The following is a 41120-nucleotide window of genomic DNA, read 5'->3' on the forward strand; positions in this document are numbered from 1 at the left end:
GGGGTGGACGCGGAAGGGGCGTTGGACGCAGGGGATGCGCAGGGAGGGGTGGAAGATTCTATCATTTTAAACCTCAGTTATTGGAGTTTGCGCAACACTCGCTGTTTGTTGTTGACGCCAATCTTGTAACCGCTGTGCGAGTGTTTCGTCGTAAACCGCCAGAACGGCTGCAGCTAAGAGTGCTGCGTTAATGGCACCTGCTTTGCCAATTGCTAATGTGCCAACCGGTACGCCTGCTGGCATTTGCACAATGGAAAGGAGTGAATCTTGACCAGATAAAGATTGTGAATGCACTGGAACACCAAAAACAGGAAGAAGCGTGAGTGCTGCTAACATCCCAGGAAGATGGGCTGCACCACCCGCACCGGCAATCAAAATTTTAAAACCTGATGATTTTGCCTCTTTGGCAAATTGGTAAAGCCGCTCAGGAGTCCGATGCGCTGAGACAATCTGTACAATATGGGAAATACCAAGACATGTCAAAATATCCGCACTATGTCGCATCGTTTGCCAATCTGATTGGCTGCCCATTAAAATCGCTACATCATGTGATTCTTTAGCCATTTTATATCCTTTATTAACTGTCTAATGCGATTCTTTCCCCTTATGCTTGTAAGAGTTTTACACTTTTTCTTTGCAAAGCCAATTGGTGATAGAACAACAGTTTTTCACGCGGGGTTTTAGAGGAGGATACACAGTTCACAAACAAAAAATTATGATCATTTACAAAAATTTGAAAAAATAGTGATAGATCACCCTTTAAATTTGAACGTTTTTACAGAAAAATTTTCTTTGCTCTATTTTATTTTTTGTTGCCATTTTTTCAATTCTTTGCTAATTTAAAATCGGCGGGTGTATAAAGCTCGAAAATATCCATTCGTTTAAAGCACAGTTTCGTGTTAAAGTGGGGGCTAGCATATTTAATGTGATTTTTAAATTTGTTAATTCTTTTCTTGTCTTTTATCGACATTGCTAACAACAATATTTGATCCTGCCTTAAGCCCTCTGCGCTAACGGGGGGCTTTCTGTTGTTAAGTATCTAATTCCATTCCTCGTATTGTAAGGAAATACAAAGTTTTATCTTTTTTAGTAAGGGTAATGGAAATTTTAATTCCTTTGTTCGTTTTCACTCGATATGCCGAATCTTTTTACAATTTCAAAAAAATCTCGCAGAGCAGTATAAGCTCTTATAAAGCAGTATAAGCTCTTATAAATAAGAAGTGACCGTCATCTAAATAAAGCAATACTCCTGTTTGTGGAACCATTTTTTTATTTGCATTATTGGGATTATTTTTATCATCTTTATTATATAGAAGGTGTTTTGTAGCAGAAAATGCTTTTTAGAAAAAATTTAAGCACTCTCATGGCGGTAGATCTCTTCGAATGTGTCAATTTTAACAAAAATCTCAAGCACCTTCGTTTGCTCTAAATCAAGGTGACCGATTGATTTCCCCCTGTATGGCGGAAAACATTTCTCTGGGGGAGTGGTGTTTAAAATAATCTTAGATTTAAAAGGAAAACTTATCCTCTCCTCTTTCAAAAGAAAGAAGCTTACACGATTTGCTTTGCAAAAAGGGAATATAAATGCGGTAAAAGCTGTTTAGGTTTTTCGTTTATTGCCCTAGAATCAGAGTTTGAAAACAAAATATGCCTAAAATATGCTCAAAATATGTAATGAAAATTGCTGGGAGGGAGTGCTGGGCGTGGAAAATGGTAACTGGAAATGAGCGGCAATAAGCGTTGTTATAAGGACTTCATCAATTCTCATGATTCTTAATGTCTAAAATGAAGAAAAAGAGACGTAAAATGTAAGAAATGTTTCAATTTGAAACATTTCTTGTGTAAGAGAAAAAAATAAATGGCAAAAATAAGTTAAAAATAAGAATATTCCGTTGCTAAAAATACATGGAAAAATCTCAGGAGTTTGTAAATGGTATTTATTGTGCTATGCAGATCTTTCTTTCAGCATGAGAAGAGAAAAATAGGCTCTTTTGCTTGTCGCTAAAGGAAAAAACAGCATCAAAACTTCAGTTGATTTTCATTGCACATGTCCTACGTAACCCTCTTACACACTTTGTTCTCTCAAAAGATAAGAGTAAAATGTGAGATGTTAATAGTAGGTTGGCCGTCTCTTTTTTGCCTAATTTTCTAATATGTTACACAGCCAATAATAAGAAAAGGAGATTTTTGCCATGTTTCTTCCATTTTTAATCGCTTTAGGTGCAGCAGTAACAACGATATTTGGTAAAAAAAATATCAGTTATGCCTTATGGACGGTTTTGTTGTTTGTTATTCTTCTCACTTTTAATCACCACGCAACTTCTACTTTAAACCTGTCTTTTTGAGAGCATAATCATGGAACATATTGAACAAAAAAATCCCCATTTTATTGTATTTATGAATACCTTGGGGCTTATGGGGCTATCCGCTGTCTTATTGGTAGCCTTTTATTATCAGTTGGTGAAGTTTGAGTTGCCTTGTCCCCTTTGTCTTTTGCAACGCGTTGGTTTGATGCTTGCAGGATGTGGGTTCTTACTGAATATTCACTATAGAGTGAGAAATACCCATTACGGTATGGTTATTCTCGGTTGTATGGTCACCAGTACCATTGCTGCAAGGCAAGTGTTTTTACATATCACACCAGATGATCTTGGATATGGTTCAACATTCTTTGGATTGCATTTTTATACTTGGGCGTTTATCATTTCCGTCTTGTGTATTTTTGCAGTTTCTATTGTTATGATTTTAAGTGAGTTTGCGCACAAATTTAAAGTATTTTCTCCTTTTCCCGTATTCATTAAAACAGCAAGTTTCTTATTTGTGTTTTTGATTGCAGCAAATTTGCTTTCTACCATACTTGAGTGTGGGGGGGGACAATGTGCTGATGACCCCGTGAGATATGAGTTGTTGTCAAACTGGTTTTCTTCCTCATCTTAAAGTCTTTTTCAGTAAAATTCCGGATACGTCTCTTAATGGCGAGAAATAAAGAGAGGAAAATGCAGGCATTCCTGCCTCTTTTTGATAAAAACTCTTTGGAAAAATCTTATCCAGATTTTTGATCTTTTGAGACTTGAGATCTTCTAGGGGAGCGCTTTTATCAGGCATGGCAATTATCCTCTGTGTTTTTTGTGCAAAATATTTGCCAAATACGAGAAAAGTCTAAGCAAAACGCCATCATCATAAGTTTGGATGAAAAAATTTTTGATAACAGTTTTGGATCTTTACGATGAGATTTTTTTTTACTCTTGTATCGGTTAGAGTTCCGTGTTAGGGGGAAACATAGTTTAATATTTGTTAGTGTTTTGGGGTGTGTTAGATGCTTCCAGAGCTTTAGATTTAGAGAATTGTTTTTGAATAATTTTCTCGTAGGGGTCTGTTCTTAATGAATAGGCCTCTCTTTTTATATCCCCTGCTTTTTAAATATCTCTTTCGTTTATACGCTTGGCAATAGAACGCGGTCTTTTTCTACCTTTATATTTCATTTTAAAGTTTTTGTGTTGAGAAAAAAGCGGATATTTTAATGGTGACTCTTAGAGCAGCGATAGCATGAAACATCAAGAAGACATCGCCTGCGTTTTGAGAATTGTAGCTATACGGGTAAAAAATACTAAATGGAGACCACTTTAAAATGTGTAACACAGAGGACAGTGATTGTCTGGAAGGGGTATCGGAGCGGGTTATGCATCGGAATGGTAGGAGAAGGGAAACTTTATGTGCTCCCTTTGTCTTAAACGATCGTAAAAAATATATTCTCATGGTCCTTTTCTTGGAAGCTTCTTTTGCTATTTTCTGTAAATATGTAAAAACGTAAAAAAGTTAATCTGTAAAAAAGTAAGGCAAAGACATGAGATGTTCTCTACGTTTTTGTAGGGGTGCATCCATAGAGTGAAGGAGAGATTGGAGGAGAAACAGAGCTTGTGGGGTGCAGGGGAAGAGGTGTTGAGGGGAAAGAAAGTTCGGTTGAAGAAGAGGGCGTTAGGGTGGAGCAAAATGCTGCAAATGAAAAATCAAAGGGAGGAAAGTGTGGAGTGAGCAATACTGGAGAAGATCTGGGTATGGAGCTGGGAGAATGTCTGGTGGAGGAGAGATGAATTTTTATGTGTTTCTTCTGTTTTAAACGATCGTAAAAAATATTTCTCATGGTCCTTTTCTTGGAAGCTTCTTTTGCTATTTTCTGTAAATATGTAAAAACGTAAAAAAGTTAATCTGTAAAAAAGTAAGGCAAAGACATGAGATGTTCTCTACGTTTTTGTAGGGGTGCATCCATAGAGTGAAGGAGAGATTGGAGGAAAAACAGAGCTTGTGGGGTGCAGGGGAAGAGGTGTTGAGGGGAAAGAAAGTTCGGTTGAAGAAGAGGGCGTTAGGGTGGAGCAAAATGCTGCAAATGAAAAATCAAAGGGAGGAAAGCATGGAGTGAGCAATACTGGAGAAAATCTGGGTATGGAGCCGGGAGAATGTCTGGTGAAGGAAAGTGTGAAGTGAGCAATACTGAAGAAGATCTGGGTATGGAGCCGGGAGAATGTCTGGTGAAGGAAAGTGTGAAGTGAGCAATACTGAAGAAGATCTGGGTATGGAGCTGGGAGAATGTCTGGTGGAGGAGAGATGAATTTTTATGTGTTTCTTCTGTTTTAAACGATCGTAAAAAATATTTCTCATGGTCCTTTTCTTGGAAGCTTCTTTTGCTATTTTCTGTAAATATGTAAAAACGTAAAAAAGTTAATCTGTAAAAAAGTAAGGCAAAGACATAAGATGTTCTCTACGTTTTTGTAGGGGTGCATCCATAGAGTGAAGGAGAGATTGGAGGAGAAACAGAGCTTGTGGGGTGCAGGGGAAGAGGTGTTGAGGGGAAAGAAAGTTCGGTTGAAGAAGAGGGCGTTAGGGTGAAGCAAAATGCTGCAAACGAAAAATCAAAGGGAGGAAAGCATAAATCAAATGGAGGAAAGTATGGAGTGAGCAATGTTAAACTCATGGAGTAAAAAGAGGGTATAAAAGGCTTGCAAAAATATTTTTTATAGTCTCGTATGAATCCGCGCAAAAATCATGTTTATCATTGACGCAACAGGGAAGTGTGGGGGAATGAAATGAGAAGACTAAATGAGGAGATAAAATCGAGGAGCTGAAATTTTTTGATATCAAATAAAAAACCTTTCCCTTTTCGTTGAATTTTTATTCACAAAGCCAACAAAATGGGGTATGAACGCTGAAAAATAACGCACACATTAAAAAACATGCGCACTGTAAAGGAAATAATTTTTTATGTCAAAAGAAGAAGTCTTGGAATTTTCTGGTATCGTGACCGAACTCTTACCCAATGCAATGTTTCGCGTGAAATTGGAAAATGATCATGAAATTATTGCCCACACCGCTGGTAGAATGCGTAAAAACCGGATTCGCGTGTTAGCCGGTGATAAAATCATGGTGGAAATGACCCCTTATGATTTGACAAAAGGGCGTATTATATATCGTTATAAGTAAATCATGGGTTGTTGTGTTTTGCTAAAGCAGTTGTCTTGTTTCTGAAATATTTTGAGGCTTCTTTTTAAAAGTAAAAATAAAAAGAAACGAAAAATACAGTGGTCTTAGAAATCTGTAAAGTCAAAAGGTATTCGTGGCGCCAAAAGAATTGGGTGGTGGCTTGAACATTCTGAGGGGCTAAAATGAGAAACTTAAAGAAAACTTTCTTAGGAAAGAAGGGGTTGCCAGAAAATATCGTCCAAGAAACCCAATTGGTGCTCGCTTCCGCTTCACCGCGTCGCCTGGCGCTCTTGGCGCAAATTGGTCTTGATCCTCATGAGGTCTGCGCAACCGATATCGATGAAACACCAAAATTAAGAGAACATCCTGCAAATCTTGCAAAGCGTTTGGCTAAAGAAAAAGCACTTAAAGCACAAGAATCTTTGCTATGGCGTAGTCAAAACGGTAAAGGAGAAGTATCCGGTCAGAAAATTGTCATCTTGGCTGCTGATACGGTAGTTGCTGTGGGGCGCACCATTCTTCCTAAACCAGAAGGTGAAGACGAGGCCTATGAATGTTTGCACTTCCTTTCTGGACGTTCTCACAAGGTCTATGGCGCCGTTTGTGCACTCAATGAATGTGGAAAAATAACCGTAAAATTGGTCGAAAGTCGGGTCCGTTTTAGACGGTTGACTGCTCCATTGATCAATGCCTATATCGCTTCTGGAGAATGGGAAGGAAAAGCTGGGGGATACGCTATTCAGGGAATAGCCGGTGCTTTTGTCGTCTATATTGCTGGCTCTTATTCCAATGTGGTTGGCTTGCCATTGGCTGAAACAATGGATCTTCTCACAGCTTATCACTATCCATTGCTCCTGCATTGGATGGGCGAGAAGTGTTAGAAAAATGTATGCTCCGTTCTTTATTGGCAATAGGCAAAAGAAAGGCAACAGTGTAAAAAAAGAACAAAAAGAGAAGAGGAAAAAAGTAAACAGCAGAAAATAAAGAAAAATCTGCAAATAAAGAACAAAGATACAAAATGAAAAAAAAGACAGACTTAACGCAAAAAAAGGCATCTTCAAGTCGTCCTCCGCATCCTTGTCCGATTTGTGGTCAGGTGGCACAACAAAACACCTATCCTTTCTGTTCAACACGGTGCAGAGCTATTGATCTCAATCGGTGGCTTTCAGGTGCTTATATTTTGCCGCCGCCACCGCAAACAAGTGATGAAGAAGAATAGAAAAGAGCAAAACCTTTAAAAACGTTCAAAATGAAGTTTGCAGATGAGGTGGAGGTTTCAAAAAAAGACAGAGAGGAGAATACCCCTTAAGAGTGTGATGGCTGAGGAGAGATCCTGGTATTTGGGTTTGCTGAAGTTTTTACATTGAGGGGCGTGCGCTTTTGGCAGGTTGAGCATTTTTGTCTGAGAGGGAAGTGGTTGGTTGGTTTGAGGGGCAAAGGAAAATTTGAAACAGACCAGAGAAATATGGTGTCCCTTAAAAAACAAAGACTCTTTCGAAGTTAAGCGTCATTTTATCAAGCGTAAAAGAATTATGGTGAAAAAATAACCAACAAAGTAAGAAAAACAATTGTAAAGAACCCCCCCCCATGTTTATTTGTTTCCCAATAAAGGTGCGGGATCTTATATCTTTCAAGAAGGGAAAAGTTATTTCGTTTTCATAATCTTCCAGGTTTTTCCATCAGACATATACATGATTTGTTGCCCCCTCGTGACCTTGTGTATGCCCTTATTGACATGAAGTGTAGAGTTGTAAGCTGCTTGATGATCCACAAAGATTGATTTCCACTTACATGAAGCAGGAGATGGGAAAGAGATATTGGGTGCCCAATATCCATCGAATAAACGAATGGCGACAAGCTCTTTTTGTTTCAACATGTCAAGAATCGTTTGTGCAGAGAGATCTTTCCCATTGGAAATGCGAACTACTGGGGCAGCAGGTGAGGCTAAACCTCCAAGGTCATTTATGCTACTCATGCAAAATTTGGCTCTACATAATGTTTGGATAACGTAAGGATCGTTACATTGTTCGGGAGGAGATGCCTTCATAAAGCCTTCGTATTCAGTGTCTTGGTGCATAGCTCTCGGATTAAAAAAGGTTGAACTTTGCGGACTTAATACATAACAGGAGGAAAGATGTCTCTTCCAACGAGAATGGTCTTCAACAAAACTATAAGATTTAGAAAGTTTGCCAAATGCCTTTGGTATTTCTATAGTACCAACTATTGTTTTTTTACCTGTTATAAGATCAGTGACAGATCCCGTAACCAGATTTCCAGTTTGGGAAACATCAAATTGGTATCGCATCCCAGTCTTCCAGGGAAACTCAATTTCACAGCGTACTCCTGAGCCCTTTTGGGTAAAATGCTTACATTTATCACTTTTCCATCCCGTTGCATCCCAGATAGAAAAATGAACGGTGTGGGTGTCTCTATTGAATAAACCAATATGTCCATTTTTTCCATTTTCGAATTGAAATTGGTTTCCCCAGAAATATATGGAGTTAGGTCCGCCATCGTATGTTATTTGCTGGGTGAAAGAAAAGTGATCAAATGCTTGGCCACGCCAGTCGTGTTCCAATTTTATCACTTTACCAGCAAAAACGGCATAACTTGGCTTACTCATTAGAAGAAATAAGAATATTAAAGTTATCTTTTTAATGCTATGGTACATATTTAACCTCCTTTCATTCAAATAATTTAATATGAGTCTTACAATAAAAGTATATTTAATATCGTTCAAAGAAACAATATTATGAATACTTTATTTTACTCTTCATGACAGGTTTTCCTACAGAGTTTATTGAAACAAAAGGTGTGTGTGCATGGTATTTGCTTCCAGCAAAATTTAATTCTTTCACAAAACTCCACGCAGAGTGGGGTATGACTCGTGTATCGTTAAGGATAAGGCTTTTTGGAAGGAGGGTGATGGTAGGTTTTGCTGGAGGGTGTAGGAAAGTTGCAGTTTTTATTTAAAAATGACGGTACGTCTTTCTCTTCCTCTTGCTATGGGACGTGTGAGAACCCATATTCGTTTGAGCACAACGGTTATTCTTTATGCTGCCCTGTTCGCAGTATTTTTGTGTGTGTGGGTCGATATTCCTGATGGGATGTCTTTTTTGTGGATTGCTAGGGGCGCTAGAGTACAGTGGTGCAAGAAAGGAAAAAAAATGAACCTGGAAAAATATAGCGAACGACTACAAGGTTTTTTACAATCAGCACAAAATAACGCCCTCTCTTCTGATCATCAACAATTTATGCCCGAGCATTTTCTCAAAGTGCTGTTAGAGGATTCCCAAGGATTGGCGGCGTCACTGATCCAAAGAGCAGGCGGTGATCTCTCTGTGCTTCAAAAGGAGCTTAAGCAAGCGCTCGAGGCTTTGCCAAAAGTGCAAGGGGGAAATGGGCAGCTCTATTTGTCTCAGCCCTTGGCAAAAGTCTTCACACTCGCTGAAGATCTCGCAAAAAGAGCCGGTGATCAGTTTGTAACCGTGGAGCGTGTGCTGCAAGCACTCATCATGGAAAAGTCCGCAAAGACTGCTGATATTCTCACAAAAGCAGGTTTGACGCCACAAGCGCTTAACCGCGCTATTAATGCGCTGCGTAAAGGAAAGACAGCAACAAGTCCCCATGCTGAAAGCCAATATGATGCTTTGCAAAAATATGCCCGTGATCTCACTAAAGATGCACGTGAAGGAAAACTCGACCCTGTCATTGGTCGTGAAGAAGAAATTCGTCGTGCTATTCAGGTGCTCTCACGGCGTACCAAAAATAATCCTGTGTTGATCGGTGAACCCGGTGTGGGGAAAACCGCTATTGTTGAAGGGTTAGCGCTGCGCATTGTCAATGGTGATGTGCCCGAAACTTTGCGCGATAAACAACTCTACGCACTGGATATGGGAGCACTGATCGCTGGTGCAAAATATCGCGGTGAATTCGAAGAACGTCTCAAGGCTGTGCTGGCTGAGGTGCAAGCCGAAAATGGCCAGATCATTCTGTTTATTGATGAATTGCACAATCTGGTGGGGGCTGGAAAATCTGATGGCCCTATGGATGCTTCAAACTTGCTAAAACCAGCACTTGCTCGCGGGGAACTTCATTGTTTGGGAGCCACGACGCTCGATGAATATCGCAAATATGTCGAAAAAGATGCTGCGCTTGCCCGCCGTTTCCAACCTGTCTTTGTGCCTGAGCCAAGCCTTGAAGATACTATCTCTATCTTGCGTGGCATAAAAGAAAAATATGAGCAACATCACAAAGTGCGTTTGGCAGACAGTGCACTGATCACAGCGGCAAGGCTTTCTAACCGCTATATTACCGATCGTTTCTTGCCCGATAAAGCCATTGATCTGATAGATGAAGCTGCAGCGCGCTTGCGTATGCAGGTCGATTCAAAACCTGAAGAACTTGATGCGCTTGATCGGCGTATCTTGCAGTTGAAAATCGAACGCGAAGCTTTGAAAACAGATGTGGAACCAACGGCAAAAGAACGTCTCAAAACCGTGCAGGATGAACTGAACACATTGGAACAACGGTCTGCAGAAATGACAACCGCTTGGCAGGCTGAGAAACAAAAATTAGGCCATGCTGCCGATTTGAAAAAACAACTTGAAGAAGCGCGCAATGCTTTGGCTATTGCACAGCGTGATGGACAATTCCAAAAAGCCGGAGAGCTTGCTTATAGTGTCATTCCCGAGCTCGAAAAACAATTGCGTATCGCTGAAAATGATGATCAACAAAATCATCTCGTCGAAGAAACGGTCACTGCTGAACACGTCGCACGGATTGTTTCTCGCTGGACCGGTATTCCTGTTGATCGTATGCTCGAGGCAGAACGAGAAGCCCTCTTGCGTATGGAAGATGAAATTAGTAAACGTGTGATTGGACAGGGTGAAGCTGTGCAAGCTGTTTCTCGCGCTGTACGCCGTGCTCGTGCGGGGTTGCAAGATCCCAATCGCCCTATCGGCTCCTTTATGTTTCTTGGTCCTACCGGTGTGGGAAAAACCGAATTAACCAAAGCACTCGCCGCTTTTCTTTTCCAAGACTCCAATGCAATGTTGCGTATCGATATGTCTGAATATATGGAAAAGCACGCTGGTGCACGCCTGATTGGCGCACCGCCTGGATATGTCGGATATGAAGAAGGAGGCGTACTCACAGAAGCCGTTCGCAGAAGGCCTTATCAGGTCATTCTGTTCGACGAAATTGAAAAAGCACATCCTGATATTTTTAATCTCTTGTTGCAGGTTCTTGATGAGGGACGTTTGACTGATAGCCAAGGACGTACCGTCGATTTTCGAAACACCTTGTTGATTATGACTTCAAATCTGGGTGCGGAGTTTTTAACCGCCTTGCCTGAGGGACAAACAACCGATCAAGCAAAAAATGATGTTATGAATGTTGTCAAAGCAGCTTTCCGCCCTGAATTTTTGAATCGTATTGATGAGATTATTCTCTTTCAAAGATTACAACGTGGGGATATGGAAGCTATCGTTGATATTCAGATACAACATTTGCAAAATTTGCTTAATGAACGCAAAATAACTTTGCATATCGAACCAGAAGTACGGCAATTCCTTGCCGATAAAGGCTATGATCCCCTCTACGGTGCGCGTCCTCTCAAACGGATTATCCAAAAAGAAATTCAAGATCCGCTGGCAGAAGATATCCTCTTTGGAAAAATCCACGATGAGATGGCGGTGAAAATTGCAAAAGAAGGAGATCGGTTGATTTTTTTGCCTGAAGATTAAAAAACTCTCATAAGGATGTGTTTGTCTGTGAGGGTGTTTGCCTGTGAGGGGTGTGCCTGTGAGGGTGTTTGCCTGTGAGGGTGTGTGCCTGTGAGGCAGAAAAATGCGCATGAGAACATAAAAAAACTTGACAAGGTAAATCTCAATAGGTATCATAATGGTACAGTCGGAATTGTGCGTTTTTGCAAAGCGGATGAAATTTTAGGGGTGGAACAATTTTATTACGTAGGAAAAAGCCTTTGTGAATCCTTTGTAAAGAATGAGGATGAGATCGGGTTTTGCCTACCAGTTTTGCTCATAGAGCGCTTTCTAGAGTCTGTAAGCTTTCCGGTCTTGAGCTTTCCGGTCTTGAGCTTTCCGGTCTTGAGCTTTCCGGTCTTGAGCTTTCCGGTCTTGAGCTTTCCGGTCTTGAGCTTTCCAAACTTGTGCTTGCCAAACTTGTGCTTGCTAAAATAGTAGATTTTATGCGCTTTCAGGGCATATTTTCAGTGGTACGTAGTGCTCAGTCTATAATCTTAGGCTTTAATTCCTGGAGTTTTATAGATTTATATAGGAACTTGATGCGTTCAGCGGTCAAATTTGGTTGTGCCATCAATCAGTTTCTGTGTGATTGATGGTTTTTTGGGGAATGTCTTTCCTTCTAGAAGAGCTGTTCTTCTTTTTCCCTTCTCTTACTCTTTTACCTTTTATACATCCTTGGAGTGTAGAGGAAAACTTGCTCGGTTTTAGAGAATAATGAGCTTTCTCGTGGTGAGAGGGAGAGGCTCGTGATAAAAAGGTAAAAAGGCTTTCACGCAAGTATCCGGCAAAGGATGTGCAAAAATGTCTCATTATCTTAAAATTTCCGATTGCTCTTGATTTTTGATCAAAAAGATCTTGGTTGTATTGGAAATCTTGTTGCTGATTTTTATGCGCTTTTTTATGTCGTAAGATGCGTTGCTCTTTCTTTGAAGGAACATCATAATGGCAGATGAACGTTGTCTTCCTTTACGCCGAAGAGGACGTCCTAAAGGGGTTGTGAATAAAAATAAAACAAAAACGCGCTTTAGTGAAGCTCTTCTTACAGCTGCTGAGCAGGCTGGATATCATTATGGGGAGGATGGGTTGGTATCTTATCTGCAATACCATGCACTGAATAATCCTGTGCCTTTTTTTTCGCTTTTGGCTAAAGTACTGCCCCTGCAGGTGACAGGAGAAACGGGTGGCGATGTTAAAACCATTTCACGTGTTGAGATTGTTCCGGTAAGGGCTAAGGATGCCGTGTCTTGTGCGCAGAAAACTAAAGATCTCGATGCTTGACAGTTGTGGCATGTGGGAAGCCTTTTCAAGATTGTGGGGGTTTGGAAGCATGCATTTTGGGAGCGCGGTGTTTGAAGCATGCGTTTTTGAAGAGTCTGGTGCTTGAGGATTTATGACAACTGTGCAAATTGCTCTTATTCCAAAGCTTATTCCTGTTTTCACTGGAAAAGCCGATGTGCGCGCTGCCTGGGGGGGACGGGGCTCTGGAAAAACACGTTCCTTTGCTTTGATGTCTGCCGTGATGGGATATCGACACGGAAAGGCTGGAGAACGCGGAATTATTCTCTGTGCACGACAATTTCAAAATTCGCTCAATGAAAGTTCGTTGGAGGAAATTAAACGGGCAATCGAAGCTTATCCTTTTCTGCAAGACTATTATGAAATCGGCGATAAATATATTAAGTCAAAAGATGGACGTATCGTCTATGTTTTCGCGGGGCTTGATCGCAATATCGCAAGTATTAAATCCATGGGACGCGTTTTCCTCTGCTGGGTGGATGAGGCAGAACCAGTGACAGAAACCGCTTGGCAGACACTCATTCCAACTTTGCGCGAAGAGGGAAACGATTGGAATGCCGAATTATGGGTGACATGGAACCCTTGCCGTGAAAATGCACCCGTGGAAAAACGTTTCCGAAATGTCAAGAACCCTCATATCAAAGGTGCTGAAATCAATTGGCGTGATAATCCTCAATTTCCAGAAAAACTCAATCGAGATCGCAAAGTGGATTTAGAACAGAGACCTGAACAATATAACCATATTTGGGAAGGTGAATATCTCCAAGCTGTTCACGGCGCTTATTACCAAAAAATGCTGCTTGAAGCTTCACACGAAGGGCGCATTACCACTGTGCCACTTGATCCACTGATGCAGGTCAGAATTTTTTGGGATATCGGTGGAACAGGCGCAAAGGCCGATGCTACCGCCTTATGGGTGGCACAATTCGTTGGACGTGAAATCCGTGTTCTCGATTATTATGAAGCACAAGGACAGCCGCTCTCAGAGCATGTCGGTTGGGTGTTTCAGCGCGGATATGACAAAGCGTTGATGGTCCTACCCCATGATGGAGCTACCAAAGATCGGGTCTATAATGTCAGTTTTGAAAGCGCTCTCCAACAGGCTGGCTTTCAAACCAAAGTCATCCCTAATCAAGGGATGGGGGCTGTGAAAATGCGCATCGAAGCCGTAAGGCGATTGTTTCCTGCTATATGGTTTAACCGTGAAACAACACATGCAGGGCGAAAAGCGCTCGCTTGGTATCACGAAAAGCGTGATGAACAACGCAATATCGGATTGGGTGCTGAACATGATTGGGCAAGCCATGGCGCAGATGCCTTTGGATTGATGTGTGTGGCTTATGAACAGCCACATATACGACCCCAAAAAAATGCTTATCGTTTTTCTCACCATTCTCAAACTTCATGGATGGCTTTTTAATGAATATTTCTACAGACTCTTTTGGTTCCTTAGACACACTTGAAAACCAGGCGCTCTTTAAAAAACTCGTCAGTTGGTATCACGATGATATTAACCATGTTGAGCAATGGCGAAAAAATGCCCAAGAAGACTACGATTTTTATAATGGGCGGCAATGGAATGACCAAGATCTCGCCGTGTTGCGCGAACAAAATAGACCGGTCATGACCTTTAACCGCATTGCTCCTTTGATCAATGCCGTGATTGGTACCGAGCGCAATAATAAACGACAGGTGCAATTTATTCCACGCCAAGAAGGGGCGGCTTTTGCAAACCAGATTCTCACCGGTGTAGCCGAATGGTTTCGTGATGAGGCCGATGGAGAGTACGAAGATTCTGATGCCTTTCAAGATGCTATTATTTGCGGAATGGGATGGACTGATACACGTCTCGATTATGAAGAAGACCCCCAAGGAAAACCCGTCATTGCACGGTTGGATCCTATGAAAATGGTGTGGGATGCAAGTGCTGTGAAACCTAATCTCATTGATGCACAGCGCTTGTGGTATATTGATGAAAAACCACTAGACGTGGCGCAAGAAATGTTCCCTCATGTTCATTGGAGCGATCTTCATGCTGATTGGGTCAAGCATCAGACATTTTTGCACCAAACCAGCAATGGTGATATGCAAACGCTCGGTGGATATGGGAAGGAGATGGGCAGTGCTCAACGTCCTAAAATGGTCACATTGGCTGAATGTCGCTGGTTCGAACGTGAGGTTGTTTATAAAGTCCTCGATCCCTTAAGCGGAAAATTTATCGATTATTCAGAACAGGATTTCCAAAAATTAAATAAAACGTTTCCTGAAATCCAAGCAACAAGATTGACAAGAAAAATTGTTAAACGTGCTTTTTTGGGGCGAAAATTGCTCGAAACGCCCGATAAGCCTTTGGTGCCAGCAGGTCAATTGGGTTGGGAATGTATTACCGGGACTTTTGATAAATTAAGCCGGCAATTTTACGGGATTGTCAAACCAACAAAAGATCCCCAACGCTGGGCAAATAAATATTTTAGTCAAGTGATGCATTTGCTCAATAGCCAGTCAAAAGGCGGCATTATGGCGGAACGCGACGCTTTCGATGATGATCGTCAAGCCATCGAGAGTTGGGCAAGAGCTGACAGTATTACTTGGCTTAAAAGTGGCGCTGTTTCCGGTGGGAGAATTCAGCCTAAACCCGTTGCTCAATTCCCACAAGGCTTCTTCCAGCTGTTTAATGAAGCAAAAAGCGCGATCGAACAAGTGACCGGCTTATCCTCTGAATTTATTGGTACACGGGCGGTAAACCAGCCAGGAATCCTTGAAGAACAACGTCGACAGTCGTCACTCAATTTGTTGGCTTCCTTCTTTGATGGTTTGCGCCGATATCGGCAACGACAGGGAAAAATTATTCTCTATCTTATTCAAAATTATCTCTCCGATGGGCGATTGGTGCGGATCGCTGGTGAGGAAAACGCTCAATATGTGCCGCTGACACGGGAAATGATCACCAGTTTGGAATATGATATTGTCGTCGATGATGCACCAACAAGTCTCAATGAAAAAGAACGGACATTTGCCATTATTATGCAATTGCTTCCTTTGATGCAGAATTTCACAACGCCAGAGATTATGCTCGATCTTTTACATTATTCACCTTTGCCAGCATCCCTGATCCATAAAATTGCCATGAAAGCACAGGCGCAAAGCTTAGAAGGGCAAAGGGCCTCTTGGCAGGATCGTGGCCATAGTGAAGGGGTGCTTGGGGAGGATGCTGATGGGGAGCAGTTGGTACGCTCTATTTTGCAGAGCGCAAATGCACAAAAATAAGCGGCTTCATTGGAAAAAATATCACTTTATTGTCTGACAAAGAGAAGGCTAACAGGATGGATCAAGAACACTTAACGCCAGCAGAACAAAACCAATTGAAACAAGGCTTTCTTGCAGGAGCTGTACAGGAAGAAGAGAGTGAAATTGGGGTGGGAGAAAAAACAAAAACGCTCGAAGAAAATTTCCAAGGCTCTCAAAACAGACATCAACAACAGCAGTCATTGCAGGAAAGTGCGCAGGCACAAGATGTTCATAAAACACTAGATGGGGATAGACCTCCGGATCCAAAAAAAGATTTTATGGGCTATATGCAATGGTTGGGAAAAGCACTCCAGAAACAAGAAGAATTGCGCTCTGAACAAGCACCTTCTTGCGTTTCTGAAGCAGAACAGTTGCATGCTTTTTATCAGCGGTCCGTTATCGCTGTTAAACAAAAACATCATGATTTCGATCAGGCGGCCGATTTTATTTATGATACAAGGGCACGGCAATTGGCTGCTTATGCTTCGCTCTATCCTGAAATGGCAGATCCAAATGTCGTGGATGCCGTGATTGGAAATGAGTTGAAGCAAATCCTGCGGGATTGTGCAAAAAAAAATCAAAACCCTGCCGAAATACTCTACACGATTGCACAAAAAATTGGCTACACAAATAGCCAAAAGAACATGGGGGAAAATTTACAGGAAAGACAAAATTCTGCACGAACACTTGCCGCCTATAACGGCTTGACTGCAAATGGACCCATTTCTTTGGATATGCTCGACAAAATGTCAGAAGCAGAATTTAGTAATTGGGTGAGCGATCCCAAAAACAAAGCCGCTTTTAACCGCTTAATGGGGGGCGGAGAATCTTAAAAAAATAGGAAATATAGGTGGTGGAAAAACACCTGTGGGAGATGTGCGTTGGCGTTTTCAAGGCAGATGCATTGAGCGCTTTTAAAACACATGCGCTTACAGTTTTCGAGGTGGGTGTGTGGGGAGAAATGAAAATGCGATGAGAAAATTTCGCAAAGGGGAGGAAAAGACTTTCAACAAAAATCATACACAATACAGAATAACTGATCCACCATCTGAAAATAAGAAATGTGGAATGTGAATAGCCGGCATTTTGCCGGATTTTTTATGTCAATAAACTTTTAGAGGATAAAATGGCCGTAACTTATATCGGAATTAATGACCCAATGGCAGTACGCACATGGTCTAAACTATTAAACCAGGAAGTTTCAAAAGCAATTCCTATTGCTCCGTTGATTGGGCAAGATTCCAACAGTATCGTACAATTAAAAGATGAAACGACAAAAGCAAGTGGTGATGCAATTAGCTTTAATTTGCGCGTTCAGCTGCTCGGCGATGGGGTGAGTGAAGGGCAGGCCCTTGAAGGAAATGAAGAAGCGCTCCAATTTCTCAATGATCGCTTGGCTATTAATGAACTTGTTCATGCCGTGCGTGTTAAAAATGAAGGAACGATTGATCAACAACGTGTTCTGCATGATTTGCGTACCGAAGCCAAAAATGGCTTGGTTGATTGGTACGCCGATCGTCTTAGTATGATGTTCTTCATTCAAGTCTGTGGTTATACCGCAAAATCCATTAACTTTGAAGGACGCACGATAAACCTTAAACCTGTTCATTACGGGTTTAATGCTCCAACCGCACCAACCGATAAACGCATTGTGCGCCCCAATGGGAAAACAAAAGATGAAGACTTGAAAGACAACGATGTTTTCAATCTCAAGCTGATCGATAAAGCCGTGGAACGCGCTAAGCTTGCAAATCCCAAAATTAGACCTGTACGTATCGAGGGGGAAAATGTCTACGTACTTTATCTGCATCCAACACAGGTTACACAGTTGCGAACCAATACAGATGCTGGACAATGGCTCGATATTACTAAGGCAATCTATAATGGAAGCCATCTCAAAAACCCTCTCTATGATGGCTCGCTTGGTATGTATAATGGTGTGGTTTTGCGTGAGGCCGAACATGTTACCGAAGGTGTCGAGTCAGCTTCAACAAATAAAGCAGTGCCAAATGTGCGTCGTGCCGTTTTGTTGGGGGCACAAAGCGCTGTCATTGCTTTTGGAAAAGACCGTGGTGATACACGCTATAAATTGGTCGAAGAGCTATTCGATTATGAACGAGAATTCGGTGTCGCAGCAAAAACCATTATCGGTATGAAAAAAACCCGCTTCACCGCGCCAGGAAGCACGCAAGGAGCGCAGGATTTTGCTACCATCGTGATTTCAACCTATGGAGCACCTGCTTAAAAGACATGCGTAAAAGCTTGCAAATCATTCCCCCAACAGAACCACTCTGCTTGGGGGAAGACATGTGAAATGCTGCATACATAAAAGGATTACCACTGCTTATGACCATTTTGCCTACTGATCACAAGGATCACAATCTTTCGCAATTAGATCGTTCTAAAACTTTTGCTTCTATGGTGGCGCTTATTCAAGATGAAATTGACGATACAACAGCTGAATATTCCGTGCAAATTCAAGATTCCATTTTTACCGCTTTGCGTTTGTGTGAACGGGAATCCTTCTTCTTTAATGAAAAAAGACAGATGATCTTCAAAACACAATGTGGAAAAACGTGGTATGGTCAAGAAGTGAATATTTTTATTGAATCAGAAGAGGATGTGGAGTGCATCCTTTTAGGAACAGATGATGCAAAAAAAACACCATTGCTTTTTAAAGCTGTTGAGACGTTGCAAAAACAATATGGATTACAGCCTGTGCAGGGAACACCCCTCTTTTATACTTGCCTTAATCGAAAAATAGGACTCTTTCCAACACCTAAACAGGTTGAAAGTGTGCGCCTTTTTTATGCTCCTATCCGTTTTGGAAAAGAACAGATGATGAAGGACGATAATCCTTGGTTGATTTACGCATTTGATCTCATTAAAGCACGTGCAAAATATGAGCTCTACAAAAATATTCTCAAAGATTCTGAATATGCTGCTGTTTCTTTTAGAGACTATCAAGAACAGCTTCAAGCTTTGCGATTTGAAACATCGCGCCGAAAAGATTCTTCAAATATTCTACCAATGCAATTTTAAAGAGCTTTTTCTCAATTGTAAAAGGCTAGTGGTAGTGTTGGTGGTTGGTGGCTAATGATTGGTGTCGGGGATCTGTGTTGGTAATTGACGCTGATGATTGACGCTGATGATTGACGCTGGTGATTGACGCTGGTGATTGACGCTGATGGTTGACGCTGATGGTTGACGCTGATGGTTGACGCTGGTGATTGACGCTGATGATTGACGCTGATGGTTGACGCTGATGATTGACGCTGATGGTTGACGCTGATGGTTGACGCTGATGATTGACGCTGATGATTGACGCTGATGGTTGACGCTGATGATTGACGCTGATGATTGACGCTGATGATTGACGCTGATGATTGACGCTGATGATTGACGCTGATGATTGACGCTGGTGATTGACGCTGGTGGCTGGTGTTGGTGGTATTTTATGCGTGGATGCATCAATGTATTTTTGTTTGTTCTTTATGGTCTGAGCTATACGCTTTTGAGAGTCTTCTCTCAAGGGCGCTTGTGGTTAAAAATAAGCCTTTTAAAATACCACAAAGGCTTTTCAAATATTTTGCTCCTGGGGTTTCTCAATGGCTTTTTTCCCAATCGCTGATTATCGGCCTGATGTTGCTGACATTAATGGTATCTTTACTGATGAACTCATCAATGTGCTTCCGGCTGATGGATCTTATATTCCTATACCTAGCTTTCAACCTTTGACAGAGCCTTGTCCTGATAGACTTTTAGGGGCTCTTGCCGTGAAAACAAAAAATGGTGTGTCTATTATTATTGGGACCAGAGAAAAAATCTATATACTCGACAATACAACACAACAATGGAAAGATATTAGCCGAAAGGGAAAATCTTATCTCGCAAATGTCGATGCTCCGTGGTCCTTCGCTTTGTTTGGCGATTATGTCATCGCAGTTAATGCTAATGATAAGCCTCAAGTGATTGATATTAATCATGATAAACAATTTAGAGATTTAGGAGGAAATCCACCACAAGCAGGAATTGTTCGTGTGTGGGGCGATTTTGTTTGTCTGATGCAATTGACCGAATATCCAAGACGTGTCCATTGGTCAGGCTTGAACGATGCAGAATTTTGGACAGTGGGGAAAAAAAGCTGCGATTATCAAGATTTTCCTGATGGTGGTTCTGTACAAGGCGCAACTGAAACAACAAATCCAATCATCTTTATGCGGTCTGCAATCTATGCGGGTTCTTTTATTCCTGGCTCTAAGATTATTTTCAGTTTCCAAAAAATCCACGATAAACGCGGTGCAAAAAATGCTGAATCTATCGTTTGTCGCGGTGATATGGCCTTCTTTGCTGATGAGGGCGGATTTTATCAAATAACCAATGAAGGGCAGATTATACCCATTGGGTTTGAAAAAGTAGATCGAACCATGATTGCAAAATCTGGTCAGAATATCCTGTCTGCTGCCATTGATGGGATGTATAATCGCGTTTATTGGATGATCGATAACGATGAGAGCAACTACAAACGCATCTTACTCATCTATGATTGGGGATTGAAAAAATGGACAAAGGCTGTCGTGGGGATCAAAACAATTCTTCCCATTTTTGTGGCTGGAACCACCTTAGAAGGACTTGATCAAGTTGCTCAGAGCATTGATGATTTACCCTTTTCTCTCGATAGTAAAGTATGGAAAAATGAATCGCCTATTCTCGGTGCATTTGATTATCAGGGGAGAATGGGCTCGTTTTCTGGTCCCCCTATGGCTTGTGTGGTGACATCCCAAGAAATGGGACAGACAAATGGCATGATAACTCGGGTGAAAAATATTATGCCTCAGGTGAATAGTGGAGAGTTTTATCTCTCTGTGGGGGTGCGCTTTCGGCAATCCTTCGAAGAGGAAACGGTTTGGTTGCCGGAAAAAAAGCCTTCTCATAATACAGGGCAAATTCATTCTCGTGCAAGAGCGCGGTTTTATCGTTTTAAATTGCGAATCCCTGAGGGGAGAAATTGGTCACATGTATCGGGATTCGATGTGGAATTGAAGCCTGCCGGCATGCGGTAAAGCATGCCAAATATAATGAAAGAACAATGCGGTGAAGTGTGCCGAATTATCTAAGAGAATGATGTGGTCTATGCCGTAATAAATAAATGGTGCGGCAAATTATGCTGTGGAACACTAAAAAGTTGATGGTTCGCGGTGAGAAGGCTGAAGAGAAGTAGAAAAAAAGCTGAAAGAACCAAAACCATGTTACGGCAAAAGGATAGGAAAAATCTTTATTCTGTTCATCTTACACAGCAATGGTCATGGGAAAAAATAGCACCCTATCAAGAGGCTCTTAATGCCGCACTGGAAAAGTATGTTAGGCGTTTTCCTGATGATGTTTGTCTGGCAACAATTGCTGAAGAATTGGCAAAAGGGCAAGCACAATTGTGGCTGGTCTTAAAAAACAAAACACAATTTAGTGCCTTTGCCATTACCAAAATTGAAATAACCCATACGGGAAAAAAACGCGTTGTCCTCTCAGATTTAGCTGGAGAGGGAGGACTGCAATTGGTCAAATTGATTGATAAGGTTGAACAATGGGCACGAACAATCAATGCTGAGGAAATGCATATGTTTGGAAGGTCTGGATGGGCTAAAATGCTCAAATATCACGGATATTCTCGTAATCTTATTCATTATAGAAAGGTTTTCAACGCATGAGTAGAAAAAAAACACCTCAAGTGCAAACAACAACGCAAATAAATGCACCACCCGCGTGGGCAGAAGATATCTTTAAAAAAGCCAGTTCTCAAGCACTTGATCTCTATAATAAAGGATTTGGCGGAAATGTTTATCAGGGCGAGCGTATTGCGGATCTTAGTACTCTGACAAAAAATGCTCTCACTGGCCTAGAACAGGCCGCTGCACAGTATAACAATCCAGCATTGACACAGTGGTTTAATGCACCAACCCAAAGTGCTACAAACCTCCTTGGTATGGCTAAGGGAGACTGGATTGGAAGCAATAGTAAGTTTAATGCTGCCTTGCAAAATGCATTGCGTAAAACTTCTGATGCCATTAATCAATCAATGTCGGGAGCTGGGCGCTATGGATCTGGTGCCCATACCGGCGTGCTTGCCGATGAACTCGGTGCATTGGCAACAAATGCTACTGCACAGCAATATAATCAAGATGTGCAGAATATGATGAATGCTAATCAGATGATTGATCGCTCCTTGTACGATCAGATTAATGCGGCAAACAGCTATTATCAGGGGCAAAGCAATGCGCAAAGCAATGCTTTGAAAGGCGGAATAGTCCAAGATATAAACCGTCAAAATGCCTTAGATGCCGAGCGCCAAAAATGGACAGAACAAGATAATAAAGGATGGAACCAATTAGAACAGTTGCTCCGTGTGGGAACTCAATCCGCAGGAAATTATGGAACAACATCAGGAAAATCCACAATAATACCTTCTGTTACAAAAGATCCATTGAGTGATGCAGGAAAAGTGCTTGGATTGGTGGGAGGAATTTTAGGACTTTGTGATGTAAGAGCCAAAGAAAATATTGTTCCTGTCGGTGAAAAAAAGGGCTATCGGCTTTATGACTTTAATTATAAGGGAGATCCGCAACGTTATCGTGGTGTTCTTGCCCAGGAAGTGTTGCGTTTGAACCCTGATGCTGTTTATGTCAATGCAAAAACAAAGTTGTTGCATGTCGATTATGCTAAAATCGGCCTGAAAATGAAAAAAATAAAAATGAAGAAAAAAACAGCGCTTAAAAAGAAAATGGCTGTCTTCTTTTCTTCTGTCTTTGCATGTTTTCCCTTTTTGCAAAAAGGATATATTCTATGACTTCGATTTATGATTGGTCGCTTATTGCGTCCGAAAATGCCTATGCCGATGAGATTATAAACTGGGCAGAGGGACAACCACCAAGCTCAGTGAATGATAGCGCTCGCGCTATGATGCAACGTATCAAAGAGTATTTATTGGATAATGGCGGGGTGATTGATACACAGTGTACGGTCAATCAAGAAAAAAATATAACATCTCTTCGCTTGATCACAAAGACTTCTTTTAAGGCTTATCAGGCTGGGATTGTTGTGCGCTTTAGAGCACAAGAGCCAAATAGGGGAGCAACAAATGTCTCTTTAAATCAGTTGCTTTCATGTCCTGTTTATATGGCAACCATGGATGGTATAGCGCCTTTAAGCGGTGGGGAAATGCAAAAGGGAGGGCTTTATGAACTCGTCTATACTTGTAACATTGCTGGAAAAAATGTGGATGGTTGGTTTTTAACAAATCCAACGCAAAGTTTTTTACCCCCTGGCTTTATTGGCACTTTTGCGATGGAAAAATTGCCAGGAGGTTGGCTTTTGTGCGATGGTAGGGCTTATTCTCGCAAAACCTATGCAAATCTCTTCGCTGTTCTTGGTGAAACGTGGGGAAGAGGAGATGGATATTCAACATTTAATGTTCCAGATTTGCGTGGCATGTTTTTGCGTGGACTAGATAGTGGAAAAAATCTTGATAAAGGACGTCGCTTGGGAAGCAGGCAAGAAGAGTCTTTTAAAGCGCATAGCCATGAGGGAAAAACAGATTTTAAAGGTGAGCATACGCATAAAATTGAAGCATGCGGTCTTAATGGCATCAATGTGTATGCAGGGGCTTATAAATACTACTGTGGTGGTTTAGGAAATACAAATACCACTTCTGTAGGGGCGCATGAGCATAAAGTCATTTTGAAAGAAACAGGCGGTAGTGAAACACGCCCCGTCAATATGGCGGTTGTTTATGCGATCAAAACATAAGACGTAAAACGCTTATAGAGATAAAAATTGTTGCAAAATGCCTACAACGAGAAAAAAGCATCTTACAAACATTATAGAACATGGCGGACACCAAGCTTCAGGCTAAACCTTCGATTTGAAAAATATTCCTCTCTGATTTATTTTATCTCCTTCTTTGCGATGTATTCAACATCCTTAAATAGCGAAAATAAGATGTGTGATATCTTTTTCTAGCATTGGGATATGCGGCTTTTCTTTGCCATTTTTTGCCATAGGTGCCGCTTAGAGCAAGGAAAGCCATTGTTGTTTTCAGCAAGCGGCTTTCCTTTGTCCAGGAAGAAATATTTGGTCTTTGTAGTAAAACAATTGGTTCAGAAAAATGTCATGATAATAAGGCACCTTATTCTTTTGCTCAAGATTGAAGGTATGCAGAAAATCTCCACGGCTTCTATCTCTGACAGCTGTATTCAGGTGTATGATGATGTTAAGCTGTGGGAGGCATGTGTGCTTAGAAATACAAATATCTCTTGAATAGTCGTGCTTCTGCTTGTGAGATCATTTCCTTTAAAAGCCCTGGGCATTGCTAGAAAATCTGCTGATGAAAGAGTATGGCTGGTCAAATGCTGCAAAGCGATCTTGTATGTTTGCGTTGCTTCTAAATGATGAAAGCGACGTTTTTCGTGAGAAAAAAGCGTTTTTAAAAAGATTCTTTGCGGGAGATTTCTAGAGTGCGTCAACGGGTTTATGTGCGGGTTGCATGGTGCAACAGGTTTATCGGTAAAAGTGCGCTGAAATTTATTATATGGCTGTTTTATAGCGCATCAAAAAGAGGAATATAATGGCACTTTTTCCATTTTCTATTGCTGATATTGCTGATTCTGAACATATTCGTGTGGTTCTTTATGCCAGCGGAAGAACGGGACATGCTCCTTTAAATGCACTGTTGAAGCAAATACATCAAGACATCATACAAATTTCGCAGCGTTTAGACGCTTTAGAACAGAAAAAAACAGACCTTACCGATGTTGAAGATAAATAAAATGTTCAAGAAGAGGGTGGAAGGAGCGCAGCCAGTGGTAAAAGCACGCACCATACCAATTTAAGTAGCGTATTTAATGGCGAACTTATTATAAATGGTGGTAAAGACCGCAAAGTTGATGGTGAAAACCTCGAAGTTCGTGGTAGTTAGGGCACAGTTAGCAGTGGAAGCATCAATATATTTAATACGGCGTACTTGATTTGCCTAACCTTGGAAAGGCTAAATACGGTGCAATAAATCTCGTTTCCAATAGAATGAGCAAAACCAGTGATGAAAGTAGTAAAGTTAAGCGCGGGAAGTCGTCTATTCGATTTGCTTTGGATTGGTGGGCTGAAGAATAGAAAGATTTTCTATTTTCGTTGTGATGGGGGAAAAAGACAAGGCAGAACAAAATCTTTTCTGATCTTGCAGATATTGCAAAAAGTCACAGGAGTGCTAGAGCGATAGGGGCTCTCTCAAATATGGGAATGCTATCATGGAAAATGGGAGTGTTTATGTGTTTGTTTATTCTGATCAGAAAATCCATTCTCTTGGTTTTTATGAAATTTTACATCAGCAAACTCTTGTGATAGAGCCTCTATTATAGCCTTTTGATAAAAAAATGAAAAGGTTTTCAACAAGATTTTCAAACGGCAACGAAAATAAAACATTCATGATACAAAGAAAGATGAGTATTTTGACAGAAGAAGAGTGAAAATTTACGGCCGAAAATGTACCATATACATTGATGCTTCTGTCATTTTTGCTGTAAAAAGCTCTCTTCAGATGTTAGAGGATGCACTCTTTATGGAAAAAAGAATCCGCGCAAGACGAAAAGCTTATTTCAAAAGATTATATCGTAAGATCGTTTTTATTTGCACACTGCTCTTTTGTATAGCGGTGCTTTGTTTTGTCATTACAAAAATGATTGGTCATTTTTCTGCGTACAAACAAAGTGTACAACAAGCTCCTGTGGAACTGGCTATTCCAGTTTTCGATTTACGCGTATATTGCAAGGAAATTGCTGCTTCAGTGATGTCCGATATGAAACAGGAAGTCTATCAAAATTGTATTCGTTCGGAAAGTGAAGCTTATTTTACTATTCGTGAAATGTGGGATGAACTTTCTGATACTGCAAAGAAAAAATGTATGGCAACAGTGCGTCCAGGAGATGGAAATTATTTTCTTTTAAGGGATTGTTTTTTCAGTGAAAAAGATGGTGAGAAAGGCAAGCTACGCAACCATTTTTAAGTCTTTATGTGAAAATTTAAATGTGAAAATTTAAAAAGATGCGCAATTTGTGAAAAGATATAAAAACTTATGTGGTTTGCTCCATAACTGTTTTTTTCTATTCGTGGCATTTTGAGAAGCAGAAATTCCCCCTCATTGTTTAACCAGCGCGCGCTTCTATTTTGAAATTTTTCTTTTTATCCAACAATTTGCAAGGCATTACAGAGAGAAAAAGACAAAAACTAAACTTTGTTTGCTTTCTTTGTGGCTATCGTTCTAAGAGAGATAAAAGAGGTAGGCAAACAGATTTTTGATTTTGGTTTAGTGCGCATAAAGCGCGTTCATTTTTTTGTCATGCCCTTGTGTATTATCCTTATAAATCACTTCTCATGTAAACCATAAAAATACCTTATTATTATTGATAAAGAGAGCTGTTTCTGTACTCGGTATAGTGCGCGTTAGGTGGCAAGAGAAAGAGCGTATTTGCTACATCTCTCTGTAGTAAGGTTCGTATTTTAAAATCTCTTATCACTGCTCCATGCGTTTCCGACGGCTTTCTTTTGTGGCTGTCGGGATTGGGGTTTGATCGAGAGGTTTTTCTGCTGTTGGGCGATTGCCTCGAGCAAAACTGTTATCTGCTATATTCTGCTAAGAAGGGATTAAAACTCTTATCCTTAAAATGAGAGGAGGTTTTGTGTAAAAAATCAGCTGTGGGGGTGGTGATGTTATCGACAAAAACATCAAGTGTGGGATTTTGATGATGGTTGAACTGTTTACAATAGGAGCCACATGCCTCACACGTTTCAAATAAAATGCCTTCAGCAATATTTTTACTTGTATGGGTGGAAAGGTATTGCGTTGCTTCACAAAAAGTACATTGGGTGTGTGGGATACACCAGAGAGTGCTACAATAAAGGCAAGAACAAACTTTTATAGTTTCGTACGGTTTTATATTCATCATGAGAGTGGCAGAATGTGTGCCACTACAGGCAGGACAGAGGTTGTTCTGTTGGGGGGTTAAGTTTTGTGCATCAAGCTGTGAAGCGGCGAGAGAATAGATGATTTGCAATACACCAGTGATAAAAAGATGTTCTGTTAATTGCTGTGGAGGAAGAATGTGGTTTAACAAATTATTTCCCCAAACACGCCATTGGTCTTTTTGTTGTTTTGTGCGATTTAAAGCTTCGTGCCTTTCTGTCGACAGTATTTGGGCAGAGAATGCTGGAGATCTCAGACGTTTCAAAAAATCTTCGACAACGCTTTCGTATAAGCCCAAAGTTAATAATTTTGCTCTCTCAAAAGGGGGCGCTGAAGGTGTCCCAAAACGGCTAAGAGGGATGGCAAAATCTTTAAATTGTTTGGTGGACTGTTGTTGTGCCTCACAAAAATATGCAAAAAAAAGAAGAGATTCTTTATTGCCCAGAGTATTGGCTAAATGTGCAAAACGCTGTGCTCGTTTTGCAAACAAGGTTTCTTGATGAGGTAGTATGACAAAAATTGAAGAATCCATGCGCTCATTCTTTCTCATAAATCTTGGTTTTTTTTGAGATGATCCTGAATCTTTTGGTGTATTCAGCATATTGAGTGTTTCTTTATTCATGAACGGATAGTATTTTTTTATTTATAATATTTTTATACTTGGCTTTTATAGTAATTGTATTATAAATAAATGGTTCAATTTATTCATAGACCCTATAAGGTTAAACCAGAAGTTTGTAGTGTAGTGCATGGGTTTTTGCAAGAAGACTGCTGTTTTGATAATTATAGGACTTGAATAATACTTGTTGTTAATCTATGTATAAAATTAGGGGCTTTTGTAAGAGAGTAGTGGATTATCGTATACAAAAGGGTTGCTTTAGCACAGAAGAAAGGCTATGTTCGCAAAGTAGATGTATTTGTGCAGTAATTCGTGGGGTTATGGCGCTTGTGGGTTCAATGCGCAAGGGGATAGGAAATATCGGCATTTTTAAAATCGGTGGTTTTATAGCAAAAAAGGGAACTCTGTTATTCTCTGGCGGAAGTGGTTTGTTTGTGGGGAGCGTTCTGTATTTGTTCTCGTTTTTTGTTTTTCCACAAGATGGTTATTTTTTTAGTAAAATATGGTCTATTTTAAAAAAAAACACTTGGCATTTTATATGAACATCACTAGGTTTCTGCTGGTTAACAGAGGAAAAGGGAATTTTAAGCTTATGGTTTCCCTGCTGTTGTTGTGATTTTCAGAAAATATATGCTTTATATCAAGTATCGATAGGTATCAAAATATCAGTGGGTATCATTTGAGTAAAATAAACCGCAAAGATCCTGATAACCGTATTTTAAACATGATCAGCATTATCAGAGGATTTATCAGAGGATAATGTAGTAAAGAAAAATCAATTAGGACACACACACTCCAAAAAGGGATAAAGATGAGGCCACAACAAAATAGACGGGTACGCGGTCGTAATAGTAACAACAATAATAACAACAATAATAGTCGTCGCGGCCCTAACCCCTTGTCTCGGAATTATGAAAGTAGCGGTCCGGATGTTAAGATTCGTGGAAATGCTCAGCAAATTGCTGATAAGTATATAAGTCTTGCGCGTGATGCACAGGGTGCTGGCGATCGCGTTATGTCGGAAAATTATCTACAACATGCTGAGCATTACCTGCGTATTATTTTGGCGACGGTTGGACAAACCTCCCAATCTGCGCGGCGCGATGAGAGTAATGAACAAGAATGTGGTGAAATAGGTGTTGAAGGTGAGAAAAAAGATACTGTCGCTTGCGACACAGATACATCACAAGCGCCATTACAAAAAAATGGTCATAGCCAATATGCTAAGGAAAAAAATGGGCATATACGTGAAGATGTATTAGAAGCTAACGCTTTGTCGAATGAGGAAAACGCTCAAGAGAAATGCAGTGTTGAAGAAAGTGTTGAACCTGTCAAAAAAACACGGCGAACTTCGCGGCGGCGTACGGTGCGTGCGCAAGAAGCACCTTCCCTTGAACTTCCAAAATTGGAACTTCCACGGACAACGTCAGAAGCTGCTCAGAATAGCGATATATCAGCAGAAAAAGTTGCTTCTCTGTCTGTATTAAATAAAGAGGTGCCAAGAAAACCACGTCGTCGTCGGGTGGTTACATCTTCTGCAGAGGAAAATGTTTAAAGCAGTGGGCGATATTTAAACACTTGTGGGAAATGTTGCGAGCAAAGGGGAGTGGCGTGATGCATTTCGAAAAAAGCACGCCGTAGTTTTCCGTATTTTAACTTACTTTTGCATTTTCCATAGGCAATGTTACAAGCTTTACAGAAATGGAGAGAGGTTGTTGGAGAAAACTGCCTCTCTGTCTGTATTAAATAAGGAGGTGTCAAGAAAACCACGTTGTCGTTGTTGGGTGGTTACATCTTCTGCAGAGGAAAATGTTTCAAGCAGTGTGCGATATTTAAGCACTTGTGGGAAATATTCTCTTAACGCGCTAGAGTGCGCAATGTTTCTTCTGTTGCTTCAACAGAAAGAACAGAGATGAGTGCACCGGTATGATAATTGTAAATCATAAATTTTGTCTGACCGTCTGGTGTTAAAATTTTCAACACAATATTACGTTCTGAGAGGCTTTGCGACAAAATTTGTGTGTTTTTCGGTAAGGAAATCGTGTGGTGGACAACTTCTTGGTTTGTGTCGTGAGAAAAAAACAGGTCTGTTTGTTTAGGCGCTGGTCCCGTTGCTATAATTTTGTAGATAATTCCAAACAATACAGCAAGCATAAGAATGAGCGTTATTGCAATGGAAATAATCATTAAACGTATGAGTTTTTTTCTCACGCGTTCTACTGCAGGGCCTAAGGGAGGATCTTGAGGCAGTGCACATTGCTCTGTGCGATGGTCTTTTGAAGATTGAATTGGATTATGATCCAACATGCTAACCTCTTCCATAGATTGTTTTCTGAGTGTTTGATGGGTGTATGCCTTTAAGGTTTTTTATGCAAGAGATTTATAGAGAAAATCCTTAGAAGTGGGACTGAAGTGGGAGAAGATTTTCTTCGTGAATAAGCATCTTATTATTCTTACTTTGGCTTTTAAGCAGAAAATTACCTCGGTTGGTCACGTACCAGACCAACTTTACGTCTTGATGATGTAAATTTGCCCGTATGCTTGTGCATTGGGCAAAGATTTGTTGTCCATAAGAAGCAAATTTTTTTGTGGAAGGGATCATGGCGTGTTCACATGCTTGCGCTGTTGGATAGGTTTTAACCATTGTATTGTTAGAATAACAGCTGTTAAAATCATCCGTACAGGAAACCAATAAGAGGATAAAAACCAGGGTATTCATAAAGTACTTTCCAAATAAGAGGTTGACACTGTGGAGCCCATTTTGTCAGCCTAGTGGCGTTATTCTTTATGAATAAACGTTTTTAGAGGTTTCAGGTTCCGCTTGTTTGAATTCCAGGAGACTAGTTTTAGAAGCTAAATTCTAAGTGCAGTCGGTTGTATGGAAAAAATGTCTTTTGATCGGCAAGGAAGGCGATGAGGTAATTCTTGGAAGATTTTGTTTTTTCATCTTGCGGTATTTAATCGCTTTGCTCCTTTAAACAAAAATATCAAAATAAGTATCTGGAACACACAAGCTATAAACAATCCCTTCTTCTGTCAATTTGAAAGAAGCAGAACCATTGACAGAGACCGGAACAATTTTTTCCAGGACAGCACTGCCAAAACAGGCCTTTTGTTTGGGCGAAAGAAGTGTGCCGGCTTCAAAATTTTCATTCCAAGTGATAAGCAATTGGGGTTTTTCATCCATTTTTGTGTGAATTTCACAGCGTACACACACATTTCCTTTGTCTTGTGAGAGGGCACCAAAAGAAAGAGAGTTGACAATGAGTTCATGAAAAGCCAAACCAATATGTAAGGCGGCATTGGGAAAAAGATAAGGATCCACACCTTCAAGAGAAAAACGTTCTGTTTCTTTCATTAGATAGCCTAAAGCTTGCGTTTGTACCAATTCGCGAAATTGGGCACCACGCCAGTCAGAATCGGTGATAAGATCCTGAGAATGCGAAAGAGAATGAAGGCGTCCTTGAAATTTGCGTAAGAAAACCGGTAGCGATTCAGTATAGCGTGCCGTTTGGCTGGAAATGCTTTGAATAATAGCAAGAAGATTCTTAGAGCGGTGGCTCACTTCTCGAAGCAATATTTTCAAGACCTGTTCACGCCGACGTAATCCTGAAATATCGAAACCTGTGGTGATAATACCAATAATATCTCCATTATCATTACGGTGACAATCAATAGAAAATTTATACCAAATCGCTTGTTTGCTCGTATCCTCAAATCGTGCTTCAATGGTCTGCATTTTGCCGGTAGCTAAAACCTGTAATTTGATTGTTTCCATATTATCAGCAAGATCAAGCGAAAAAAAATCACTGTCACGACAACCCACCCGCCACTTATTATGCAAATGCTGCGGTAAGTTTTCAGCCCATAAATAGACCAGATTGGTGGCTTGATATAAAACAAAAATATCAGCCCCCCGGATCGCTTGCATAAGAGCACTAAGATGGGATTTGTCAATGGGCATCTTTGAAAGAGGCATAATGCTCATGGTGAAGAGGCTACTCTGCTCTAGGCTGCTTTGGAAGCATTCTCTTGAAAGAATAAAGCCTGGGAAATAAGCGCTTTCACCATATCAGGATTAAAGGGTTTGGTGACCAAAAAAGTTGGCTCTGGACGCTCCCCGGTCAGTAACCTTTCAGGAAAAGCTGTGATAAAGATCACGGGTATACGGTCATTTTGCAAAATGTCATTGACCGCATCAATACCGGAACTGTTATCAGCCAATTGAATGTCCGCTAAGACCAACCGCGGTTTTTCTTTGTGATACATGATAACAGCCTCATCACGGGTTCGTGCTATTCCTACGACTTGATGGCCAAGACTTTCCACCATTTGCTCAATATCCATGGCAATAAGAGGCTCATCTTCAATAATCATAACTTTTGTAGCTATTTGTTGAGAAATATCCGTTGAGGCTTGGTTGAGAAGCTGGCGGAATTCTTTTGCATCAAGATCCATGATTTCTCTGGCTTCTTGTTCGTTAAATCCTTCAACGGCAATCAACAAAAATGCTTGGCGTGCACGCGGCGTGAGATACGATAATTTGGCATTTGTTTTTTGTTCAAGACCAAATTGGGGCAGTGGTTCTGGTATGTTCGGTGTGGTTTGGTCAAAAAGGTGGCAAAAAAGCCAATAGGTCCCAATCCGGTCACTGGATGTTTTGGGAAAAATAGAAATATCAGCAATCAGTGCTTCTAACATCGCTGAAACATAAGCATCACCAGAAGATTGGCTGCCTGTGACAGAACGGGCAAAACGCCGAAGATAGGGAAGATGTGGTGCAATGCGCGTGGATAATGACATGATTTATAACTCCTTTGACCTTTGAAGCACTCTTTGTTGGTTGAAATCTTTGAGAGATGAAAAAGTTCCTTTCTTCGTATGGAACTTTTTACATATAACTATATTTACAACCATGAGGCGAAAAATTCTTCTCGGCGCTACCGATATTATATGGATTAGGGGGAAAAAAAATGAACGACCGTGATGAAAAAAATCTCACCAATCAGTTCATGTTTGGCGATGACATTCTCGGAGTCAATAGTGAGATAGCGCGAAAATTACGCCAGTTTTACATGGAAATTCAGGAGGAAGCACTTCCAAAGCGTTTGTTGGAACTTTTAGATAAGTTAGAGCGCGCAGAGCAATTTGGTTTAAACAATGTGGAAAAGGTTTGAACCTTTTATGGCAAAATGCGTGAAAAATTTTAAACAGGAACTCCTGCTGGTTTTACCAGCTCTTAGAGCCTTTGCACTTTCTTTAAGTAGAAAGCAAGATAAAGCTGAGGACTTGGTCCAAGATACTATCATGAAAGCATGGGCTAAGCAGGACAGTTTTGAAATAGGAACCAATCTCAAAGCGTGGCTTTTTACAATTTTGCGCAATGAATTTTATAGCCAAATGCGCAAAAGAGGCAGAGAAGTTCAGGACAGTGATGGTACCTTTACTCAAAATATAGCGATCCATCCCGCTCAATACGGATCATTAGATTTGCAAGATTTCAAAAAAGCCTTAAATATGCTCTCTGATGAGCAAAGAGAAGCCATTATTCTCATTGGGGCATCGGGTTTTTCTTATGAAGATGCTGCAGCTATTTGTGGTTGCGCTGTTGGAACCATTAAAAGCCGTGTGAGTAGGGCGCGTAACCGTTTACAGAAGCTTCTCAAGGTGGATGGTGAATCCGATTATGGACCCGATTCCTATTCAGCTGCAAGTACATTGTGTTCATTTAACGGCTAAAAAAAGTATAATAATTATAGTTGCTAACCTTGTTTTTTTTATTCTCGTTATAGCTATTAAAGTAAAGTCAGTATCTGAGGAAATTCAGAAGTTTGACATGCAACCTTAGGAAGAAAGTAAGGAAAGCCTGTATGAAAGCATCTGTCAGGCTTTTTGTGCTGTGTTCTATAAGGCAGTCTTCCTTTGTGCTGAAAAACGATGATTTTCAGGTTTGCCGATGGAAATTCTATGACAACAAAGACAAAGCTGTTTACGCAAAGTTCCTCTTCTGATTCAACCATATCAAGCTGGCGTTGGGTGGCAATTGTTGTTTCTCTTGTCATGGCTCTTTTGGCATCAGGCTTTATTATGCTGCTCTCTAATGCCGTGGATCGGGAAATGGCACAGTTGAATACCAGTTCAGAATTGCGCGAACAGGCTGATTTGGTGCTCATTAGTTTGATCGATATGGCTGTTGCTGACCGTAGCTACGCAAAAAATCGAAAGCCAGAAGATAAAGCACATTTTGAAAATGCTGCGCGAGAGCTTAATAATATTCTCGATTATACAACGCTTATTGTTTATGCACATCCGCAATGGTACGAATGGTTCACGGCTTTTAAAAAGGAAGTCGAAGCACGCAAAGCTTTTCTTTATGCCCATATGCATACTCTTGATACGTTGCCTGATCAATCTTCTCAACCTGCTGCACCCGATGATAACCATAAGATTGAAGTGGCGCGTTTAGCCCAATTGATGACAAGCTTTATTAATGGTGATGATGTGGTGCGGCAAAAACAACGTGAGGGTATAGCCTTTATGCGCGCTGCTTTAACATTGGCAGCTATTGTTTCTGTGGTGAGTACTTTTGTTTCTGCTTATTTTGTTATTAATCGTTTTCATCGTGATGTACGCTCCTTAAAAATGTATCAATTGTTGCTTCACAGCGAAAATGTAGCTCTGGAGGCACGTGTGAAAGAACGAACACAAGAGTTGGAAAAAGCACGAAATCATGCCGAAAAAGAACGGCAACGTGTGGAAATGTTGTTACAGGATGCAAGTCACCGTATCGGCAACTCTCTTGGGACGGTGTCTTCTTTGCTGAGTCTGCAATTAAATCGAAGCAAAAATGAAGAGGTACGTTCTGTTCTTGGGGCTGCACGTGACCGTATCCAAACAATCTCTACCGCGCATCGGCGTTTGCGTTTGAGTGATGATATGGAAACAACTCTCTTGGCAGAATTTCTCAGTTCTGTGGTGCATGATGTCGAATTGGCAGTCCCTTTCGAATTGCGTGAAAATATCACCATTCACACGCACTTTAAAGAGTGTCGATTGTCTTCAAGAGATGCGACAACGCTTGGAATTATTCTTGGTGAATTGCTGACAAATTCCTTAAAACATGCTTTTCCTGATCATCGTTCTGGACATATTTATATCTCCTTTGGTCCCGAGAAAAATGGACAATTGATGCTGATTGTGGAAGATAATGGTGTGGGGATGAAGAGCCAAACTCCAAAGCAAAAATCAGGTCTTGGACGTTTGGTCGTTGAACAGCTTTGTATGCAATTTGGGGAGAAACCACTTTTTGAAACATCTTCTTTTGGGGGCACAAAGATTGTTATTCCTTTGCCAAAACTCCATACAGGCGCTGAAAAGGAGGCAACCTAGGCCCTTTGAAAGTGCTTCCTTTGTGGGAAAGTTGAAAGTAAAAAACTGTCCTTATAAATTACTACAACTTTTCCAGAGGGAGGTGTCGGTTCCATTTTGTCCTAAATCTTTGACCAAAACTGGTTTTCCTGTTTTTCCATTATAAGCTTTGACGTAAATATTTTTTCCTTGCACATCGATGAGGTAGTAGTCTCCTCTAAAGAGTGCTCCTGCTGTATAGATTGGAATATTTCCAAAGACTTTATCATCCTGTGCACGGCAATAGAATTGTCTATGTCTGTGTCCTACAAAAATTGCTTTTACATTGTGATTTGTAATGATGGATTTAAATGCAGCGAGTTTTTGAGCATTTTTAGGATGGAGAAAATGCGAATCTTTATCTCCAAAATAAGGGCGCGCATCGTGAAAATTGAGGATTGTAACTTTTCCTCTTGCATCTGCTGCAGCTAAATCTTTTTTGAGCCACTTAAGAGCGCTCGTGATTCTTACTTTCGTGCTACCGTCAGATAAATGCGCAGTATAAGTTGGATAATTTTGAAGCTGTACATAGTGAATATCTCCATAATCCCATGAGTAGCTTAGACTTCCCTTTATGATTTTACGGGCCGTTTCATAACGAATAAGCTTATGAAAAGTTACATGTTGATTGAAATTCGGTAAAGAACTGCTATATCTATCTAGTTCTTGCAACATTCTTCTCACAGCACTTAACGCACATGCATCCTTCGAAAGATTGGATATCGGTATCATACAATCACGAATATTATTGTAATAATCATGGTTCCCCAATCCTTCATAGACAGGATAGGCAATGCTTTTATAGACATCTGCATAGTCTTGATAGGTTTGGGGGCGACCAAACTCGGTTAAGTCGCCATTGATAATATAAAATGAAGCTGCATGTGACTCTATCGCACGGGCGACTTTCTTATTTTCCTTTATCCATGGCGCTCTGTTGCTGTTTGCGTTAGGATCGCCAGTATCCAAACGCCATGGCTGTGGATCAGCTGCTATGACAACAGTATAATTTTTTATGGGAGTCTTTTTCTTTACAAACCAAATCGCTCTCGCGTTATGTCCTCCTGTGTCCTTTCGTTCAAAATAATAATTTTTGTTGGTCGAGGTGGCGGAATATTCACTGGTACCACTATAGGGATTATACCATCGAAATGTTAAAATAGTTCCATCGTCTTGCACTCTATATTTAACCCATCCACCAGATCCAAAAAGCCAAGCACGAGATGTTATTGCTGCTTTTCCTACGGAGCCAGACGCAATTATATTCGGAGGTCCTTCATTTCCCCAGTACTCATCTGCTTTCCACTTTCCGCGCTCTATACCTTTATCCATTAATACCATAGAAGTAGGCGGATTGGTGAGTTCATTAACGATGTATACATCTGTTGAACGATCATCAAATGTACTTCGTTTAGGTTTCGGTAATTGTTCGATGAAGCTTCGCCTTGTTTCGTATGTTACGGAAATATTTTGGGCGTGAGAAAAATATGGCTTTATACACACTAAGATGGTGAGAAAAACGCCTATCACTGTTCTGTAATCTATTGTTCTATCGTTGTGTTTCATAAAGCTATCATCCAAAACAAGCACTTTTCCAAAAATACACGGCAGGGGTGATGCTATAAGAGGCATTAAAATCTATTTTTTCATGAATTACGCTTTGAACTATAAATGCATACTCCAGAAACAAATCTTTATGACTTTTTTGTGGTTCATCTTAAAATAGTCATCAAGACAATGGTCGATCTCAACATTCATAATGAAGGTTTTTCTAAAGCTTAAAAGAATGCTATAAGCTTTAACATTTATATTTTCCTTGCATTTGGATGAGAGTATAGTCTCTTTTGTAGAATGTCTCGGCCATCTATACAGGGATGTTTTTGAAGAGTTTGTCATGTGGTTCCGAGCCAAATAGACAATGGGTGCTGATTGTGGAAGGTGATGGTGTGGGTATAAAAGCCAAACTGTAAAACAAAAGCAGGCTTTGGACGTTTGGTTGTTGAACAGCTTTGTCAGCAATTTGGTGAGGAGTCTCTTTGTGAAACATCTTCTTGAAGGAGCACAAAGCGTATAATTTTTTACCCAAACTCTTTAGAATAGGGCAAAAGAAATCGTACTTACCTCATAAAGGTGTCCTTAAAATCCTCCTTTTATAAAGCTTAAAAGGAAAAAGTGCTTTTTATCAATTGCTACAACTTTCAAAAAAACTCTGTGTTTCCACCTATCACACCCAAATCCTCGATCAAAGTAGGTTTGCCGGTTCTGCCATTATACGCTTTAACATGGATGTTTTTTCCCTGTACCGTGATGTGGTAATAATCTTCTCTAAAGAGTTCTCCTGTCGTATAGACAGGTAGATTTCCGAAAACTTTATTATCTTGTGCACGACAAGTGCTTTGATAATGTGTATGACCAGTAAAGATTGCTTTGATATTATGAGAAGTAATGATGGATTTAAAGACCGACAAACATTGAGCATTTTGGGGGTTAATAAAATGTAAAGAACTATCAGGAAAAAATGCATTTGTATCGTGGAAATTTATAATCGTAATTTTCCCTCTTGCATTTGCTGCAGCTAAATCTTTTTTGCGCCAATCCAAAGAGCTTTTCACATGGATAACCCTATCACTTTGTTTCAGATTAACCGTATAAGTTGGATAATTGTGAAGTTGTAGGTAGTGAATATCTCCATAATCCCACAAGTAGCCAAAACTTCCTTCTATAGAACGAACAGATTTGTCAGAGGCATCAGTCAATTCTGTGTTGTCTTGACTGAAATGGGGAAGTTCATCCTCGTATTTTTTTGATCATTCTAGAGAGAGCGCCTATAGTATATGCATCGTCTGAAGGATTGTTTTCTTCAAGAAGTGTACAATGACCGACATTGTTTGCATGATCATGATTACCGAGCCCTTCATAAACAGAAGGGTCAAGTTTTTTGTATGTCTTTGTATAATCTTTATAGGTTTCTCTACGAGCTAACTCCGTTAAGTTATCATTGACAATGTAAAAGTCTGCTTTTTGTAGATTTTATTGCTTCTGCAACGTTCTTATTTCTTTTGAGTCAGAGTTCTTTGTTTCTTTTCTTGTTAGGATCACCAGTATCCAAACGCCATGCTTACGGATCGTACAGGATGATAACAGTATAGTTTTTTGGGAAATTTTCTTTTTATGGTTGGAAGATATTTTGGAATTATTGTAAAAGTCCTTTTCGTAAGCTGATTGCTGTTTTAAATTTCTAAATTGGTTTTTTGATTACGTGACAGTATGGAGAGTCGTTGTAATTTCTTTCTCTCCTCAAATAGTACGATTTGTATAATTAACATTGCTAATAAAATAATATTTGCTGTTGTATATTTATATTTCATCCGTTAAGCTCTTAATTTTATTGTATTTTTTAAATATGATATGTTTTTCAATTTCTTGAATAATAACTATTCAGAGCCTTTTCTTTTGTTTCTCTAACGGCTCGCAATTGTCTTTTAATTTTTCCTTTTTCTCTCTTGAGAGTTTTTTTTAAACGTTGGCTTGCCGAAAGAGAGACGCTGGTTAAGGTTTGTCATTGTTGTTCATGAGACTGGAAAAAGAGCAGCAATGAACAAGAAATGAAATTGCATAGGAATTGATGGGATTTACCAAGTTAAATAGAGTGCGTGAAGAGGAAAGAATCTTTTCTTTGTGTAGCGCTCTTTTGAGTTTTTTCTTTTTTGTTGTCCACGGGTTCGAAAGAGTGAGAGCGTGTCTGTTTTAGCCATGGCTATACTTTATTTTCAAGGGGTATGCGTTGGAGAGAGCTTTGTACCGGACATGCCTTTTGAAAAAAGTTCATTTTGAAAGGTTGGCTTAAGAAGCATCTTCTGGGTTTTTTGTTGGGCTGTCTAACAGAGAGTCAATATTGTTTTTTTCTTGTAGGAATGCTTGTAAATCTTGATTGGTTAAAGTTTTGCTATTAGGAATACGAATACGCATAGGGTCAACCTTTACACCATTGACAATGATTTCAAAATGACAATGGGGACCGGTTGCCATTCCTGTTGTTCCAACATAGCCGATGATTTGTCCTTGACGAACTTTAACACCTGGTTTGATCTCTGGGGCATAACGGCTTTGGTGTGAATAACTGCTAATATATCCGTTGCTGTGTTGAATTTCCGTATGGTTTCCATAGCCCCCCGTTACGCCTACTTTTGTGACAACGCCATCGCCTACAGCAATAATGGGCGATCCTTTTGGTGCAACCCAGTCAACACCTGTGTGCATGCGAACATAGCCTAAAATAGGATGTTTGCGTGATCCAAAGGGGGAACCAAAAACGCCATTGGGTGTGGGTTTGCGGAGCAAAAAGGGTTTAGAGCTTTTTCCTTCTGAATCATAGTAATCAACCGTTCCGTCTTTTGATTGATAACGATAGTATTTATAGGTTGTACTGCCAAAAGTGGCACTGATATAGCGAATTTCAGGATCTACATTCGTGGGAACTCCCTTTGTTTCCTGATACTTTTTGCCATTTTGGGTTTCTTTATTGTTTTTTCCTGCGTCACTTTGTTGTGGCACGGCATAAAATATTTCGAGCTGGTCAGCTGGTGTTATCCGACTTTTCATATCAATATTGGTGGCAAGCAGACGAATGAGACGCTGCGAGAGAGATTGCGAGACATTATGGCTGAGCAGAGCAGTGTAGAGCGCATCATAAGCTGTTGGTAACTGGGCTGTACTGACATAGGAATGTGGAATGCCATTGTGAAAAGCTGTTTGAAGTGCGTGGGACATTTTGGGTTCTGCACTTTCAACAAATTGTCCTTTATCATTAAGGGCAATGGTGAGAATATGATATTTTCCTTGATAAATACTGGCCCGGACAAGATGATCTTCTTCTCCAGCTTGTGTAACGATACCAATGCGTAAAAGACTTCCTTCTTTTAGCGTATCCGAACGGTTAAATCTCGTTAAAGTGCTCGCAACCTTTTCAATTTGTTTTGTTGTATAGCTGGTATCTTTGAAAGCATCGATGATTTTTTGTTTTTTACGAATAGGAATAATATCTTCAGCATAGTTTTTCGTGAGATCAATACGGTGACTTTGAGGAGAAATGGTTACGTTTTCTTGGACAATACGGACTTCAGGGGACTCTGTAAATTGGGAGGGTGAAGACAAATCCTCTAATTTTAAAGGATCAACAAGTGTGAGAATTGAAAGGAGTTCTTCGTTTTTTTCTAGAGCAAATCCCGCTTTTTTTAATTCTTGTTGCACTTCATCATCCGTCAGGATATCTGCGTCATCAAAATCAACTTGATCTAGGATAAGATTACGGTTGCGTAAGGTTATTTTTGTTTCCACCTTGGCTCCATAAATATATCCGGAATCTTGTAGTTTGGGAGCGTGTGCTTTCAAATCACTGGCAAACATACTTAAAGAATCGAATTTAGGGTAGTTATACTGCCTGGGGCGATTTTCGGCTAAAGCCATGCGGATCCATTCAAAATGTTGGGTCTGAATGACTTTTTCTTCACCCTTTTTTTGCACAATGGATAATTCAAACTGACGCTTACTATCAAAGCTTTGCCGTGCATGGGTGGGAGCAATACGGTCACCTTTATGTCCATTGGCATCAGGGTCTTGTATTTGTGAGAGGTTATCTCGTGTAAACCATTGTGGTGGTGTGACCAAGCGTTGTTGTTCATTAAGAGCAGCAAAAAGGGCGATGCCCATCAGAATGCAGGAAGTGATTCCTGTGAGAACTGTTCCTGTGAGCCAACGAACAGAAACTTGTCGGTGCGCTGGAAGCAAGCGTTTGACCACAAGAGCGGGGTCTTGTCCAGGATCATTTTTCTGTTGTTCGTTATCCCACATGGATTTTTAGAGTACTTTTCAAATATTAAATAAAAAAAAGCTAGCATAGCTTCGTGTGTTTCTACAAGAATTTGATTCTTTTTACAGACAAAGCGAATGCTTACTTTATAGAACGATGACTTCTCCTCATCATAATAGCGAAGAAAGTTAGGAGCGCAATAACAGTGTTGGTAAGAACAAAGATCATGCCTAAATATCTCTGTGCTCTGTGGCTAGATTTGATCTCTTTAGAGTTGCTATTTTAGCGGCTAAAAGCCTTATTAATGACAGTCTCTTTTTGAAAAAACCTTTTAAAGAACTACTTAGTTTTATGGTAATCTATTTATTATTTATTTTTATTTTTTTTAAAAATGATATTGACTCTTTGGTTGAAAGAGTTCTATATAACGCGAAGTGACGAGGGCAGTTTCTG

39 protein-coding genes and 1 pseudogene are annotated in these 41120 nt (G+C 40.3%); 28 read left to right on the top strand and 12 right to left on the bottom strand.

The features are described from left to right. Positions 1–66 precede the first annotated feature (66 nt). Positions 67–564: a 5-(carboxyamino)imidazole ribonucleotide mutase gene (gene purE, locus J7R07_RS07125; RefSeq protein ID WP_208436181.1), complete on the bottom strand. Its 498-nt coding sequence runs from the start codon at positions 562–564 to the stop codon at positions 67–69. Between the two features lie 1628 nt (positions 565–2192). Between purE and J7R07_RS07130 the strand changes: the two genes are divergently transcribed. Together J7R07_RS07130 and J7R07_RS07135 are read left to right on the top strand one after the other, a co-directional pair. Beyond that, positions 2193–2345: a DUF5993 family protein gene (locus J7R07_RS07130; protein WP_208436182.1), complete on the top strand. Its 153-nt coding sequence runs from the start codon at positions 2193–2195 to the stop codon at positions 2343–2345. Positions 2346–2355: 10 nt separating this feature from the next. After that, entirely contained in the window at positions 2356–2937 is a 582-nt protein-coding gene (locus J7R07_RS07135) for a disulfide bond formation protein B (protein WP_208436183.1), read from the top strand. Here the strand turns inward: J7R07_RS07135 and J7R07_RS07140 are convergent. Further along, on the bottom strand, positions 2929–3105 hold the full coding sequence (locus J7R07_RS07140) for a cytochrome c family protein (RefSeq protein ID WP_208436184.1): 177 nt from the start codon (positions 3103–3105) through the stop codon (positions 2929–2931). The two genes, J7R07_RS07135 and J7R07_RS07140, sit on opposite strands and share 9 nt — an antisense overlap. An 812-nt stretch (positions 3106–3917) precedes the next feature. Here J7R07_RS07140 and J7R07_RS07145 point away from each other — a divergent pair. The 6 genes from J7R07_RS07145 to yacG all read left to right on the top strand — a co-directional run bounded on the left by J7R07_RS07145 (position 3918) and on the right by yacG (position 6694). Beyond that, on the top strand, positions 3918–4091 hold the full coding sequence (locus tag J7R07_RS07145) for a hypothetical protein (protein WP_208436185.1): 174 nt from the start codon (positions 3918–3920) through the stop codon (positions 4089–4091). A 211-nt stretch (positions 4092–4302) separates the two neighbouring features. Continuing rightward, positions 4303–4482: a hypothetical protein gene (locus J7R07_RS07150; protein ID WP_208436186.1), complete on the top strand. Its 180-nt coding sequence runs from the start codon at positions 4303–4305 to the stop codon at positions 4480–4482. A 335-nt stretch (positions 4483–4817) separates the two neighbouring features. Next, a complete protein-coding gene (locus J7R07_RS07155) occupies positions 4818–4976 on the top strand; it encodes a hypothetical protein (RefSeq protein ID WP_208436187.1) in 159 nt (52 codons plus the stop codon). Between the two features lie 280 nt (positions 4977–5256). Further along, positions 5257–5475, top strand: coding sequence for a translation initiation factor IF-1 (infA, locus tag J7R07_RS07160; protein ID WP_004856585.1), 219 nt, complete (start codon positions 5257–5259; stop codon positions 5473–5475). Positions 5476–5657: 182 nt separating this feature from the next. Then, positions 5658–6356, top strand: a complete 699-nt coding sequence (locus J7R07_RS07165; protein ID WP_208436188.1) for a Maf family nucleotide pyrophosphatase — start codon at positions 5658–5660, stop codon at positions 6354–6356. A 137-nt stretch (positions 6357–6493) separates the two neighbouring features. After that, positions 6494–6694: a DNA gyrase inhibitor YacG gene (gene yacG / locus J7R07_RS07170; RefSeq protein WP_208436189.1), complete on the top strand. Its 201-nt coding sequence runs from the start codon at positions 6494–6496 to the stop codon at positions 6692–6694. Positions 6695–7120: 426 nt separating this feature from the next. Here yacG and J7R07_RS07175 read toward each other — a convergent pair whose 3' ends face one another. Further along, a complete protein-coding gene (locus J7R07_RS07175) occupies positions 7121–8098 on the bottom strand; it encodes a DUF3472 domain-containing protein (RefSeq protein WP_246464871.1) in 978 nt (325 codons plus the stop codon). A gap of 152 nt (positions 8099–8250) precedes the next feature. On the opposite strand from J7R07_RS07175, the gene J7R07_RS07180 reads away from it, so the two are divergent. From J7R07_RS07180 to J7R07_RS07220, 9 genes are all read left to right on the top strand, one after another. Continuing rightward, positions 8251–8448 (top strand): hypothetical protein, encoded by a 198-nt coding sequence (locus J7R07_RS07180; RefSeq protein ID WP_208436191.1) that lies wholly within the window; start codon positions 8251–8253, stop codon positions 8446–8448. Positions 8449–8642: 194 nt separating this feature from the next. Beyond that, a complete protein-coding gene (clpB, locus tag J7R07_RS07185) occupies positions 8643–11222 on the top strand; it encodes an ATP-dependent chaperone ClpB (RefSeq protein WP_208436215.1) in 2580 nt (859 codons plus the stop codon). A 278-nt stretch (positions 11223–11500) separates the two neighbouring features. Beyond that, positions 11501–11836: a hypothetical protein gene (locus J7R07_RS07190; protein ID WP_208436192.1), complete on the top strand. Its 336-nt coding sequence runs from the start codon at positions 11501–11503 to the stop codon at positions 11834–11836. A gap of 349 nt (positions 11837–12185) precedes the next feature. Beyond that, the gene (locus J7R07_RS07195) at positions 12186–12521 is read left to right on the top strand and encodes a hypothetical protein (RefSeq protein WP_208436193.1); all 336 of its coding nucleotides are present in this window, start codon (positions 12186–12188) and stop codon (positions 12519–12521) included. A 112-nt stretch (positions 12522–12633) separates the two neighbouring features. After that, a complete protein-coding gene (locus J7R07_RS07200) occupies positions 12634–13959 on the top strand; it encodes a PBSX family phage terminase large subunit (RefSeq protein ID WP_208436194.1) in 1326 nt (441 codons plus the stop codon). Continuing rightward, positions 13959–15806, top strand: a complete 1848-nt coding sequence (locus J7R07_RS07205; protein ID WP_208436195.1) for a portal protein — start codon at positions 13959–13961, stop codon at positions 15804–15806. The genes J7R07_RS07200 and J7R07_RS07205 overlap by 1 nt, the downstream gene beginning before the upstream one ends. A 56-nt stretch (positions 15807–15862) precedes the next feature. Beyond that, positions 15863–16660 (top strand): hypothetical protein, encoded by a 798-nt coding sequence (locus J7R07_RS07210; protein WP_208436196.1) that lies wholly within the window; start codon positions 15863–15865, stop codon positions 16658–16660. A gap of 293 nt (positions 16661–16953) precedes the next feature. After that, positions 16954–18072: a N4-gp56 family major capsid protein gene (locus tag J7R07_RS07215; RefSeq protein ID WP_208436197.1), complete on the top strand. Its 1119-nt coding sequence runs from the start codon at positions 16954–16956 to the stop codon at positions 18070–18072. 101 nt (positions 18073–18173) lie between these two features. Next, entirely contained in the window at positions 18174–18869 is a 696-nt protein-coding gene (locus tag J7R07_RS07220; protein WP_208436198.1) for a hypothetical protein, read from the top strand. A 25-nt stretch (positions 18870–18894) separates the two neighbouring features. Here J7R07_RS07220 and J7R07_RS07225 read toward each other — a convergent pair whose 3' ends face one another. After that, entirely contained in the window at positions 18895–19359 is a 465-nt protein-coding gene (locus J7R07_RS07225; protein WP_208436199.1) for a hypothetical protein, read from the bottom strand. 76 nt (positions 19360–19435) lie between these two features. On the opposite strand from J7R07_RS07225, the gene J7R07_RS07230 reads away from it, so the two are divergent. The 7 genes from J7R07_RS07230 (at position 19436) to J7R07_RS07260 (ending at position 25875) form a co-directional block, all read left to right on the top strand. Then, a complete protein-coding gene (locus tag J7R07_RS07230) occupies positions 19436–20890 on the top strand; it encodes a hypothetical protein (RefSeq protein WP_208436200.1) in 1455 nt (484 codons plus the stop codon). 183 nt (positions 20891–21073) lie between these two features. Beyond that, positions 21074–21532, top strand: a complete 459-nt coding sequence (locus J7R07_RS07235) for a hypothetical protein (protein ID WP_208436201.1) — start codon at positions 21074–21076, stop codon at positions 21530–21532. Beyond that, entirely contained in the window at positions 21529–22668 is a 1140-nt protein-coding gene (locus J7R07_RS07240) for a tail fiber domain-containing protein (RefSeq protein WP_208436202.1), read from the top strand. The genes J7R07_RS07235 and J7R07_RS07240 overlap by 4 nt, the downstream gene beginning before the upstream one ends. Beyond that, positions 22665–23627 (top strand): phage tail protein, encoded by a 963-nt coding sequence (locus J7R07_RS07245; RefSeq protein ID WP_208436203.1) that lies wholly within the window; start codon positions 22665–22667, stop codon positions 23625–23627. Before J7R07_RS07240 ends, J7R07_RS07245 begins: the two co-directional genes overlap by 4 nt. An 817-nt stretch (positions 23628–24444) precedes the next feature. After that, positions 24445–24645, top strand: a complete 201-nt coding sequence (locus tag J7R07_RS07250; RefSeq protein ID WP_208436204.1) for a hypothetical protein — start codon at positions 24445–24447, stop codon at positions 24643–24645. A gap of 200 nt (positions 24646–24845) precedes the next feature. Continuing rightward, a complete protein-coding gene (locus tag J7R07_RS07255; RefSeq protein WP_208436205.1) occupies positions 24846–24986 on the top strand; it encodes a hypothetical protein in 141 nt (46 codons plus the stop codon). Positions 24987–25431: 445 nt separating this feature from the next. Continuing rightward, positions 25432–25875 carry a hypothetical protein gene (locus J7R07_RS07260; RefSeq protein WP_208436206.1) on the top strand — a complete coding sequence of 148 codons (444 nt, stop codon included), beginning with the start codon at positions 25432–25434 and terminating at the stop codon, positions 25873–25875. Positions 25876–26485: 610 nt separating this feature from the next. Here the strand turns inward: J7R07_RS07260 and fdhE are convergent. Then, positions 26486–27364, bottom strand: coding sequence for a formate dehydrogenase accessory protein FdhE (gene fdhE, locus J7R07_RS07265; protein WP_208436207.1), 879 nt, complete (start codon positions 27362–27364; stop codon positions 26486–26488). 898 nt (positions 27365–28262) lie between these two features. Here fdhE and J7R07_RS07270 point away from each other — a divergent pair. Then, a complete protein-coding gene (locus J7R07_RS07270) occupies positions 28263–29006 on the top strand; it encodes a DUF4167 domain-containing protein (RefSeq protein ID WP_208436208.1) in 744 nt (247 codons plus the stop codon). A 302-nt stretch (positions 29007–29308) separates the two neighbouring features. Here the strand turns inward: J7R07_RS07270 and J7R07_RS07275 are convergent, their stop codons facing one another. From J7R07_RS07275 to J7R07_RS07285, 4 genes and pseudogenes are all read right to left on the bottom strand, one after another. Then, on the bottom strand, positions 29309–29758 hold the full coding sequence (locus tag J7R07_RS07275) for a hypothetical protein (RefSeq protein WP_208436216.1): 450 nt from the start codon (positions 29756–29758) through the stop codon (positions 29309–29311). A 50-nt stretch (positions 29759–29808) separates the two neighbouring features. Then, positions 29809–30170 (bottom strand): annotated as a pseudogene (locus tag J7R07_RS08430) (hypothetical protein). A 255-nt stretch (positions 30171–30425) separates the two neighbouring features. Next, positions 30426–31439, bottom strand: coding sequence for a sensor histidine kinase (locus tag J7R07_RS07280; RefSeq protein WP_208436209.1), 1014 nt, complete (start codon positions 31437–31439; stop codon positions 30426–30428). Between the two features lie 20 nt (positions 31440–31459). After that, positions 31460–32254 (bottom strand): response regulator, encoded by a 795-nt coding sequence (locus tag J7R07_RS07285; RefSeq protein WP_208436210.1) that lies wholly within the window; start codon positions 32252–32254, stop codon positions 31460–31462. Between the two features lie 170 nt (positions 32255–32424). On the opposite strand from J7R07_RS07285, the gene J7R07_RS07290 reads away from it, so the two are divergent. The 3 genes from J7R07_RS07290 (at position 32425) to J7R07_RS07300 (ending at position 34840) form a co-directional block, all read left to right on the top strand. After that, the gene (locus J7R07_RS07290; RefSeq protein WP_208436211.1) at positions 32425–32628 is read left to right on the top strand and encodes a NepR family anti-sigma factor; all 204 of its coding nucleotides are present in this window, start codon (positions 32425–32427) and stop codon (positions 32626–32628) included. Between the two features lie 7 nt (positions 32629–32635). Next, positions 32636–33190: an RNA polymerase sigma factor gene (locus J7R07_RS07295; protein ID WP_208436212.1), complete on the top strand. Its 555-nt coding sequence runs from the start codon at positions 32636–32638 to the stop codon at positions 33188–33190. A 228-nt stretch (positions 33191–33418) separates the two neighbouring features. Continuing rightward, complete coding sequence (locus tag J7R07_RS07300; RefSeq protein ID WP_208436213.1) at positions 33419–34840, top strand: sensor histidine kinase; 1422 nt, start codon at positions 33419–33421, stop codon at positions 34838–34840. Between the two features lie 51 nt (positions 34841–34891). On the opposite strand, the gene J7R07_RS07305 is transcribed toward J7R07_RS07300, so the two are convergent. The 3 genes from J7R07_RS07305 to J7R07_RS07315 form a co-directional block, all read right to left on the bottom strand. Next, positions 34892–36424, bottom strand: a complete 1533-nt coding sequence (locus J7R07_RS07305) for a metallophosphoesterase (RefSeq protein ID WP_208436217.1) — start codon at positions 36422–36424, stop codon at positions 34892–34894. 632 nt (positions 36425–37056) lie between these two features. Then, positions 37057–37614, bottom strand: coding sequence for a metallophosphoesterase family protein (locus tag J7R07_RS08435; RefSeq protein WP_246464872.1), 558 nt, complete (start codon positions 37612–37614; stop codon positions 37057–37059). Between the two features lie 1087 nt (positions 37615–38701). Continuing rightward, entirely contained in the window at positions 38702–40708 is a 2007-nt protein-coding gene (locus tag J7R07_RS07315) for a M23 family metallopeptidase (RefSeq protein WP_208436214.1), read from the bottom strand. Between the last annotated feature and the right edge of the window lie 412 nt (positions 40709–41120).

The organism is Bartonella phoceensis, assembly GCF_902825145.1.
GTDB lineage: Bacteria > Pseudomonadota > Alphaproteobacteria > Rhizobiales > Rhizobiaceae > Bartonella > Bartonella phoceensis.

What these genes read in the sequence shown, in the direction of transcription:
- infA (WP_004856585.1), top strand. Translation starts at nt 5,257, where the DNA reads ATGTCAAAAGAAGAAGTCTTGGAATTTTCTGGTATCGTGACCGAACTC.
- J7R07_RS07230 (WP_208436200.1), top strand. Translation starts at nt 19,436, where the DNA reads ATGGCTTTTTTCCCAATCGCTGATTATCGGCCTGATGTTGCTGACATT.
- purE (WP_208436181.1), bottom strand. Translation starts at nt 564, where the DNA reads ATGGCTAAAGAATCACATGATGTAGCGATTTTAATGGGCAGCCAATCA.
- J7R07_RS07250 (WP_208436204.1), top strand. Translation starts at nt 24,445, where the DNA reads ATGGCACTTTTTCCATTTTCTATTGCTGATATTGCTGATTCTGAACAT.
- J7R07_RS07235 (WP_208436201.1), top strand. Translation starts at nt 21,074, where the DNA reads ATGTTACGGCAAAAGGATAGGAAAAATCTTTATTCTGTTCATCTTACA.
- J7R07_RS07220 (WP_208436198.1), top strand. Translation starts at nt 18,174, where the DNA reads ATGACCATTTTGCCTACTGATCACAAGGATCACAATCTTTCGCAATTA.
- J7R07_RS07315 (WP_208436214.1), bottom strand. Translation starts at nt 40,708, where the DNA reads ATGTGGGATAACGAACAACAGAAAAATGATCCTGGACAAGACCCCGCT.
- J7R07_RS07200 (WP_208436194.1), top strand. Translation starts at nt 12,634, where the DNA reads ATGACAACTGTGCAAATTGCTCTTATTCCAAAGCTTATTCCTGTTTTC.
- J7R07_RS07260 (WP_208436206.1), top strand. Translation starts at nt 25,432, where the DNA reads ATGGAAAAAAGAATCCGCGCAAGACGAAAAGCTTATTTCAAAAGATTA.
- J7R07_RS07135 (WP_208436183.1), top strand. Translation starts at nt 2,356, where the DNA reads ATGGAACATATTGAACAAAAAAATCCCCATTTTATTGTATTTATGAAT.
- J7R07_RS07275 (WP_208436216.1), bottom strand. Translation starts at nt 29,758, where the DNA reads ATGTTGGATCATAATCCAATTCAATCTTCAAAAGACCATCGCACAGAG.
- J7R07_RS07195 (WP_208436193.1), top strand. Translation starts at nt 12,186, where the DNA reads ATGGCAGATGAACGTTGTCTTCCTTTACGCCGAAGAGGACGTCCTAAA.
- J7R07_RS07205 (WP_208436195.1), top strand. Translation starts at nt 13,959, where the DNA reads ATGAATATTTCTACAGACTCTTTTGGTTCCTTAGACACACTTGAAAAC.
- yacG (WP_208436189.1), top strand. Translation starts at nt 6,494, where the DNA reads ATGAAAAAAAAGACAGACTTAACGCAAAAAAAGGCATCTTCAAGTCGT.
- J7R07_RS07140 (WP_208436184.1), bottom strand. Translation starts at nt 3,105, where the DNA reads ATGCCTGATAAAAGCGCTCCCCTAGAAGATCTCAAGTCTCAAAAGATC.
- J7R07_RS07180 (WP_208436191.1), top strand. Translation starts at nt 8,251, where the DNA reads ATGACAGGTTTTCCTACAGAGTTTATTGAAACAAAAGGTGTGTGTGCA.
- J7R07_RS07240 (WP_208436202.1), top strand. Translation starts at nt 21,529, where the DNA reads ATGAGTAGAAAAAAAACACCTCAAGTGCAAACAACAACGCAAATAAAT.
- J7R07_RS07130 (WP_208436182.1), top strand. Translation starts at nt 2,193, where the DNA reads ATGTTTCTTCCATTTTTAATCGCTTTAGGTGCAGCAGTAACAACGATA.
- J7R07_RS07290 (WP_208436211.1), top strand. Translation starts at nt 32,425, where the DNA reads ATGAACGACCGTGATGAAAAAAATCTCACCAATCAGTTCATGTTTGGC.
- J7R07_RS07215 (WP_208436197.1), top strand. Translation starts at nt 16,954, where the DNA reads ATGGCCGTAACTTATATCGGAATTAATGACCCAATGGCAGTACGCACA.
- J7R07_RS07280 (WP_208436209.1), bottom strand. Translation starts at nt 31,439, where the DNA reads ATGAGCATTATGCCTCTTTCAAAGATGCCCATTGACAAATCCCATCTT.
- J7R07_RS07270 (WP_208436208.1), top strand. Translation starts at nt 28,263, where the DNA reads ATGAGGCCACAACAAAATAGACGGGTACGCGGTCGTAATAGTAACAAC.
- J7R07_RS07305 (WP_208436217.1), bottom strand. Translation starts at nt 36,424, where the DNA reads ATGAAACACAACGATAGAACAATAGATTACAGAACAGTGATAGGCGTT.
- J7R07_RS07210 (WP_208436196.1), top strand. Translation starts at nt 15,863, where the DNA reads ATGGATCAAGAACACTTAACGCCAGCAGAACAAAACCAATTGAAACAA.
- J7R07_RS07245 (WP_208436203.1), top strand. Translation starts at nt 22,665, where the DNA reads ATGACTTCGATTTATGATTGGTCGCTTATTGCGTCCGAAAATGCCTAT.
- J7R07_RS07285 (WP_208436210.1), bottom strand. Translation starts at nt 32,254, where the DNA reads ATGTCATTATCCACGCGCATTGCACCACATCTTCCCTATCTTCGGCGT.
- J7R07_RS07300 (WP_208436213.1), top strand. Translation starts at nt 33,419, where the DNA reads ATGACAACAAAGACAAAGCTGTTTACGCAAAGTTCCTCTTCTGATTCA.
- clpB (WP_208436215.1), top strand. Translation starts at nt 8,643, where the DNA reads ATGAACCTGGAAAAATATAGCGAACGACTACAAGGTTTTTTACAATCA.
- J7R07_RS07175 (WP_246464871.1), bottom strand. Translation starts at nt 8,098, where the DNA reads ATGAGTAAGCCAAGTTATGCCGTTTTTGCTGGTAAAGTGATAAAATTG.
- fdhE (WP_208436207.1), bottom strand. Translation starts at nt 27,364, where the DNA reads ATGGATTCTTCAATTTTTGTCATACTACCTCATCAAGAAACCTTGTTT.
- J7R07_RS07165 (WP_208436188.1), top strand. Translation starts at nt 5,658, where the DNA reads ATGAGAAACTTAAAGAAAACTTTCTTAGGAAAGAAGGGGTTGCCAGAA.
- J7R07_RS07295 (WP_208436212.1), top strand. Translation starts at nt 32,636, where the DNA reads ATGGCAAAATGCGTGAAAAATTTTAAACAGGAACTCCTGCTGGTTTTA.